57 protein-coding genes (2 of these 57 cut by a window edge) are annotated in these 55,499 nt (G+C 65.9%); 43 read left to right on the top strand and 14 right to left on the bottom strand.

Features of this window, described 5'->3' with window-relative positions:
* Window positions 1-600, bottom strand: partial view of a LysR family transcriptional regulator gene (locus tag ACSFB7_RS34450; protein ID WP_435476833.1) — the 5' portion only. It extends 312 nt beyond the left edge of the window; 600 of the gene's 912 nt are visible here — the first part of the coding sequence; it begins with the start codon at window positions 598-600; its stop codon lies beyond the left edge, outside the window.
* Between the two features lie 165 nt (window positions 601-765).
* Here ACSFB7_RS34450 and msuE point away from each other — a divergent pair, with 165 nt between their 5' ends.
* From msuE to ACSFB7_RS34375, 15 genes are all read left to right on the top strand, one after another.
* On the top strand, window positions 766-1,347 hold the full coding sequence (gene msuE / locus ACSFB7_RS34445; protein ID WP_435476832.1) for an FMN reductase: 582 nt from the start codon (window positions 766-768) through the stop codon (window positions 1,345-1,347).
* A gap of 45 nt (window positions 1,348-1,392) precedes the next feature.
* Entirely contained in the window at window positions 1,393-2,376 is a 984-nt protein-coding gene (locus tag ACSFB7_RS34440) for a DUF1852 domain-containing protein (protein ID WP_435476831.1), read from the top strand.
* 101 nt (window positions 2,377-2,477) lie between these two features.
* Window positions 2,478-3,503, top strand: coding sequence for a methionine synthase (locus tag ACSFB7_RS34435; RefSeq protein ID WP_435476830.1), 1,026 nt, complete (start codon window positions 2,478-2,480; stop codon window positions 3,501-3,503).
* A gap of 210 nt (window positions 3,504-3,713) precedes the next feature.
* Entirely contained in the window at window positions 3,714-4,421 is a 708-nt protein-coding gene (locus ACSFB7_RS34430) for a hypothetical protein (RefSeq protein ID WP_435476829.1), read from the top strand.
* Between the two features lie 11 nt (window positions 4,422-4,432).
* Window positions 4,433-5,176, top strand: a complete 744-nt coding sequence (locus tag ACSFB7_RS34425; RefSeq protein WP_435476828.1) for a tetratricopeptide repeat protein — start codon at window positions 4,433-4,435, stop codon at window positions 5,174-5,176.
* A gap of 34 nt (window positions 5,177-5,210) precedes the next feature.
* Complete coding sequence (locus tag ACSFB7_RS34420; protein WP_435476827.1) at window positions 5,211-5,645, top strand: hypothetical protein; 435 nt, start codon at window positions 5,211-5,213, stop codon at window positions 5,643-5,645.
* 125 nt (window positions 5,646-5,770) lie between these two features.
* A complete protein-coding gene (locus ACSFB7_RS34415) occupies window positions 5,771-6,538 on the top strand; it encodes a GntR family transcriptional regulator (protein ID WP_435476826.1) in 768 nt (255 codons plus the stop codon).
* Complete coding sequence (locus ACSFB7_RS34410) at window positions 6,535-7,335, top strand: transporter substrate-binding domain-containing protein (protein WP_435476825.1); 801 nt, start codon at window positions 6,535-6,537, stop codon at window positions 7,333-7,335. Before ACSFB7_RS34415 ends, ACSFB7_RS34410 begins: the two co-directional genes overlap by 4 nt.
* 15 nt (window positions 7,336-7,350) lie before the next feature.
* Entirely contained in the window at window positions 7,351-8,013 is a 663-nt protein-coding gene (locus ACSFB7_RS34405; protein WP_435476824.1) for an amino acid ABC transporter permease, read from the top strand.
* Window positions 8,014-8,031: 18 nt separating this feature from the next.
* Window positions 8,032-8,685: an amino acid ABC transporter permease gene (locus tag ACSFB7_RS34400; protein WP_435476823.1), complete on the top strand. Its 654-nt coding sequence runs from the start codon at window positions 8,032-8,034 to the stop codon at window positions 8,683-8,685.
* Window positions 8,669-9,448, top strand: a complete 780-nt coding sequence (locus ACSFB7_RS34395; protein WP_435476822.1) for an amino acid ABC transporter ATP-binding protein — start codon at window positions 8,669-8,671, stop codon at window positions 9,446-9,448. Before ACSFB7_RS34400 ends, ACSFB7_RS34395 begins: the two co-directional genes overlap by 17 nt.
* 181 nt (window positions 9,449-9,629) lie before the next feature.
* Window positions 9,630-10,127: a P-loop nucleotide/nucleoside kinase family protein gene (locus ACSFB7_RS34390; RefSeq protein ID WP_435476821.1), complete on the top strand. Its 498-nt coding sequence runs from the start codon at window positions 9,630-9,632 to the stop codon at window positions 10,125-10,127.
* 39 nt (window positions 10,128-10,166) lie between these two features.
* On the top strand, window positions 10,167-10,658 hold the full coding sequence (locus ACSFB7_RS34385; protein ID WP_435476820.1) for a GNAT family N-acetyltransferase: 492 nt from the start codon (window positions 10,167-10,169) through the stop codon (window positions 10,656-10,658).
* A 20-nt stretch (window positions 10,659-10,678) separates the two neighbouring features.
* Complete coding sequence (locus ACSFB7_RS34380; RefSeq protein WP_435476819.1) at window positions 10,679-12,382, top strand: M14 family zinc carboxypeptidase; 1,704 nt, start codon at window positions 10,679-10,681, stop codon at window positions 12,380-12,382.
* A gap of 33 nt (window positions 12,383-12,415) precedes the next feature.
* A complete protein-coding gene (locus ACSFB7_RS34375; protein WP_435476818.1) occupies window positions 12,416-13,309 on the top strand; it encodes a LysR family transcriptional regulator in 894 nt (297 codons plus the stop codon).
* Window positions 13,310-13,530: 221 nt separating this feature from the next.
* On the opposite strand, the gene ACSFB7_RS34370 is transcribed toward ACSFB7_RS34375, so the two are convergent.
* Window positions 13,531-14,646 carry a hypothetical protein gene (locus ACSFB7_RS34370; RefSeq protein WP_435476817.1) on the bottom strand — a complete coding sequence of 372 codons (1,116 nt, stop codon included), beginning with the start codon at window positions 14,644-14,646 and terminating at the stop codon, window positions 13,531-13,533.
* Window positions 14,647-15,170: 524 nt separating this feature from the next.
* Here ACSFB7_RS34370 and ACSFB7_RS34365 point away from each other — a divergent pair.
* The 11 genes from ACSFB7_RS34365 to ACSFB7_RS34315 all read left to right on the top strand — a co-directional run bounded on the left by ACSFB7_RS34365 (window position 15,171) and on the right by ACSFB7_RS34315 (window position 24,176).
* Entirely contained in the window at window positions 15,171-16,151 is a 981-nt protein-coding gene (locus ACSFB7_RS34365; RefSeq protein ID WP_435476816.1) for a Bug family tripartite tricarboxylate transporter substrate binding protein, read from the top strand.
* Window positions 16,148-17,122, top strand: coding sequence for a M14 family metallopeptidase (locus ACSFB7_RS34360; RefSeq protein WP_435476815.1), 975 nt, complete (start codon window positions 16,148-16,150; stop codon window positions 17,120-17,122). The genes ACSFB7_RS34365 and ACSFB7_RS34360 overlap by 4 nt, the downstream gene beginning before the upstream one ends.
* 56 nt (window positions 17,123-17,178) lie before the next feature.
* On the top strand, window positions 17,179-17,763 hold the full coding sequence (locus ACSFB7_RS34355; protein WP_435476814.1) for a YceB family lipoprotein: 585 nt from the start codon (window positions 17,179-17,181) through the stop codon (window positions 17,761-17,763).
* Entirely contained in the window at window positions 17,760-18,761 is a 1,002-nt protein-coding gene (locus tag ACSFB7_RS34350) for a glycerophosphodiester phosphodiesterase (protein ID WP_435476813.1), read from the top strand. Before ACSFB7_RS34355 ends, ACSFB7_RS34350 begins: the two co-directional genes overlap by 4 nt.
* Window positions 18,758-19,045, top strand: coding sequence for a hypothetical protein (locus ACSFB7_RS34345; RefSeq protein WP_435476812.1), 288 nt, complete (start codon window positions 18,758-18,760; stop codon window positions 19,043-19,045). Before ACSFB7_RS34350 ends, ACSFB7_RS34345 begins: the two co-directional genes overlap by 4 nt.
* 24 nt (window positions 19,046-19,069) lie before the next feature.
* Window positions 19,070-19,486, top strand: a complete 417-nt coding sequence (locus ACSFB7_RS34340; protein WP_435476811.1) for a hypothetical protein — start codon at window positions 19,070-19,072, stop codon at window positions 19,484-19,486.
* A gap of 77 nt (window positions 19,487-19,563) precedes the next feature.
* Entirely contained in the window at window positions 19,564-21,078 is a 1,515-nt protein-coding gene (locus ACSFB7_RS34335; protein ID WP_435476810.1) for a TolC family protein, read from the top strand.
* Window positions 21,079-21,434: 356 nt separating this feature from the next.
* Window positions 21,435-22,826 (top strand): multicopper oxidase family protein, encoded by a 1,392-nt coding sequence (locus ACSFB7_RS34330; protein ID WP_435476809.1) that lies wholly within the window; start codon window positions 21,435-21,437, stop codon window positions 22,824-22,826.
* A 26-nt stretch (window positions 22,827-22,852) separates the two neighbouring features.
* On the top strand, window positions 22,853-23,365 hold the full coding sequence (locus tag ACSFB7_RS34325; protein WP_435476808.1) for a cupredoxin domain-containing protein: 513 nt from the start codon (window positions 22,853-22,855) through the stop codon (window positions 23,363-23,365).
* A gap of 20 nt (window positions 23,366-23,385) precedes the next feature.
* Window positions 23,386-23,853 carry a DUF411 domain-containing protein gene (locus ACSFB7_RS34320; RefSeq protein WP_435476807.1) on the top strand — a complete coding sequence of 156 codons (468 nt, stop codon included), beginning with the start codon at window positions 23,386-23,388 and terminating at the stop codon, window positions 23,851-23,853.
* A 32-nt stretch (window positions 23,854-23,885) separates the two neighbouring features.
* The gene (locus ACSFB7_RS34315) at window positions 23,886-24,176 is read left to right on the top strand and encodes a copper-binding protein (protein ID WP_435476806.1); all 291 of its coding nucleotides are present in this window, start codon (window positions 23,886-23,888) and stop codon (window positions 24,174-24,176) included.
* 83 nt (window positions 24,177-24,259) lie between these two features.
* Here the strand turns inward: ACSFB7_RS34315 and ACSFB7_RS34310 are convergent, their stop codons facing one another.
* Window positions 24,260-25,561, bottom strand: coding sequence for an NAD(P)/FAD-dependent oxidoreductase (locus tag ACSFB7_RS34310; RefSeq protein ID WP_435476805.1), 1,302 nt, complete (start codon window positions 25,559-25,561; stop codon window positions 24,260-24,262).
* Between the two features lie 39 nt (window positions 25,562-25,600).
* Between ACSFB7_RS34310 and ACSFB7_RS34305 the strand changes: the two genes are divergently transcribed.
* From ACSFB7_RS34305 to pabB, 3 genes are read left to right on the top strand one after another with little or no spacing between them, the layout of a single operon-like run.
* Window positions 25,601-26,629 carry a P1 family peptidase gene (locus tag ACSFB7_RS34305; protein ID WP_435476804.1) on the top strand — a complete coding sequence of 343 codons (1,029 nt, stop codon included), beginning with the start codon at window positions 25,601-25,603 and terminating at the stop codon, window positions 26,627-26,629.
* Window positions 26,630-26,647: 18 nt separating this feature from the next.
* Window positions 26,648-28,036, top strand: coding sequence for a TAXI family TRAP transporter solute-binding subunit (locus ACSFB7_RS34300; RefSeq protein ID WP_435476803.1), 1,389 nt, complete (start codon window positions 26,648-26,650; stop codon window positions 28,034-28,036).
* A complete protein-coding gene (gene pabB / locus ACSFB7_RS34295) occupies window positions 28,017-29,813 on the top strand; it encodes an aminodeoxychorismate synthase component I (protein WP_435476802.1) in 1,797 nt (598 codons plus the stop codon). The genes ACSFB7_RS34300 and pabB overlap by 20 nt, the downstream gene beginning before the upstream one ends.
* Window positions 29,814-29,843: 30 nt before the next feature.
* Here the strand turns inward: pabB and ACSFB7_RS34290 are convergent, their stop codons facing one another.
* Entirely contained in the window at window positions 29,844-30,233 is a 390-nt protein-coding gene (locus ACSFB7_RS34290; protein WP_435476801.1) for a hypothetical protein, read from the bottom strand.
* Window positions 30,234-30,439: 206 nt separating this feature from the next.
* Between ACSFB7_RS34290 and ACSFB7_RS34285 the strand changes: the two genes are divergently transcribed.
* Together ACSFB7_RS34285 and ACSFB7_RS34280 are read left to right on the top strand one after the other, a co-directional pair.
* Window positions 30,440-30,937 (top strand): MerR family transcriptional regulator, encoded by a 498-nt coding sequence (locus tag ACSFB7_RS34285; protein ID WP_435476799.1) that lies wholly within the window; start codon window positions 30,440-30,442, stop codon window positions 30,935-30,937.
* Window positions 30,855-31,319: a carboxymuconolactone decarboxylase family protein gene (locus ACSFB7_RS34280; RefSeq protein ID WP_435476798.1), complete on the top strand. Its 465-nt coding sequence runs from the start codon at window positions 30,855-30,857 to the stop codon at window positions 31,317-31,319. The genes ACSFB7_RS34285 and ACSFB7_RS34280 overlap by 83 nt, the downstream gene beginning before the upstream one ends.
* A 69-nt stretch (window positions 31,320-31,388) precedes the next feature.
* Here the strand turns inward: ACSFB7_RS34280 and ettA are convergent, their stop codons facing one another.
* Window positions 31,389-33,050: an energy-dependent translational throttle protein EttA gene (ettA, locus tag ACSFB7_RS34275; protein WP_435476797.1), complete on the bottom strand. Its 1,662-nt coding sequence runs from the start codon at window positions 33,048-33,050 to the stop codon at window positions 31,389-31,391.
* 298 nt (window positions 33,051-33,348) lie between these two features.
* Between ettA and ACSFB7_RS34270 the strand changes: the two genes are divergently transcribed.
* Window positions 33,349-35,160, top strand: a complete 1,812-nt coding sequence (locus tag ACSFB7_RS34270) for a DEAD/DEAH box helicase (protein ID WP_435476796.1) — start codon at window positions 33,349-33,351, stop codon at window positions 35,158-35,160.
* Between the two features lie 113 nt (window positions 35,161-35,273).
* Complete coding sequence (locus tag ACSFB7_RS34265; protein WP_435476795.1) at window positions 35,274-36,314, top strand: endonuclease/exonuclease/phosphatase family protein; 1,041 nt, start codon at window positions 35,274-35,276, stop codon at window positions 36,312-36,314.
* Between the two features lie 23 nt (window positions 36,315-36,337).
* Here ACSFB7_RS34265 and ACSFB7_RS34260 read toward each other — a convergent pair whose 3' ends face one another.
* The 5 genes from ACSFB7_RS34260 to ACSFB7_RS34240 all read right to left on the bottom strand — a co-directional run bounded on the left by ACSFB7_RS34260 (window position 36,338) and on the right by ACSFB7_RS34240 (window position 41,429).
* Window positions 36,338-37,408: an ABC transporter ATP-binding protein gene (locus tag ACSFB7_RS34260; protein ID WP_435476794.1), complete on the bottom strand. Its 1,071-nt coding sequence runs from the start codon at window positions 37,406-37,408 to the stop codon at window positions 36,338-36,340.
* A gap of 19 nt (window positions 37,409-37,427) precedes the next feature.
* Window positions 37,428-38,279, bottom strand: a complete 852-nt coding sequence (locus ACSFB7_RS34255) for a carbohydrate ABC transporter permease (protein ID WP_435476793.1) — start codon at window positions 38,277-38,279, stop codon at window positions 37,428-37,430.
* Window positions 38,276-39,151, bottom strand: a complete 876-nt coding sequence (locus tag ACSFB7_RS34250; RefSeq protein WP_435476792.1) for a carbohydrate ABC transporter permease — start codon at window positions 39,149-39,151, stop codon at window positions 38,276-38,278. The genes ACSFB7_RS34255 and ACSFB7_RS34250 overlap by 4 nt, the downstream gene beginning before the upstream one ends.
* A gap of 46 nt (window positions 39,152-39,197) precedes the next feature.
* A complete protein-coding gene (locus ACSFB7_RS34245) occupies window positions 39,198-40,580 on the bottom strand; it encodes an ABC transporter substrate-binding protein (protein ID WP_435476791.1) in 1,383 nt (460 codons plus the stop codon).
* A gap of 105 nt (window positions 40,581-40,685) precedes the next feature.
* Window positions 40,686-41,429: a FadR/GntR family transcriptional regulator gene (locus ACSFB7_RS34240; RefSeq protein ID WP_435476790.1), complete on the bottom strand. Its 744-nt coding sequence runs from the start codon at window positions 41,427-41,429 to the stop codon at window positions 40,686-40,688.
* A gap of 149 nt (window positions 41,430-41,578) precedes the next feature.
* Here ACSFB7_RS34240 and ACSFB7_RS34235 point away from each other — a divergent pair, with 149 nt between their 5' ends.
* The 5 genes from ACSFB7_RS34235 to ACSFB7_RS34215 all read left to right on the top strand — a co-directional run bounded on the left by ACSFB7_RS34235 (window position 41,579) and on the right by ACSFB7_RS34215 (window position 46,565).
* Window positions 41,579-43,315, top strand: a complete 1,737-nt coding sequence (locus ACSFB7_RS34235; protein WP_435476789.1) for an IlvD/Edd family dehydratase — start codon at window positions 41,579-41,581, stop codon at window positions 43,313-43,315.
* A 402-nt stretch (window positions 43,316-43,717) separates the two neighbouring features.
* On the top strand, window positions 43,718-44,626 hold the full coding sequence (locus ACSFB7_RS34230; RefSeq protein WP_435476788.1) for a 2-dehydro-3-deoxygalactonokinase: 909 nt from the start codon (window positions 43,718-43,720) through the stop codon (window positions 44,624-44,626).
* On the top strand, window positions 44,623-45,264 hold the full coding sequence (locus tag ACSFB7_RS34225) for a 2-dehydro-3-deoxy-6-phosphogalactonate aldolase (protein WP_435476787.1): 642 nt from the start codon (window positions 44,623-44,625) through the stop codon (window positions 45,262-45,264). Before ACSFB7_RS34230 ends, ACSFB7_RS34225 begins: the two co-directional genes overlap by 4 nt.
* A complete protein-coding gene (locus ACSFB7_RS34220; protein WP_435476852.1) occupies window positions 45,257-46,042 on the top strand; it encodes an aldolase in 786 nt (261 codons plus the stop codon). Before ACSFB7_RS34225 ends, ACSFB7_RS34220 begins: the two co-directional genes overlap by 8 nt.
* A gap of 202 nt (window positions 46,043-46,244) precedes the next feature.
* Window positions 46,245-46,565, top strand: coding sequence for a hypothetical protein (locus tag ACSFB7_RS34215; protein ID WP_435476786.1), 321 nt, complete (start codon window positions 46,245-46,247; stop codon window positions 46,563-46,565).
* 66 nt (window positions 46,566-46,631) lie between these two features.
* Here ACSFB7_RS34215 and ACSFB7_RS34210 read toward each other — a convergent pair whose 3' ends face one another.
* The 4 genes from ACSFB7_RS34210 to ACSFB7_RS34195 form a co-directional block, all read right to left on the bottom strand.
* Window positions 46,632-47,348, bottom strand: coding sequence for an SDR family oxidoreductase (locus ACSFB7_RS34210; protein WP_435476784.1), 717 nt, complete (start codon window positions 47,346-47,348; stop codon window positions 46,632-46,634).
* Window positions 47,349-47,374: 26 nt separating this feature from the next.
* The gene (locus ACSFB7_RS34205; protein WP_435476783.1) at window positions 47,375-48,811 is read right to left on the bottom strand and encodes an MATE family efflux transporter; all 1,437 of its coding nucleotides are present in this window, start codon (window positions 48,809-48,811) and stop codon (window positions 47,375-47,377) included.
* Between the two features lie 30 nt (window positions 48,812-48,841).
* Window positions 48,842-50,173, bottom strand: a complete 1,332-nt coding sequence (locus ACSFB7_RS34200; RefSeq protein WP_435476782.1) for an MFS transporter — start codon at window positions 50,171-50,173, stop codon at window positions 48,842-48,844.
* A 108-nt stretch (window positions 50,174-50,281) separates the two neighbouring features.
* Window positions 50,282-50,737: a MarR family winged helix-turn-helix transcriptional regulator gene (locus ACSFB7_RS34195; protein WP_435476781.1), complete on the bottom strand. Its 456-nt coding sequence runs from the start codon at window positions 50,735-50,737 to the stop codon at window positions 50,282-50,284.
* Between the two features lie 75 nt (window positions 50,738-50,812).
* Here ACSFB7_RS34195 and ACSFB7_RS34190 point away from each other — a divergent pair, with 75 nt between their 5' ends.
* The 5 genes from ACSFB7_RS34190 to ACSFB7_RS34170 all read left to right on the top strand — a co-directional run.
* Window positions 50,813-51,364 carry a PaaI family thioesterase gene (locus ACSFB7_RS34190; RefSeq protein WP_435476780.1) on the top strand — a complete coding sequence of 184 codons (552 nt, stop codon included), beginning with the start codon at window positions 50,813-50,815 and terminating at the stop codon, window positions 51,362-51,364.
* Window positions 51,365-51,500: 136 nt separating this feature from the next.
* The gene (locus ACSFB7_RS34185; protein WP_435476779.1) at window positions 51,501-52,568 is read left to right on the top strand and encodes a Fe(3+) ABC transporter substrate-binding protein; all 1,068 of its coding nucleotides are present in this window, start codon (window positions 51,501-51,503) and stop codon (window positions 52,566-52,568) included.
* Window positions 52,569-52,614: 46 nt separating this feature from the next.
* Window positions 52,615-54,297 (top strand): ABC transporter permease, encoded by a 1,683-nt coding sequence (locus tag ACSFB7_RS34180; RefSeq protein WP_435476778.1) that lies wholly within the window; start codon window positions 52,615-52,617, stop codon window positions 54,295-54,297.
* Window positions 54,294-54,977 (top strand): ABC transporter ATP-binding protein, encoded by a 684-nt coding sequence (locus tag ACSFB7_RS34175; protein WP_435476777.1) that lies wholly within the window; start codon window positions 54,294-54,296, stop codon window positions 54,975-54,977. The genes ACSFB7_RS34180 and ACSFB7_RS34175 overlap by 4 nt, the downstream gene beginning before the upstream one ends.
* Window positions 54,978-55,078: 101 nt before the next feature.
* On the top strand, window positions 55,079-55,499 hold the 5' portion of the coding sequence (locus tag ACSFB7_RS34170; RefSeq protein ID WP_435476776.1) for a glutathione S-transferase family protein. It continues 260 nt past the right edge of the window; only the first 421 of its 681 coding nucleotides appear in the window; its start codon is at window positions 55,079-55,081; the stop codon falls past the right edge of the window.

Raw genomic sequence — 55,499 nt, 5'->3', positions numbered from 1 at the left:
CTCGACGTCCACGGGGTAGCTGATGAGCACTTCCTGGGTCAGTTGCTGCGGCTTCACGTAGGCCACCGAAGCCAGCGCATGGCCCTTGGCCACGACCAGCACCTGCTCGTAGTCGAACACGGGCTCGAACTTCAGGCCCGGCTTGTAGAGCGGGTCGGGCGTGACCAACAGGTCGATCTCGTAGCCGAAGAGCGCGCCGATCCCGCCGAACTGGAATTTCTGCTTCACGTCCACATCCACGTCGGGCCATGCGGCCAGGTAGGGTGACACCACCTTGAGCAGCCACTGGTAGCAAGGGTGGCACTCCATGCCGATGCGCAGCGCACCGCGCTCGCCCTGCGCGAACTGGCCCAGGCGCTCTTCGGCCAGGTCCAGTTGCGGCAGCACCCGGTTCGCCACCGCCAGCAGGTACTGGCCTGCCTGCGTCAGGCGCAGGCTTCGACCCTCGCGCAACCAGATGTCCGTGCCCAGTTGCTGCTCCAGCTTCTTCATGCTGTGGCTCAGGGCCGACTGGGTCAGGTTCAGCACGCCTGCGGCGGCCGTCAACGACCCTTGCTTCTCGACCTGCTGAACGATGCTGAGGTGGATGCGCTCAAGCATTCGAATGAGCCATATTCATGGATTCGTGAAATAAAACCATTTTACTTCATCAACCCCCGTCAATAACATCCGCTTCCATTGAGACTGCCCGACGGCAGATACGGCTCGTGGCCAAGCATCTGCAGGGTTCCCGGCGCCCGCAGATCAATCCATATGAAAGCAAAAATGACACGTCCACTCCGTGTAGTAGCGGTTTCCGGCGGACTTCAACGCCCCTCCAAGGCTGCGGCCCTGGCAGAGCATCTGCTGGACCTGATCGCCGACGAATTTCCGTGCGAACAACGCCTGGTCGAACTGGGCCAACTCGCACCGCAACTTGCCGGCGCAGTCTGGCGCTCCCAACTGCCCGACGCGGTGGAGCGGGAACTTGCGGCGGTCGAGCAGGCCGACGTCCTGGTGGTGGCAACACCGGTCTACCGTGGCTCCTACACGGGACTGTTCAAGCACTTCTTCGACTTCATTCATCAGGACGCCTTGATCGACAAGCCTGTGCTGTTGGCTGCCACCGGTGGCAGCGAGCGCCATGCCCTGGTGATCGACCACCAGTTGCGGCCGCTGTTCAGCTTCTTCCAGGCGCGCACATTGCCGCTGGGTGTCTACGCGACCGACACGGATTTCGTCGACTACCGCCTGCACGACAAGGCCCTCATAGAGCGCGCCAGGCTGGCGGTCCAACGGGCACTGCCGCTGGTCGAATTGACACGCCACGCTAGGCCCTCTCTGGCCGAAGCAGTGGTCGCGGCCTGAAACAAGAAACGTCTTTTCTCTCAAAAATCAGGTCACGGGATCGCAATGAACAAAGAACTCAGCTTCAACCTCAAGAGCATTCTTTTCGATGAAAACTACCAGCCATCGGACAGCACGCGCATCACCACCAACTTTGCCAACCTGGCCCGGGGAAAGAGTCGGCAACAGAACCTGCGCAACACATTGAAGATGATCGACAACCGCTTCAATGACCTGGCGCACTGGGACAACCCGACGGGAGATCGCTACGCCGTCGAACTCGAAATCATCTCCGTCGAGATGAGCATCGATGACAAGAGCAGCAATGCCGTATTTCCGCTGATCGAGATACTGAAGACCTGCATCCTCGACAAGAAATCGAACAAGCGCATCGATGGCATCGCGGGGAACAATTTCTCCTCCTACGTGCGCGACTACGACTTCAGCGTGCTGCTTCCGGAATACAACGCCCATCGAGCGGAATTCAGCACCCCGGCCGATTTTGGCGACCTGCATGGAAAGCTGTTCCAGCAGTTTGCCAACTCGAGCATCTACAAAGAGCGTTTCGGCAAGCCGCCTGTCATCTGCATCAGCGCCTCGACCAGCAAGACCTATCGGCGGACCGGCAACCAGCACCCTGTATTGGGTGTCGAGTACCAGCAGAACGAGTTGTCCTCGACCGACCAGTACTTCGCAAAAATGGGGATGCAGGTTCGATTCTTCATGCCTGCGAATGGCGTTGCGCCATTGGCGTTCTACTTTCACGGCGACCTGCTGGGCGACTACACCGACCTCGAGTTGATCGGCACCATCAGCACGATGGAAACCTTTCAGAAGATCTACCGGCCTGAAATCTACAACGCCAACTCAGCGGCCGGAAAACTCTATCAACCGAACCTGAAGAACCAGGATTACTCGCTGACGCAGATCGTGTATGACCGGGAAGAGCGCAGCCAGCTCGCCGTCAAGCAGGGGAAATTCGCGGAGGAACATTTCATCAAGCCTTACAGGAACGTCCTTGAACAATGGGTTGCCGATTGCGCCATCTGACTCTCCCCCCCAAACAACAACACGTCATCCAGTGGCTGCCCGGGCAAATCGCCCCCGCAGTACGCACGCCACACCCATCTTTGCTTTGAAGGAATCCTCTGATGTTTGAAACCTCGATCGCCGGCAGCCTGCCGAAACCAGCCTGGCTGGCTGAAACCAACAAGCTCTGGCCTCAGTGGATGGCCGAAGGCGATGCGCTTCGCCAGGCCAAGGCCGACGCAACCTTGCTGTGGATCAAGGCCCAGGAAGACGCAGGCCTGGACATCGTGTGCGACGGTGAACAGTCACGCCAGCACTTCGTGCACGGCTTCCTCGAGCAGGTCGAGGGCATCGACTTCGAGCACAAGGTGAAGATGGGCATCCGCGACAACCGCTACGACGCGATGGTGCCGCAGGTGGTGTCGGCCCTGCGCCTGAAGGGCCGCGTGCATGCCTTCGAAGCACAGCTGGCGCGCGCGCACACGAAGAAGAAGCTGAAGTTCACCCTGCCCGGCCCCATGACCATCGTCGACACCGTGGCGGACCGCTTCTATGGCGACAAGATCAAGATGGCCTTCGCCTTCGCCGAGTTGCTCAACCAGGAGGCCCTGGCGCTTCAGGCCGACGGCGTGGACATCATCCAGTTCGACGAGCCCGCCTTCAATGTCTACATGAAGGATGCCGCCGACTGGGGTGTGCAGGCGCTCGAGCGCGCGGCGCAGGGCCTGACTTGCACGACGGCGGTGCACATCTGCTACGGCTACGGCATCAAGGCCAATACCGACTGGAAGAGCACCCTGGGCGACGAATGGCGCCAGTACGAGACGGTGTTCCCCGCGCTTGCCAGGAGCCGCATCGACCAGGTGAGCCTGGAATGCATCCACTCCCATGTGCCACCCGACCTGATGAAGCTGCTGGTCGGCAAGGACGTGATGGTCGGCGTGATCGATGTGGCCAGCGACGTGATCGAAACGCCCGAAGAAGTGGCTGACACCATAGGCCGGGCACTGGAGTTCGTGCCGAAGGAGCGGCTGTTCCCGTGCACGAATTGCGGCCTGGCGCCGATGGCACGGGACGTGGCGTGGCGCAAGCTGAAAGCGCTGGCGGAAGGCACGAAGCTGGCAAAGGAGCGGCTCGCCACGGCGTGACTCCCAGTGACGGCCGCCGCTGCCCGGGGCGGCTGAGCGGCGAATCGGGAGTCGACGCGAACTTCGTCGCAGTTGCGCTGAACGATTCGGCCGCGAGCCCTCAGAACTCGCCGTAACGCCGTTTACATTTCCCTGCACTTGGTTGCGCCGGGCGAATCGCATCGCCCGGCGTGCCAAGGTGAACGCAAACAACACGGGGGAAACCGCGCCATGCGCAAACATCGAACTCATGCCGGCCTCTGGCGCCGGTCGGCCTTTCTGAGCTGCATCTGTGCAGCATCCATATCGGCCATTGCGGCCGGCACCAGCACCGCAAATCTCGCGCCCGACACGGAAGACGCCAAGGCGGCGCTCATCGCTTTCGCGCAATGCGATTCGTCTTTCTTCAAGCTTCTGGGCAAGACACCACGGCTGCTCGGCCCGGGCGTCGAAGTCGCCATGAACGGCGCCGCTGCTGCCCCCAAGGTGGCCGACCCCTTGTCCGACAAAGGACACGACCAGGCCTTCGCCAAGCCCATCGATGTCGCGGGCCTGCGCCTGACCGGCTGGCACAACGAGGTGAGCTACGACGCCACGGCGGGAGCCTTCATCTGGTGGGGCTTCAACGTCGAAGGCAACGTCGACGCAACCGCCACCGCGATCAACCGCCTGCTGCCACCGGCACAGCGCGTGCTGAAGATCCAGGGCTCGGACTGGGCCCGCTCCGAAAGCCGGCGCATCGGCGACCCGCTCGACGAATGGCGCCGTGGCGGCGAGAACGGCACGGTGACCGCCCGGGGCACGGTCGAGCGGGCATTGACCCTCGAGACCGACGAAAAAACCGGCCGCACCAAGCTGTATTGCACCCTGCAGGGCTCCGTCACGCCACCGCTGCTGGACCGTGTGCGCCCCGACCTGCCGGCGTCGCTTCACCCATGAGCAGGGCCACCATGAAGAAACTCATCCTCATCGCCGCCCTGGGGCTGGCCGCCACCGGGTGCGCAACCCGCCCCGCCACCGGCCTTGCGGCATGCCGCATCGCCGTGGCGCTGCCCCTGAGCGCCGACAAGGACGCCTACGCCGACCCCGAGCGCGCGATCGCGCTCTGGACCCGCTGCGCTGACGAAGGCCCGCAGACGGACCTGATGAAGAGCCTCGCGCTGAAGATGCGCAGCCACGCGTACAAGCAACTCGGGCAGTACGACGCAGCCATTGCCGACCTCGAACAGGCGCAGCGCCTGGCGCCGCCCAAGACGGCCTGGGACTTCATCGGCATCGCGAGCCTGTACCGCGACTCGGGGCAGCCCGAAAAGGCGCTGGACACGCTTCGCAAGATGCAGGCCGACCGCATCGGCATGACCGGCCGCGGCACATCCGAAGGCATGCCGATCTACTACCACCTCGGCTGGACCCTGAACAATCTCAAGCAATGGCCCGAAGCCGTCGAGACCCTGACGGAAGGCCTGACCTACCAGCCGGGCTATGCGTGGGCCTACATGCAGCGCGCGCTCGCCTACGACGCCATGGGCAACCGCGAGCGGGCCGAAAAAGACCTGAACCGCAGCCGCGAACTCTTCGGCGAGAACAGGAAGCCGGGCGACCGCGAGCAGCAGATCGATTCGCTGCGCAAGCCGCCCTTCAAGGAACTGCTGTCCCGCTACAGCTACGACGCCGAAGCATTCGCCGGCAAATGAGCCGGCCGACCCGACACACAGAAAGAATTTCAGGATGAAGAACGCACGACACATCGCCCTTGTGCTGCTCGCGGCCGTTGCCAGCCAGGCATCGCTCGCGGCGGACTACGGCAGCTACCGCGGCAAGGGCGGCATGACCGCCTATGACATCAAGCCGAACGTCTACGAGTACCACTACGACAAGGGCTTCACCGGCGTCGATGCCATCGGCTGGGACCCGAACCTGCAGTACGCATGGTCGCGGCTCGGCGCGGCCAAGACCTGCGGCGTGCCCTTCGACCAGCCCAAGGTCGTGGCGGCGCTGATCGCCAAATACCAGCAGGACAAGATGACGCACGAAATGATCGGCATCGACTTCCATGCGATGCAGACCAAGGCCAACCCCGCGTTCTGCTCGGCGGAGCGCGTCGAAGAACTCAAGCGCGTGGTCCCTGGATTCCAGGACGGCGACTTCCCCACGAAGTTCTAGGCGCCTGGGCCTCACGGCACCGCCCACCCCGAAGCCGGCTCCCCTTGCAAAAAGGGCAGCCGGCTTCTTTTTGGTGCACACGCCTTGCATACCAGTTGGCACAGAAGCTGCTGGTATGCAGGCGAATGTCCATATCCGCATCCGAAATCAGTGCGCGCATCGTCGAGGCGGTGATGGCGCAGAAGCTCGCACCCGGTTCGCGCCTGGGCGAACAGCAGTTGGCCATGCTGTTCGACTGCAGCCGCACCATCGTGCGCGAAGCCCTCACCCGGCTGGCGGCGCGCGGCATCGTCACGGTGAGCGCGCGGCGCGGCTGGTTCGTCATCGAGCCTTCGCAGGACGAGGCGCGCGAAGCCTTCGAGGCGCGCCGCGTGATCGAGCTGGGCCTGATCCGCAGCACCGGCCGCATCGACAAGGCCGCGCTGCGCCAACTGAAGGCGCACCTGCAGCGTGAAAAGGCCGCACTGAAAGAGAGCGACGTCGGCAACCGCAGCTTTCTGCTGGGCGATTTCCACGTCTGCCTGGCCGAATGCCTGGGCAACACGCTGCTGGCCGACACGCTGCGCGACTTCACGGCACGCACCACGCTGATCGCCATGCTCTACCAGTCCACGCACGACGCGGTGCAGTCGTGCGAAGACCACGTGCGGATCGTCGCGGCGCTGGAGCGCGGCGACCACGCCGACGCCGAGGCGCTGATGGCCGAGCACATCGGCACGGTGCAGTCGGCGCTGCGGGTGCAGGCGCCCAGCGATCCGCTCGCGCAACTGCGCGATGCGCTGGCGCCGCTGCAGAACACGGCTACCGCGAAACCCAAGCGCCGCAACAAAGCCGCCGCGCCCTCCCCCGACGACACCACAGATTCATCGACTTACCTAGGAGCCCTGCTATGAACTTCTCTTCGTCCAAACGCCATCTCTCGCTCGCACTGGTGTCCGTCGCCATGCTGGCCGCCACCGGCGCCGCCCAGGCCCAGAACGCCCTGGACAACGTGCTCAAGGCCAAGACCATCAAGATCGCCGTGCCCACCGACTACCCGCCCTACGGCTCGGTCGACAAGAACATGAAGCCGCAGGGCCTCGACGTCGAGATGGCCGAACTCATCGCCGCCAAGCTCGGCGTGAAGGTCGAACTGGTGCCCGTGACCACCGCCAACCGCATTCCCTACCTGCAGACGCGCAAGGCCGACCTGGTGATCTCCACGCTCGGCAAGAACCCCGAGCGCGAGAAGGTGATCGACTTCTCTTCCGCCTACGCGCCCTTCTTCCAGGCCGTGTACGCCGCCAAGAGCATGAAGCTCACCAACTTCTCCGAGATGGCCGGCAAGACCGTCGCCGTGACGCGCGGCGCGATGGAAGACCAGGAGCTGAACAAGGTGGCGCCGCCGAACGTCGACTACCGCCGCTTCGAGGACAACAACGCGACCATCGCGGCCTTCGTGGCCGGCCAGACGCAAACCATCGCGACCAGCGCGGCGGTGGCCGGCGACATGCTCGCCAAGAACCCGAAGGTGAGCGCCGAGTTCAAGCTGCTGCTCAAGGACAGCCCCTGCTTCGTCGGCGTCGCCAAGGGCGAGACCGCGTTGAAGGCCAAGGTCAACGAAATCATCGCCGCCGCCAAGAAGGACGGCACGCTGGACGCCCTGTCGAAGAAGTGGCTCGGCAAGGCCGCCAGCGACCTGCCGGTCTGATCGAATCACGCGGCCATGAACATCGAGTTTGACTTTGGCGCGGTGCTCGCCGAATGGCCGCTGCTGCTGCGCGGCGTGGCGTGGACCATCGGCCTCACCGCCGTGGGAACGGTGCTGGGCATGATCGTGGGCACCTTCTGCGCCTGGGCCCGCTCGGGCGGCCCGCGCTGGCTGCGGCTCATCGTGGGCACGTATGTGGAGCTGATCCGCAACACGCCCTTCATCGTGCAGTTGTTCTTCATCTTCTTCGGGCTGCCGGCCGCGGGCGTGAAGCTCTCGCCCGAAGTGGCGTCGGTGATCGCGATGGTGATGAACCTGGGCGCCTATTCCACCGAGATCATCCGCGCCGGCATCGAGGCCACGCCCAAGGGGCAGATCGAAGCGGCCGTGAGCCTGGCGCTCAGCAAGGCGCAAGTGTTCCTGCGCGTGGTGCTGCCGCCCGCACTGAAGAAGGTGTGGCCCGCGATGGTGAGCCAGATCATCATCGTGATGCTGGGCTCGGCGGTGTGCGGCCAGATCTCGACCGAGGAACTGAGCTACGCGGCCAACCTGATCCAGAGCCGCAACTTCCGCGCCTTCGAGGCTTTCATCATCGCCACGCTGATCTACCTGGCGCTGTCGGTGGCGCTGCGGCGGCTGCTCGACTGGGCGGGGCCGAAGTTCTTCTTCGGCCGCTGAACGCAGGAACCCGTCGTCATGACCGATTTTTCTCTCTGGGACATCCTGCGCAACCTGCTGATGGCGCTGCGCTGGACCGTCGTGCTCTCGCTGATCGCCTTCATCGGCGGTGGCATCGTGGGGGCGCTGCTGCTGTTCTTGCGCATGCGCGGCGGCAAGGTCGCGGACAAGGCCGTGGGCCTGTACGTGCAGCTCTTCCAGGGCACGCCGCTGCTGATGCAGCTCTTTCTTGCCTACTTCGGCATTGCGCTGTTCGGCATCGACGTGTCGGCATGGACGGCCGCCAGCGTGGCGCTCACGCTCTACACCAGCGCCTTTCTCACCGAAATCTGGCGCGGCTGCGTCGCATCAATTCCGAAAGGCCAGTGGGAAGCCTCGGGCAGCCTGGCCCTGAGCTTCGGCGAGCAGATGCGCCATGTGATCCTGCCGCAGGCCGTGAAGATCGCGATCGCGCCCACGGTCGGCTTTCTGGTGCAGGTCATCAAGGGCACGGCGCTGGCTTCGGTGATCGGCTTTGTCGAACTCACCAAGGCGGGCAGCATGATTTCGAACGCCACCTTCAAGCCCTTCGTGGTGTTCAGCTACGTGGCCCTGCTTTACTTCGTGCTGTGCTTTCCCGTGAGCCTGTACGCCAAGAACCTCGAGAGGAAGACCCATGGCCGCCGTGCTTGAAAAACAACCGGAACCCGCCACCTTCGCCGCGCCCATCGTGCGCATCACCGCGCTGCGCAAGTCCTACGGCACCAACGAAGTGCTCAAGGGCATCGACCTCGATGTGAAGCGCGGCGAGGTCATCGCCATCATCGGCAAGAGCGGCTCGGGCAAGAGCACGCTGCTGCGCTGCATCAACGGGCTGGAGGTGTTCCAGGAAGGCTCGCTCACCGTCGACAGCAAGCCGCTGCTGCACGAAAGCGCCATGGCCATGCGCGAGCTGCGCCAGCGCGTGGGCATGATCTTCCAGAGCTTCAATCTTTTTCCGCACCTCACGGTCGGCAAGAACGTAATGCTCGCGCCCACGCTGGTGAAGAAACGCTCGTCGATGGAAGCCGCCTCGCAGGCGCGCAAGCTGCTCGAACGCGTCGGGCTCGCGGAAAAATTCGATGCCATGCCCGAGCAACTGTCGGGCGGCCAGCAGCAGCGCGTGGCCATTGCGCGCGCGCTGGCGATGGAACCCGCGGTGCTGCTGTGCGACGAGATCACCTCGGCGCTCGACCCCGAGCTGGTGGGCGAAGTGCTGCGCGTGGTGGAGTCGCTGGCCGACGAGGGCATGACGCTGCTGATGGTCACGCACGAGATGAGCTTTGCGCGCAAGGTCAGCGACCGCGTGATCTTCATGCACCAGGGCCGCGTGCACGAGATGGGGCCGCCGGCGGAGCTGTTCGGCAATCCGCAGACGGCGGAGCTGAAGCAGTTCCTGTCGTCGCTGCATGACTGAAGGCTTCGGGCTGGGCTATGCTCCGGCCATGGCCTGTTTTCAGATCGCGTCGATTATTCGCACCATCGCAAAGATGGTGGGTTAGCGCGCGATCCGAAGAAGAAGTTCACGCCATACGACCCGCCCCATGAGGCGGGTTTTTTGTCTCCTGGGGTTTTGTTCCAAAGTCACAGGAGAAGAAATGAAATTGACCCCATCGACGCCCGCCACGCTTCACATGGTCTGCGGCAAGATCGGCGCCGGCAAATCGACGCTCACCCGGCGCCTTGCGCTGGAGCCCGCCACGGTGCTCATCAGCGAAGACACCTGGCTCGATGCGCTGTATCCGGGCGAGATCCGCGAACTGCCCGACTATGTGCGTGCCTCGGGGCGATTGAAGCAGGCGATGGCGGGCCATGTTTCCGCGCTGCTGGCCGCCGGAGTTTCGGTGGTGCTCGACTTTCCGGCCAACACGGTGAGCAACAGGGCCTGGGCACGCGGCATCTTCGAGGCGGCCGGCGCAGCGCACCAGCTTCACTTTCTGGATGTGCCCGACGAGGTCTGCAAGCAGCGCCTGCGCGCGCGCAACGCGAGCGGAGAGCATCCCTTCGAGACGAGCGATGCGCAGTTCGACCTGATCACGAGCCACTTCGCGGCGCCATCGGAAGACGAAAGGTTTCAGGTGGTCCGCCACGCTTAGGTCCAATCGATGCACGGCGCATGCTTATGCTTGCGCCCCATGCAGATCGAACAAGCCCACCCCACTGAAGCACCCACCGTTGCGGCCGTCCTGACCGAAGCCGCCCAGTGGCTGGCCAACGAAGGCCGGCCGCTGTGGTCGGCCGCCGACACCGGGCTCGAGCGCGTGCAGCGCGACACCGACGCCGGGCGCTACTTCATCGCCCGGGAAAACGGCGAGGCGGCGGGCGTGATGCGCTTCGACCTGGAAGATCCGCACTTCTGGCCCGAGATCGAGAGCGGCAGTTCGGCCTTTGTCCACAAGCTGGCGGTGGGCCGGCGCTGGGCGGGGCACGGCGTGTCGGTCGCGCTGCTGGATTTCGCGCGTGAACGTGCTCTCGACCTAGGCCTCAAGCATCTACGGCTCGACTGCGTGGCGGACCGCGCGCCCTTGCGCTCGCTCTACGAGCGCTTCGGTTTTTCGCTGCACAGCGAGATCCGCAAAGGGACCACGTCCTTTGCGCGCTACGAACTTCCGCTGGAACGTCAGTAATCAAAACGGAGCGTTGACCCATGACCGCCAAGCAAGACATCGCCTACCTCACGCCGTACGAGATCGGCAACCGCAACCAGACCACCACCTGGGCCGAGTGCGTCGCCTTCTACGAACGACTGGCCGAGCACTTTCCGACAGTGCTGCGTTGGGCACAGATCGGCGTGTCGGACAACGGCATCCCGATGCATGCCGGCGTGGTGACGGCCGATGGGGAATTCGATCGCGAGGCGCTGCAGCGCCAGCGCCGGCCGGTCTTCTTCAACAACAACGGCATCCACCCCGGCGAGCCCGAGGGGATCGACGCCTGCATGGCGCTGGTGCGCGATTTCTGCACGCGGCCGGACCGGCTTGCGGCATTGGGCAACACCGTCTTCCTGTTCATTCCGGTCTACAACGTGGACGGCTGCCTCAACCGCCAGAGCACCTCCCGCGCGAACCAGCAGGGGCCGGAGTCCTTCGGCTTTCGCGGCAACGGACGGCACCTGGACCTGAATCGCGACTTCATCAAGTGCGACAGCCTCGCCGCGCAGGTGTTCAACCAGTTCTTCACCGCGTGGGACCCGGACGTGATGGTCGACACGCATACCTCCAATGGCGCCGACTACGCCTGCACGATGACGCTGATTCCGACCCAGCCCGACAAGCTGGGCGCGGGGCTCGGCCAGTTTCTGCGCGAGCGCATGCTGCCGGCGATCTACAGCGGCATGGACCAGCGCGGATGGCCCACCAGCCCTTATGTGAACTGCGTGGCCGAGACGCCGGACGACGGCATCGCCGACTTCCTCGACCTGCCGCGCTTTTCCACCGGCTATGCGGCGCTGCACCACACCATCGGCTTCATGCCCGAGACCCACATGCTCAAGCCCTACGCCGATCGCGTGGCGGCGATGCGCACGCTGGTCGAGGTGGTGCTGGATTTCACCCTGGCGCATGCGGCGCAGATTCAAGAGCTGCGGCGCGAGGCCAAGGCCGGTGCGGCACGGCAAGTGCACTGGCCCCTGCTGTGGCGATCCGACCGCAGCCGGCCGGCCGGCCTGCGCTTCAAGGGGTATCGGGCGGTGCGCACGCCCAGCAGCCTCGGCACCTACCAGCGCCTGTCCTATGACCGCAGCCAGCCCTGGGAAAAAGACATTCCCTACTTCGACCGTTACCTGGAAGACGCTTCGGCCACTGCGCCCAAGGCCTATCTCATTCCCCAGGCCTGGCGCGAAGTGATCGAGCGCCTGCAATGGAACGGCTTGACGCTGGAGCGGCTGAAGGAAGACCAGGTTTTCCATTCCGCCAGGGTCTACGGCATCCAGAGCGTGGTCTCCCGCGCGGGTCCGTACGAAGGGCACATGTTCCACGACGAAGTGGTGCTCTCGACCCGGACCGAGACTGTTCACGCCCGCGCCGGTGACGTGCGTGTTTCCCTGGACCAGGCCAAGGCCCGCTATGTCGTCGAGACGCTGGAGCCCGAAGCCCACGACAGCTTCTTTCGCTGGGGTTTCTTCAACAGCGTGCTGGAGAGAAAGCAAGGCTTTTCGGATTACGTCTTCGAGGACACGGCCCACCAGATGCTGGAAGACGAGCCGCTGCTGAAAGCCGGCTTCGAGCAATGGAAGCAGGACAACCCCGACAAGCTCTCCGATCCGCAAGCGGTTCTGGGCTACATCCTTGTGCACGGCCAGCGCCATGCAGAACCCGAGTGGCGGCGCTACCCGGTGGCGGGCCTGAACTAGCTCACGCAACCCACGAGCCGCGCCACACACACCATGCAATTCAAGTGGATGGAAGACTTCATCGCGCTGGCGCAGACGCGCAGCTTCACGCGCGCGGCTGAGCTTCGGCACGTCACGCATCCGGCCTTCGGGCGGCGCATCCGCGCGCTGGAGTCGTGGGCCGGCACGACGCTGATCGTGCGCAGCAGCTCGCCGGTCGTTTTGACGGCTGCGGGCGAAAGCTTCCTGGACAACGCCAGCCAGATGGTGCGCAGCGTCGAAGGCTCGCGGGAGGAGGTGCACAACGTGGCCGGCCGCCAGGCCCGCACGGTCACGGTGGTCACGGGCCGCACGCTGGCGCGCACGGTGATGGCCGACTGGCTGGTGCGGCTGCAGCCCGTGCTGGGCCAGGGCGAGGTGCGCGTGCTGACGGGCGCGCTGGCTGAAACGGTGCGGATGCTGGAACACAACGAGGTCGACTTCTCGCTGATCTTTCATCACGCCGCTCTCACCTTCCGGCTCGACGGGCGGCAGTTCGCCCATGTGACGGTGGCATCGGACAAGCTCGTGCCGGTGTCGCGCGCCGACGCGCAGGGCCGTGCGGTGCACGGCTTCGACGGTGGCGGCGAAGTGCCTTTTCTGTCGTACGTCCGCACGCTGGCCATGGGTCGCATGGTGGAAGACCTGCTCGCCAACAACCCGCTGGCGCCGGGCCTGAAGCGGCGGATCGAATGCGATTCGGCCGATGCGCTCTATGAATACGTGCTCAGGGGACTGGGCGTGGCGTGGCTGCCTTGGTCGATGGTGCAGGGCGATTGCAAGTCGGGCCGGCTGGTGCAAGTGGGCGGGCGGCGCATGGAGGTGCGCTTCGAGGTCCGGCTGTATCGGCCGAAGCGCCGCTTGAGCCCGCTGGCCGAGGATGTATGGCGGGCAATGACACCGCGCTGAAGATGGCCGCAAGCCAATCTGGGCCTGGCACTGCTTTTTCGGCTCCCCAGAGACCCGACCCGAAAAATGCACTGAACGAGAAGGACACCCAAATCCTCCAAGTGCCTGCCATGCTCAGAAGGCCGAGCGAGGTGCAGCGCTCGGCTCTTTGATTTTCTTTTCTTCCGGCGATCTATTGCAAACGCGGCCGCCCTGGAATTAAAAAAACATCTCTCTCACATTTATTCCCGTTTGACTTCCCACAATTTGCACAGCGCCCCACTGCAATCGAAAGCGGTTACAAAAACCCGGTAGGTCCGCCCGCTTTCGGTAAATGAAATATAGGGCAATGCACCTGAAGCTCCTTTACGATTGAAAAATTCCGCCCAATCGTTCAATGTCGCAGTGGATTCAGGCAAAAGCATTGATGTTACGTCTTCAACGTCATAACGAAAAGTCGCTTGTTGGGACTCGTCCCTTACAAAGAGAAGCCTACTCTCACTACCCGCACCCACCTGCATCGCCAATTTTCCGCCCGTCTTTCCCTCTTCAGCCAGGAGTGCTATGTATGCCCGATCGTCCATTTCTCGGCTCCCGGGCTTCAATGTGAACGAACACCGAGACGCACCGGGCACTTCCCTTTCCAGAACAACAGTGCGACCCTCATTTCGAGTGAGCGCTGCTTGGCAATATCCTTTCTGGCCGAACTCATTGAGCGATTCAAGGAAGCCCCGCCTGGCCCAATTAGACACGTCAACCTCCTCATATTCGTACTTTGTATTTTGACCAACGACTTTGCTATACAGCGCCTGCGAATTCGTTCCCGGTATTGAGTTGGCGGCTTCCAGGACCCAGGTGGTCGAGTAACCCTCCGCCCCTTGTTTTCGCATCTCGAACAAAACATCGGTTTCACCCCTCGGTAAAAACCGATGATCAAATGCGGTAGAGCCGGCCCTTTTTTCATACATTCGCCTTTTCTTTCCTGACGTTGCACCTCCATCCGAATAAAGCTCAAAAGGAAGAAACCCCACCATCTCAGGGCTGTTCAGCTCGGCAAGAATATCATTTACGCCGAAAGTATTTACAGCGCCAAATTTATATGAAAAGGGCGTGATCGCCATTGGTCTGGCTTCCGAATCCGAATTGGACCCAGCCGTCGTATCTGGGTTCAAGTTCGATGCGGAATTTGAGACACCTTCTTGCATCGGATTTGAAGGCGAATTGGGCGTTTGTGCCGCGGCGATCTCTGGCGAGGAAGGGATGGCGAATATTGATGGGAATCCACCGCCGCCGCCGCCGCCACAAGCGGTCAGCATTGCCGCAAGCAAGATCGAATAAAAACTCCACTGCGCTACCATTTAATTTCTCTCTGTATTTAGTTTGCCAATGCACGAAAAAATGCAGGCGCAGCATTCTTGCATCGGCCACCTCCAAGGTGGTGCGTACTTATTTGCAAATTCTGATGAAATAGTTCACTTCCAAAAGAATAGTCAGGCAAAAAATAAACATTTGCTTAAATTTCAATTCATTTGATGTTATTCACTAACATTAATATGCCTCATGGAATTCAGCTTGATATGGCTATGAAATAAGGGTGACAGGCACCGCACCGAAGCATTTCGGCCAAGAACCGCCAAGGTTGGCCTGCAGAACGCGAGGTGCAATCACGGCTGAGGAACGGGGTGATGGCGAAGGGCGGGCGCCCCGTCTTGGCCCTCGGGCCGTGCTGCTCGACGATTTGCACCCGCGCGTTCCATGGCCATGCGGCTTCTGCGCGACCTCCAGCCCCAACCCAATCGGCACGACTTCGTGCCAGCACGGCACCGCGCAAGAGGGAACCGCTCCGCAGAATCCTCGGAATTACTACAACCCCGAGGCAACGATGCGTCTTTCCCGTACTTTCTCTTTCGGTCTCGCCGTGACGCTCTGCGCCCTTGCCTGGGCTGCAGCCGGCCCGGCCAACGCGCAGGCCTACCCGAACAAGCCCATCACGCTGGTCGTGCCCTACCCGCCGGGCGGCTCGACCGACCTGACCGGGCGCGCGCTCGGCGTCGAGCTGTCGCATCGCCTGGGCGTGCCGGTGATCATCGACAACGTGGGCGGTGCGGGCGGCGCCATCGGCGCGCAGAAGGTCGCCAATGCGGCGCCCGACGGCTACACACTGCTCGCCGGAGCCAGCAACGAAATCGCCATCAACAGGCTGGTCAACAGCAATGTGAAATACGAGCCGAAAGACTTCACGCCCATCGGGCTGATCGCTTCCCAACCGCTGGTGCTGGTGGCGGTGCCAAGCGTCGGTGTGAAGAACACCGGCGAATTCCTCGCGCTTCTGAAGAAGAACCCCGGCAAGTACAGCTACGGCAGCTCGGGCGTCGGCACCTCGCTGCATCTGGCCGGCGAAATGCTCAAGCAGCAGGGCGGCGTTTTCATGACGCATGTGCCCTACCGCGGCGTGGCACCGCTCACCAACGACCTGCTGGGCGGCAATATCGACTTCGGCGTGTTCGTTCTTTCCAGTGCGCTGCCCTACATCCGCAGCGGCAAGATGGTGGCGCTGGGCACCACCGAAGCCAAGCGCTCGGCCATCACGCCCGACCTGCCGGCGCTCAGCGAAAGCCCGAGCCTCAAGAGCCTGGACATCGGCGTCTGGTTCGCGCTGATGGGGCCGGCGAAGCTGCCGGAGCCGGTGCTCGCCAAGCTGAAGACCGCGCTGAGCGAAACGCTGCAGTCGCCTGAATTCCGCAAGAAGATGGAGGCCACCAGCTCGGTCGTGCCGACGTCGAACGTGGATCTCGACAAGTTCCTGGTCACCGAGACCGCCAAGTACAAGACCATCGTCAAATTCGCCAACATCAAGGAATGAGCTTGTCCACGCTGTTTGAACTCCCCGCCCCCGACCTTTCCGCCTGGCGCGCCGGCAACACCGGCGTCGAAGGCGTCTGGCATTTCGAGGCCGATGCGCCCGGCCGCCACGTGATGATCAGCGCGCTCGTGCACGGCAACGAGGTGTGCGGCGCCTGGGCGCTCAAAGGCCTGCTCGAAGCCGGCGTGCGCCCGCAGCGCGGCAAGCTCACGCTGGCGTTCTGCAACCTGGAAGCCTTCGACACCTTCGATGCGGCCGATCACGACGCCTCGCGCTTCGTCGACGAAGACCTCAACCGCCAATGGCTGCCCGATCGCATCGAGGCCGGTGGCACGCGGGAGCGGCGCCGCGCCGCCGCGCTGCAGCCGTATGTGACGCAGGCCGACTGGCTGCTCGACCTGCATTCGATGCACGAGCCGTCGGCGCCGCTGACGCTCACCGGCATCCAGCCGCGCAACCTGGTGCTGGCGCAGGCGATGCGCAGCCCGGAGCACGTGGTCATCGACGCGGGCCACAATGACGGCGTGCGCATGCGCGACTTCGGCCGCTTCGGCGCGCCCGATGCCGACGCGCAGAGCGATGCGCTGGCGCTGCTGGTCGAATGCGGTTTCCACGGCGATCCGGCCAGCCGTACCGTGGCGCAGGACCAGTGCGCGCGCTTCCTGCGGGCGGCCGGCACGCTCGGCGACGACGCCATCGCGCAGCAACTGCCCGGCTGGCTGCAGCCCGACGCGCCCCGCCAGTGGGCGCTGGACGTGACCGGCCCGGTGGTGGCGCGCGGCGAAGACTTCCGCTTCGCGCAGCCCTTCACCGGCCTGGAAGTGATCGAGCGCGCGGGCACCGTGATCGGCTGGAACGAGGGCAAGCCCGTGGTCACGCCCTATGACGACTGCGTGCTCGTGATGCCCTCCACGCGCCAGGCCAAGCCGGGCGTGACGGTGGTTCGATACGCCCGTCGCCGACCAATCTGAAACAACGCCGGGGCGGCTGGCGGGAACCTTTGCGGCTGTGGCAAGCTCGGGACGGTATGAACCTCCGCACCCCGTCCCCCACCACCTCCCGCCGTCGGTTGCTGCGTGCGCTGCTGGGCGCCGCGGCCCTGCCGGCGCCGTTCGCGGCGCTGGCCGGCTTCAATTTCTTCACCAGCGAATACACCGCGAGCCGCGACGAGCTGCAGACGCAGATCGCCAAGCGCTTTCCGGTGGCCGAGCGCTATGCCGAGATCTTCATGGTCGGGCTGCGCGATCCGCAACTGGCGCTCGATGCACAAGCCAACCGCGCGACCATCACGGCCACGCTGACCATTGCAAGCCCCTTGCTGGCCGCCTCGCCGGTACAGGGCATCGTGTCGGTCAGCAGCGCACTGCGTTACGACGCCGCCACCCGCGCGCTGCGGCTCGACCAGCCCAAGGCGGAAAAGCTCGAACTGCAAGGCGTGGAAGGCCGCGATGCGCAACGGCTGCAGAAGGTCGGCGGCGTGGTCGCGCAAGAGTTGCTGCAAGGCCAGGTGCTGCGCAGCTTCACGGCCGATGAACTCACGGTCGGCCGCAAGACCTACGAGATCGGCGACATCACCGTGCTAGACAGTGGGATCAAGGTCCAACTCAAATGAAACACGCGAAACACGCCCTTCTTGCCCTCGCCCTGACGCTCTCCGGCTGCGCAGCGGTCATGCCGACGGCCAAGCAGCACTTCGACCTCGAAGCGCACCGTGGCGGGCGCGGCCTTGCTCCTGAAAACACGCTGGCCGCCTTCTCGAACGCCATCGACCTCGGCGTCACCACGCTCGAACTCGACATCGGGCTCACGGCCGACGGCGTGGTCGTGATCTCGCACGACACCTCGCTCAACCCCGACCACACGCGCGACGCCAGCGGTGCCTGGCTTGCACCGAAGAGCGGCGCGGCCATCCGCTCGCTCACGCTGGTGCAACTGCAGACCTACGACGTGGGCCGCCTCAACCCCGCGAGCGACTACGGCAAGCAGTTCGCGCTGCAACTGCCGCGAGACGGCGAACGCATCCCGACGCTGGCCGCGTTGTTCGCGCAAGTGCAAGCGCGCGGCGCCAATGCGGCGACGGTGCGCTTCAACATCGAGACCAAGATCGATCCGAACAAGCCGAATGAAACCGCCGCGCCGGAGCCCATGGTGCGCGCGCTGCTGGCCGAGATCGACAAGGCCAGGATGGCCGACCGCGTGACCATCCAGAGCTTCGACTGGCGCACGCTGACGCTGGTCGGCCAGCTCGCGCCACAGTTGCCGCGCGCCTACCTCACGACGCCCCGCACGCTGAAGGACAGCCGCTGGACGGCCGGCTTCGATGCGGCTGGTTTTGCCTCGGTGCCGCAGATGGTCAGGGCCGCATCGGCCAACGCGCCGGGCTCGGTGATCTGGTCGCCGGCCTTTGCCGACCTGACACCCTCCGTCATCAAGGAAGCGCAGAAGCTCGGCCTGAAGGTGCTGCCCTGGACCGTGAACCAGCGCGCCGACATGCTGCGGCTGATGGACTGGGGCGCGGACGGCCTCATCACCGACTACCCCGACGTGCTGCGCGACCTGATGCGCGAGCGTGGCCTGTCGCTGCCGCCGCCCGGAAAGGCTTCGTCATGAGCACCACAAACGCCACGCAGCAACTCGATGCCATCGCCGCGGGCCTGGGCGCCTTGCGCAACGGCGGCGGCGGATCGGTCAGCACGCTGTCGAACGACGCCCGCGCCAGCACCGAGCTGCTCGCTACCCTGCCGCCACGTTACGGCGAGGTGTTGCTGAACCTGCTCGACCGGCTCGAATCGAGCGCGCTCTTCAGCGAAGAGAGCTGTTCCTTCAGCCAGAAGGACCTGCTCGACAACCTGCAGGTGTGGGCCGACAAGGCCCGTGGCCAACTGGTGTCTTAGGCCACCGGTTTATCATCGCGCCCCATGCGCACCCTGTTGCTCGCCTTGATGATCGTCCTGCTGCCCATTCGCGGCTGGCTCGGCGACGCCATGGCGGTCGAAATGGTGCGGCACTCGTTGCCCGCGGCAGCGGCAGCGGTGTCGACGGCTTCTTCTTCGGCCACCATGGCCACTGAAGCGCATTGCCATGAAGCCATGGAGGCCGGCAGCGGCACCATGGACATGGCCGACCACACCAGCTCTCACGACAACAGCGACAGCGGCACTGACCATCAGGGCTGCAACACCTGCACCGCCTGCCAGGTCTGCCACACGGTGGCGCTCGGTGGCATGCCCCTCATCGACATCGTGCACGGTGCGCCCCAGGCGCCGCCCGCTGCACACGCGAGCCGCTTCGCCAGCGCAGAGCCCGCCCTGGGCTTCAAGCCGCCCATTTCCTGATCTCCCTGCCCGTAGTCCGTCCGCAGTGAGCCTTTGCAGGCTCGCGGCGTCCGTCGAATTGCTCATGGAGATCGAGCGTGAACCCCTTTGTTCGCTGGCAACCCGCCGGCATCCCCAGCCATGTGACAACACCACATGGCGATCTGCGCCCGCCCAGCGGACGCATGGCCCCTCATTCATTCATCCGAAGCGCCATCGCACTGGCTGGCGCGTTGACGCTGGCCGGCTGCGCCAGCCTCTCGCCCGACGGCGGCACCGCCGATGTGCAGGCGCTGGTCAACGGCAACCCGCTGATGGCGGGCACCGCGGCCCAGCGCACGCCTGACGAGGCCTCGCAAAAGAGCGTCGATGCGCTGCTCGCCAAACCGCTGGACGCCGAGGCCGCCGTGCGCATCGCGCTGGTCAACGGCCCGCGCGTGCAAGACGCTTTCGCCACCCTGCAACTGAGCGACGCCGACCGCGTGCAGGCAGCGAGCCTGCCGAACCCGGTGCTTTCCTTCAGCCGGCTGGCGCAGGGCAGCGAGCGCGAGTTCGAGCGAATGCTCCGCTTCAACGTGCTGGGCCTGATCACGCTGCCGTGGCAGGCCCGCTGGGCCGGCCAGCGGCACGAAGCCGCCAAGCTGCAGGCCGCGCAGAGCGTGCTGATCCTGGCCGCCGACACCCGCCGCGCCTGGGTGCGCGCGGTGGCGGCGCAGCAGAGCGTGGTCTACCTGCGCGATGCGAAGGAAGCGACCGAAGCCGGCGCCGAGCTCGCTCACCGCATGGCCAAGGCCGGCAACTGGAGCGCCTTGCAGCGCACGCGCGAACAACTGCTGCTGGCCGATGCGGCCGCGCAGCTCGCACGGGCCGAACAGGCGGCCGTTGCCAGCCGCGAACAGCTCACGCGCCTGCTGGGCCTGAGCGGCACGCGCACCAGCTACACCTTGCCGGACCGCCTGCCGCCGCTGCCGCAAGCCGCGCCCGAGTTGGGCGATGTGCAGGCGCTGGCGCTGCGCGACCGGCTCGACGTGCGCTCGGCACAGGCACAGAACTCGGCCGTGGCCGGTTCGCTCGGCCTCACGCACGCGACCAGCGTCATCAACGCGATGGAGCTGGGCGTGGTGCGCAACACCACCTTCGACAACGACGCCGACCGCACGAAGAAAACCAAGCGCGGCTTCGAACTCGACCTGCCCATTCCAATCTTCGACTGGGGCCAGTCGCGCAACGGCCGTGCCGAGGCGCAGTACCTGCAGTCGGCCGCGCGCGTGCGCGACGTGGGCGTGCTGGCCACGAGCGAGGCACGCGAGGCCTGGCAGGGCTGGAACACCGCCTACGCCATCGCCCGCCGCTACCGCGACGAAGTGTTGCCGCTGCGCAAGCAGGTCAACGAGGAAATGGTGCTGCGCTACAACGGCATGCTCGCGAGCGTGTGGGAGCTGCTTGGCGAAACGCGCGCGAGCATGTTGGTGGTGAACGCCGGCATCGAGGCGCAGCGCGACTTCTGGCTGGCGGACACCGACCTGCAACTGGTGCTCACGGGCAGCTCGCCCGGTGGCATGACGGCGCTGCAGACGGCTGCGACCGGTGAGCCTGCTGCGGGAGGGCATTGAGATGACGCATTGCTCTTTTGTTCGTCGCGTTGTGTTTGATGCGCGTTGTTCAGGGCGCGCTCGCGCTGACGGCGTGCTCTGCTCCGCGAATGTCCCCCGGGGCGCTGCGCGCCCCTCCTCCTTGATTTCGCTGCGCAGAGCACACCGCCAGCGCGAGCGTTATCCGGAGCAGTTGTTGATCGGCCGCAAACGCGCGGCGTGCCCTGTGCGAATGACGCCAGGTGCTCCCCGCAGCGAAATAAAGGAGGAGCGAAGCGGGGGACATTCGCGGAGGGGAGCACCTGGCGTCATTCGCACGTACCCCGAATGCTCCCGCACCCGAGCCCACAGCAACACCCCCGCCAAGGACAACTGAAATGAACCGACGCAACTTCTTCGCGGGCGCAGCAACGGCCGTCGCCGCAACCACGGTCAGCCGCGTGTCGATGGCTGCATTGCCCGAACCGGTGACGCAAGCCTCCACCGCCACCGCACCACCGCTCGTGCCACCGAACGGACGGCCGTACAACCCCGTCGTCACCCTCAACGGCTGGACCTTGCCCTGGCGCATGAACGCCGGCGTCAAGGAATTCCACCTCGTCGCCGAACCCGTGGTGCGCGAAATGGCACCCGGCTTCAAGGTCAACATGTGGGGCTACAACGGCCAGTCGCCCGGCCCGACCATCGAAGTGGTCGAAGGCGACCGCGTGCGCATCTACGTCACCAACAAGCTGCCCGAACACACGACAGTGCACTGGCACGGCCAGCGCCTGCCCAACGGCATGGACGGCGTGGGTGGTATCACGCAGCCGCACATTCCGCCGGGCAAGACCTTCGTGTATGAGTTCACCGCACGGCGCCCCGGCACCTTCATGTACCACCCGCATGCCGACGAGATGGTGCAGATGGCGATGGGGATGATGGGCTTCTGGGTCACGCACCCGAAGGCGGAGCATCCGCTGATCGAGAAAGTCGACCGCGACTTCTGCTTTCTGCTCGGCAGCTTCGACGTGGAGCCCGGCAGCGCCACGCCCAAGGTCAACACCATGACCGACTTCAACATCTGGAGCTTCAACAGCCGCGTGTTCCCTGCCATCGACACGCTGAACGTGCGCAAGGGCGACCGGGTGCGCATCCGCGCGGGCAACCTCACGATGACCAACCACCCCATTCACATCCACGGCCACGAGTTCGAGGTGACCGGCACCGATGGCGGCCCCGTGCCGCGCACCGCACGCTGGCCCGAGGTGTCGGTCGACGTGGCGGTGGGCCAGATGCGGCAGATGGAATTCATCGCCGACGAAGAAGGAGACTGGTCGCTGCACTGCCACAAGGCGCACCACACGATGGGACCGATGGGCCACGAGGTGCCGACCATGATCGGCGTCGACCAGAAAGGCGTGGTCGACAAGATCCGCAAGCTGGTGCCCGACTACATGGTGATGGGCGACAAGGGCATGGCGGACATGGGCGAGATGGAAATGCCCATCCCCGACAACACGATGCCGATGATGACCGGCACCGGACCCTTCGGATCGGCCGAGATGGGCGGCATGTTCACGCTGCTCAAGGTGCGGCGCGACCAGAAGCCGGGCGACTACCGCGACCCGGGCTGGTTCAAGCATCCGGCCGGGACCGTCGCGCGCGAAGTGCCCGGCGCGGCCGTGCCACCGGCCACGCGCAACGCTCCTTCCGCCAAGGGCGGCGACAGCAACAAGACCGATGCCACCGTGCGCAAGCCTTCGGGCCAGGGCGCGCACAACCACTGATCACTCTTTTTTCTGGAATCCACTTCATGAACAAGACACTCGCATCCATCGCCGCCTGCCTTGCCCTTGCAGGCGCCGCCACTACAGCGCAGGCCCACGAGAACCACGGCGCCAAGCCTCACGGCACCACCACGGCCGCGCCCGAACAGAAGCCCTGGGGCATCGCCGGGCAGGCACGCGCGGTGAAACGCACCATCGACATCGCGATGGCCGACGACATGACTTTCACGCCCTCGGTGATCGAGGTGCGCGAGGGCGACACCATCCGCCTGCGACTGAAGAACCGCGGCAAGGAACTGCACGAACTCGTGCTCGGCACCACGGCCGAGATCGAGGCGCATGCGGCCATGATGAAGAAATTTCCGGACATGGAGCACGACGACCCGTGGATGGTGCACGTGCCCGCCGGCAAGACCGGCGACATGGTCTGGACCTTCAACCGCGCCGGCGATTTCGACTTTGCCTGCCTGGTGAAGGACCACTACGAACTCGGCATGGCCGGCCGCATCCGCGTGCTGGCAGCCGCACCCAAGCCATGACGACAAGGAGAGAACGAACGATGCAACGACGAACCCTGCTGAAGCGCGCAGCCCCGCTGCTGGCGCTGGCCTCCACCGCCACGCTGCCGCTCGCCGCACTGGCCGCCGCGCCGATGGTCGAGATATGGAAAGACCCGAACTGCGGCTGCTGCCAGGACTGGGTCAAGCACCTCAACAAGAACGGCCTTGCCACCCGCGTGCACGACGAAGGCAACAGCGCCGCGCGCGAACGGCTGGGCGTGCCCGCCAAGCTGGGCTCGTGCCACACCGGACGCGTCGGCGGCTACGCCATCGAAGGCCATGTGCCGGCGCGCGAAGTGCATCGCCTGCTGAAGGAAAAGCCCAAGGCCATCGGCCTTGCCGTTCCCGGCATGCCGGTCGGCTCGCCCGGCATGGACGGTGCGGCCTACGGCGACCAGCGCGATCCGTATGACGTGCTGCTGGTGCTGGCCGATGGCAGTACGCGCGTCTATCAAAGTTATCGCTGAACCCTCTGAAAAACCTCGAAAGGAAATTCATCATGAAGAAACTGGTTACCGCCCTCTCCGCCGCCCTGCTCGCCGCAGCCGCCTTCGCCCAGGCCACGTTGCCGTCCGTCGAAGGCGAAGTGCGCAAGATCGACACCGACGCGAAGAAGATCACCCTCAAGCACGGCGACATCCAGAACCTCGACATGACCGGCATGACGATGGTCTTCCGCGTGAAAGACCCGGCCCTGCTCACCAAGGTCAAGGCCGGCGACAAGGTGCGCTTTACCGCCGACAAGGTCGACGGCGCGCTCACGGTCATGTCGATCGAAGCGGCCAACTGATCCACTGAGTCACGCGAAGCTGTCGACGCTTCGTGAGCATCAAGGCCGGCGCCGGCGGTCGCTGACCGCCGGCGACCAAAGACTCAAACGAAGCGCTTTGGAGCGAAAGGCGCCAGCGAGATTTCGGGCGCGATGCCTGCGAGCAACTGGGCCGCGAGCCGGCCCGTGCGCGCCGAGCCGCACAAGCCCACATGGCCGTGGCCGAAGGCCAGCACGATGTCGGTGCTGGCAGCCGACGGGCCGATGCAGGGCAAGCCATCGGGCAGGCTGGGGCGATGGCCGAGCCAGTGCTTCACGGTGGTGGTGCCGGCCGTGCCTGCAAGCGCCGGAAACATCGATTGCAGATGGCGATGCAATATTTCGGCGCGGCGCCAGTCGGGCGCGGCATCGAGGCCGCCGATCTCGACCTGGCCCGCGGCGCGCAGGCCGCCGTCCATCCAGTGGGCGATGAGCTTGCCGTCCGCCGCCATCACCGGCGTGCGCGGCCCTACCGAAGCCCCTTCGACGACGACGTGGTAGCCGCGCTCGGATTCGAGCGGTACGGCAGAGCCTGCCGCTGCCGCCAGCGCGCCGGAACGCGCACCGGCGCAGATGGCAGCAGCGTCGCAGGCGATCTCGCCCGCCTCGGTCAGTACCGCGCGCAAGTGGCCGCCTTCGATGCGAAAACCCGTCGCACGCGTGGCAAGGCGCTCGGCACCGCCCGCCTGCGCATGCCGCGCCAGCGCCGCCACATAGGTGCCCGGATCACGGCAATGCCCGGCTTCGGGCACGAAGATGCCAAGGGTGTAGCGCGCATCGAGGTCGGGCTCTTGGCGACGCAGCTCGTCAGCCGACCACTCTTCCCAATGGACACCCGTGCGCTGGCGCACGCGCCACGCCAGCGCATCGCCTTCGAACTCGGCGCGCGAGCAATAGGCATGCAGCAGGCCGCGCCGTTCGATGAGCTGCGGCACACCTGCCTCAGCCGCGAGCCGGGTGTGCAATGCCGGCGCATCCGCCAGCAGGGTCCGCAGCGCGTCGGCGATGCGCTGCACGCGCGCCTCGGTCCAGCCTGATGCCAGGTAGCGCAGCAGCCAGGGCGTGGCGCGCGGCAGGTAGCGCCAGCGCAACGCGAGCGGCCCCAACGGGTCGGCCAGCCAGCCCGGCACCTTGCGCCAGGCGCCGGGCAGCGCGGGCGGCACCACCGAATGCGACGAAAGCCAGCCCGCGTTGCCGTAGCTCGTGGCGTGCGGGCCACCGGGTTCGCCGGGCTCGACCACCGTCACGCGCAAGCCGGCGTGCAGCGCCTCGATGGCGGTGGCGCTGCCCACGGCGCCCGCGCCGATCACCACGACGTGACGCCTCGTATCGCCGGCCCCCGAGAAACTACTTCTTGCAACTGTCATGGCGCCTATCGTAGAGGCACGGTCTCATAATCGGCCGCCATGTCAGCCCCCTCTTCCGCTCTTTCCCATTCCGCCGGCTCCATCACCGACGTTGCCGGCATCGAAGTCGGCCATTTCTCCGACACCCGCCGCCCCACCGGCTGCACCGTGATCATGGCGCGCGAAGGCGCCGTGGGCGGCGTGGACGTGCGCGGCGCGGCCCCCGGCACGCGCGAGACCGACCTGCTGGCGCCCGGCAACCTGGTGCAGCACGTGCACGCCGTGATGCTCGCGGGCGGCAGCGCCTGGGGCCTGGCCGCCGCCGAAGGCGCCGTGCGCTGGATGGAAGAACGCGGCATCGGCATGGACGTGCGCTTCGGCATCCTGCCCATCGTGCCCGCCGCCGTGCTGTTCGACCTGCCGATGGGCGATGCACGCATCCGCCCCGATGCAGCCGCCGGCTACGCAGCCTGCGAAGCGGCGAGCACCGCCGCCCCCGCCGAAGGCAATGTGGGCGCCGGCACCGGCGCGCTGGTGGGCAAGCTCTTCGGCGTGAACCGCGCGATGAAGGGCGGCGTCGGCACCGCGTCCGTCACGGTCGGCGGCGTCACGGTGGGCGCGCTGATCGCGGTCAATTCACTGGGCGACGTGATCGACCACAACACCGGCCAGCCGGTGGCCGGCGCGCGCACCGAAGACGGCAAGGCCCTGCTCGACACCCGCCGGGCGCTGTTGCGGGGCGACCTGCCCAAGCCCTTGCTGGCCGGCACCAACACCACCATCGGCGTGATCGCCACCGACGCCGTGCTGACCAAGGTGCAGGCCAACCGGCTGGCCACCGTGTCCCACGACGGGCTGGCGCGCGCCATCAATCCGGTGCACACCATGAGCGACGGCGACACGCTGTTCGCGCTGGCCACCGGCCGCGTGCCGCTCGAAGGCAATGCGCCCGGCATGACGGTGCTGAGCACCATGGCGGCTGAAGTGGTGGCCATTGCCACGCTGCGCGCCGTGCATGCGGCACGCGCCGTGACGGTGGGCGAGCTGCACATTCCGTGCGCCGCCGACCTGGCCGCAACACGCGGCTGAACCAACGAAAGGACCACCATGGCGTTCCCCAGAACCCTGAAGCTGATCCTGCTGTCGATCCGCGACCTGATCGCGTCGGCAGGGCCCATCGTGTTCCTCGTCATCGGCCTGCTGATCGCGGCTTACTGGTGGCTGCAGCCGCAGCCACCGAAGCACGTGACGCTGGCCACCGGCCCGACCGGCAGCGCCTATGCGCAGTTCGGCAAGCACTATGCCGAGGCCCTGAAGCGCAGCGGCATCGACGTGGAACTGAAAGCCACTTCGGGCTCGACCGAGAACCTGCAACTGCTGCGCACCGGCGGCGCCGACGTGGGCTTCGTGCGCGGCGGCAGTGCCGACCCGGTGGCCGACGAAGAGGCCGGCCTCAGCTCGCTGGGCAGCCTGTTCTTCGAGCCGATCTGGCTGTTCTATCGCACCGACTCGGCGCAGAAGATCGACCGCAAGACCAGCACGCTGACCTCGCTCACGCAATTGCGCGGCCTGCGCGTGAACGTCGACATGCCGGGCAGCGGCCTGCCCGAGATCATGGAGCGGCTGCTCAAGGCCAACAGGCTCGGGCCCGACGACGTGCTGCTGTCGAACCTGGAACAGGCCGCCGCGGCCGGGGCGCTGGAGGCCGGGCTGCTCGATGCCATCGTGCTGTCTTCGGCGCCGCAGTCGCCACAGGTGCAGCACCTGCTGCGCGCGGACGGCATCAAGCTGATGGACTTCGGCCAGGCCGACGCCTACTCGCGGCGCTTTCCCTTCCTGTCGACAGTGACGCTGCCGCGCGGCGTGGTCGACCTGTCGAAAGACCTGCCATCGCACGACGTGTCGCTGCTCGCGGCCACCACCTCGCTGCTGTCGCGCGAAGAAACCCACCCGGCCCTGCGCCAGTTGTTCGCTCAGGCCGCGCAAACGGTGCACAGCGGCGCCGGCTGGTTCAACCGCGCGCGCGATTTTCCGAACACGCGCACCAGCGAACTGCCGGTGAGCCCCGAGGGCGACCGCGCCATCAACGGCACGCCGCCGGTCTGGCAGCGCTACCTGCCCTTCTGGGCCAGCAACCTCGTCGAGCGCATGTGGCTGGTGCTCGGCGGCCTGCTGGTGCTGATGCTGCCGCTGAGCCGCGTGATTCCGCCGCTCTACCAGTTCCGCGTGCGCCGCCGCGTGTTCCGCTGGTATGCGCGGCTGCGCGACATCGAGGCGAAGGTGGACGCCAAGCGCGGCGAACGTGACACGCTGCTCAAGGAGCTGGACGAGTTGGACCGCGTGGTCAACAAGGTGGCCGTGCCGCTGTCGTATGCCGACGAGCTTTATGCCCTGCGCAACAACATCTATGCAGTGCGCAAGCGGGTGCTGGCGGGCTCGCCACCGAAGGACGGTGCGGCAGCAGCCGGCGAACCGGGTGAAGCTGAAGCTGCCTGACGACGACGCGCATTTCGTGCAGACGCTGATCGATTTCGCCGAGCCGCGAAGCGACGGGAAGACGCGGCTGCGCGCGGCTTTCGGAGCGCCTTCGCGCGTGCTCGTGGCGCGCGCGCCTGACGAAGTGCGGCCTGTGCTTGAAGCGGTCGAAGCGCTGTCGCGCGAAGGGCGTTGGTGCGTGGGCTACCTGCGCTACGAGGCAGCGGCCGCCTTCGATCCTGCATTCGCGGTGCATGCGAGCGACGGGCCACTGGCCTGGTTCGGCGTGCATGACGCCCCGCTGCCGTGGCCTTCGCAGGAGGCATCCGATGGGCTCGTGCCGGCGGTCGAATGGCAGTCCGCGCTGTCGCGCACGGCGTTCGACCGGAACATGCAGGCCATCCACAGCGCCATCGGCAATGGCGAGCTGTACCAGCTCAACTACACGGCACCGTTGAGCGCCGAGTTCCGTGGCGATCCGCGGGCCTTGTTCATGGCCTTGCAGCGGGCGCAACCGAACGGCTACGCCGCCTTCATCGACACCGGCGAAGAGCAGGTGCTGTCGGTATCGCCCGAGCTGTTCTTCGACTGGCAGGGCGACCGCATCCTGGCCCGCCCCATGAAGGGCACCGCCCCGCGCGGCGCGACGCCCGCCGAAGACGAGGCACTGGCGCTGCGGTTGCGCACCGTGCCCAAGGAGCGGGCCGAGAACGTGATGATCGTGGACCTGATCCGCAACGACTTGTCTCGCATCGCGCAGCCTTTCTCGGTGCGCGTGCCCCGTCTCTTTCACACCGAGGCGCTGCCGACCGTGTGGCAGATGACCTCCGATGTCGAGGCGACGGTGCGCGACGGCGTCTCGCTGGTGGATGTGTTCGCGGCACTGTTCCCCTGCGGCTCCATCACCGGTGCGCCGAAGGTCAGCGCGATGCGGATGATCCGCGCGCTGGAGCCCGAGGCGCGTGGCGTCTATTGCGGCGCGGTGGGCGTGGTGCGGCCGGGCGGCCATGCGACCTTCAACGTGCCCATCCGCACCGTGACGCTGCGCGGCACCGACGCGCGATGCGGCATCGGCAGCGGCATCACGGCCGATGCGCGCGCGGATGCGGAATGGGACGAGTGGCGGCACAAGCGGGCCTTTCTCGGCAGCGGTGGCATGCCTGCGCCGGCGGCTGCGGAACCGCCCTTCGACCTGCTCGAAACCCTGGCGCTGGTCGATGGCGCGCTGCGCGATGCTCCCGCGCATCTGGCGCGCATGCAGAACGCGGCCTCGCACTTCGGCTATCCATGGAACGAGGTGGTCGTGGCGGCATGCCTTCATCACCTGACCGAAGCGCATCCGGCAGGTGCGTGGCGCGTGCGCCTGCTGCTCGATTCGCAAGGACGGCCGCGTGCAGAAGCCTTCGCGATGGATGCGCCGCCGCCACGTGTGCGATTGCAGCTCGCCTCCCGCGCCTTCGATGAGGCCCACAGCGCCTTCTCCCGCTTCAAGACCACGCGCCGCGCGCACTACGAAGCCTTCACGCCCACCGAGCCCGGCGTGTTCGACACCCTGCTCTGGAACCGCCACGGCGAGATCACCGAATGCACGCGCGGCAACATCGCGCTGCTGCTTGACGAGGGCCGCTGGGTCACGCCGCCGCTGCGCTGCGGCTTGCTGGGCGGCATCGGCCGCGCACGCCGGCTGCGCGAAGGGCAACTGACCGAGGCCGTGGTGCGGGTGGACGAGCTGCCGCGCGTGCGTGCGCTGGCCTTCGTCAACAGCCTGCGCGGCTGGCTGGATGCGGACCTGAGGTGAAGCGGCGGACGAGGGCCTGCCCTGCCTGCCCTACCAGCAGTTGCCGCTCCAGTCGAACACCTTGACGAGCTGATCCTTCTTGTCGACCCAGAAGGCCTGCAGGCAGCTCCGTTCGACCTGGCGATCACGGTAGAGAACCGTCTGTTCGGGGCCGCCGGGTGTCAATCGCGTGGAGGTACCGACCGTGTCCCTGACGGTCGCGGTGAAATGCCCGCCCTCGTACATCATCATGGTGAAGTTCGGGTCCTGGGCACTGTCCTTGATACTGGTGGGGGGGCCGTATTCCTTGATCACCTCCTTGAATGGCTTGCCCACGTAGCTGTTGCCCTTGATGCCGGTGGCTGTGAGGTATTTCGCCGGACTACAGGCGGACAACATGACCAGCGCGCCGATCGCGGGCCAAAGACGCAATACGTTCATCGGTTGATCCTCCTTCTATGGTTGACGACCGGAACATACTCGCAAACCGGGCGCCGCCTGGCCTTGCGCGCACTCCGGCCAGCAGAATCGCTGCCATGGCACACAGCAGCCTGCGCGGCTGGCTGGACGCCGATCTTCTCGGCCCTGAAAAATAGTTCGGCAAAGCGCTTGACTTGGAGCGCACTCTAATTTCGAGAATCAACGCCATGGAAACCAGCCTGACCATTGCACAAGTCGCAGAGCGAACCGGCCTTTCGGCCTACACGCTGCGCTACTACGAACGCATCGGGCTGATTGCCGCGGTGTCCCGTGCACCCGGCGGTCAGCGGCGCTATGCGAGCGCCGACATGGACTTGCTGGCTTTCCTGTTGCGCCTGCGCGAGACCGGCATGTCCATCCAGGGCATGCAGGCCTTCGTCAGGCTTCGAAGCCAGGGGGACGCCAGCGTCGGCGAACGGCGCGAGATGCTCGAGGAGCACCTCGCCGAAGTTCAGGCCAAGGTGGCGGCGCTGCAGCAATCCATGCAGGCGCTGTCGCTCAAGATCGACCACTACCGCGAGGTCGAGAAGACGAACAAGCGTCCTCCTCTGTCGGGCAAAGCCCGGGAAGGAAAGACAAGCGATGACGAACAACACTCAACAGAACCTGGGCCAGAGCCAAGGCGACAGCCTGCGCTACGTGCGTGGCCTGGCCAAGCTTCATGAGATCGATGGCGAAGGCGGCGTCAAGGTGGTCGAGAGCCTGGCCGGCATCGCGCCGGACTTCGCCCGCCTGGTGATCGAGTTTCCGTTCGGCGACATCTACTCGCGCCCCGGCCTCGACCTGCGCGCCCGCGAGATCGCGACAGTGGCCGCGCTCACCGCCATGGGCAATGCCGCGCCGCAGTTGAAGGTGCACATCCACGCCGCACTGAACGTCGGCGTGACGCGCGACGAAGTGATCGAGGTCATCATGCAGATGGCGGTGTACGCGGGCTTTCCGGCGGCGCTGAACGGCCTCTTCGCGGCGCGCGAGGTGTTTGCGGCCGAGGATGAAAAAAGCGCGCGGTCCCTTGCGGAACCGCGCGCCTTGGCTGAAACAGCTTGAGGCTTGTTCGAAGGCCGTCGTGCCCCCACCCCAACCTTCCCCCGGGAGGGGAGGGAGAAAGACCAAGTCTTACTTGAGGGCCTTGTAGCGCATGCGCTTGGGCTTGGCGCCTTCTTCGCCCAGGCGCTTCTTCTTGTCGGCTTCGTACTCCTGGTAGTTGCCGTCGAAGAAGGTCCACTGGCTGTCGCCTTCGGCCGCGAGGATGTGCGTGGCGATACGGTCGAGGAACCAGCGGTCATGGCTGATGACCATGACGGTGCCGGCGAATTCGAGCAGCGCGTCTTCGAGCGCACGCAGGGTTTCGACGTCCAGGTCGTTCGAGGGTTCGTCAAGCATCAGCACGTTGCCGCCGGCGATCAGCGTCTTGGCCAGGTGCAGGCGGCCGCGTTCACCGCCCGACAGCGTGCCGACCTTCTTCTGCTGGTCCGCGCCGTTGAAGTTGAAGCGGCCCGCATACGCGCGGCTGGCCATCTGGAACTTGCCGACGTTGATGATGTCCAGGCCGTTCGAGATGTCTTCCCACACGGTCTTCTGGTTGGCGAGTTCGTCGCGGTGCTGGTCGACGAAAGCCGCCTTGACGGTCGAGCCGATGACCACGCTGCCGGCGTCCGGCTGTTCCTTGCCCGCGAGCAGCTTGAACAGCGTCGACTTGCCGGCGCCGTTCGGGCCGATGATGCCGACGATCGCGCCCGGCGGCACGGTGAAGCTCAGGTTGTCGATCAGCATGCGGTCGCCGAAGGACTTGCTCACGCCGTGGAACTCGAACACCTGCTGACCCAGCCGCTCGGCCACAGGAATGAAGATTTCCTGCGTTTCGTTGCGCTTCTGGTATTCCATGTCGCTCAGCTCTTCGAAGCGGGCGAGACGTGATTTGCTCTTGGCCTGGCGTGCCTTCGGGTTCTGGCGCGACCACTCCAGTTCCTTCTTCAGGGCCTTGGCGTGGGCTTCTTCGCTCTTTTGCTCCTGCGCCAGGCGTTCGCCCTTCTGCTCGAGCCAGGTGCTGTAGTTGCCCTTCCATGGAATGCCGCGACCGCGGTCCATTTCCAGGATCCACTCGGCCGCGTTGTCCAGGAAGTAGCGATCGTGGGTGATGGCCACCACGGTGCCCGTGAAGCGCTGCAGGAACACTTCGAGCCACTCCACCGATTCGGCGTCCAAGTGGTTGGTCGGCTCGTCGAGCAGCAGCATGTCGGGCTTGGACAGCAGAAGGCGGCACAGCGCCACGCGGCGCTTTTCGCCGCCCGACAGCAGACCGATCTTCGCGTCCCACGGCGGCAGGCGCAGCGCATCGGCGGCGATTTCCAGCTGATGCTCGGAATCGGTGCCGGCGGTGGCGATGATGGCTTCGAGCTGGGCCTGTTCAGCCGCCAGCGCGTCGAAATCGGCGTCTTCGGCGCCATAGGCGATGTACACCTCTTCGAGGCGCGCCTTGGCCGCGAACACCGCGCCCATGGACTCCTCGACCGATTCACGCACCGTGTGCTCGGCGTTGAGCTTGGGTTCCTGCTCCAGATAGCCGATGGTCATTCCCGGCATGGGCAGCGCTTCGCCTTCGAACTCCTTGTCCACACCCGCCATGATCTTGAGCAGCGTGGACTTGCCCGAGCCGTTCAGGCCGAGCACGCCGATCTTGGCGCCAGGGAAGAAAGAGAGCGAAATGTCTTTCAAGAGCTGCCGCTTGGGCGGCACGGTCTTGCTGACGCGGTTCATCGAATAGACGTATTGAGCCATCTGGGAGTAGTTACCTTGGGTACAAAGATTCGGGGGAAAGCGCGGTCGCCCGAAAGAAGCCCTTGGGAGGCATTCGGGCGCGGCAAACCACCGATTATCGACTCATGCGACAATAGGCACCGTTTCCGGGTCCAGTTGCCCGAAACACCGGCTCTCTGCCGGGGACGAAGAAAGCCCTTTATCACGACGGGTTTTTCGGCTCCCACCCCTGACCTTCATCTGCCTTGACTGGCTCGGCGTCAACAAGACGCCAAGCGGGCCGATGCCACTGCGCCGTGTATGGCGCTTATTGTTTCCAATGAATTTTGATGAACTGAAGCTGGCTCCCGCCATCTTGAAGGCTGTGCACGAGCACGGTTACGACACCCCGACCCCCATCCAGGCGCAAGCCATCCCCGCCGTGCTCGACGGCCACGACCTGCTCGGCGGCGCCCAGACCGGCACCGGCAAGACGGCCGCCTTCACGCTGCCCATGCTGCACAAGCTCACCATGAGCCGCAGCGCCACCAACAAGTTCGGCGGCGTCGGCATCCGCGCCCTCGTGCTGACCCCCACCCGCGAACTCGCGGCACAGGTCGAAGAGTCGGTTCGCACCTACGGCAAGTACCTGCAGCTCGACTCCACCGTGATCTTCGGCGGCGTCGGCATGAACCCGCAGATCAGCAAGCTCAAGAAGGGTGTCGACATCCTCGTGGCCACGCCCGGCCGCCTGCTCGACCTGCAACAGCAAGGCATGCTCGACCTGAGCCAGGTCCAGATGCTGATCCTGGACGAAGCCGACCGCATGCTGGACATGGGCTTCATCCACGACGTGAAGAAGATCCTGGCGCTGGTGCCCAAGGAAAAGCAGAGCCTGCTGTTCTCGGCCACCTTCAGCGACGAAATCCGCGACCTGGCCGCCACGCTGCTCAAGAACCCGCAGAGCATCCAGGTCACGCCGCGCAACACCACCGTGCAGCGCATCACCCAGGTGATCCACCCGGTGGGCCGCGGCAAGAAGAAGGCGCTGCTCGCGCACATCATCAACGAGAACAAGTGGAGCCAGGTGCTCGTGTTCACGCGCACCAAGTTCGGCGCCAACAGCGTGGCCGAGTTCCTGACCAAGAACGGCATCGAGGCGATGGCGCTGCACGGCAACAAGAGCCAGAGCGCCCGCACGCAGGCGCTGGCCGGCTTCAAGAGCGGCGACATCCGCGCGCTGGTGGCCACCGACATCGCGGCACGCGGCATCGACATCGACGAGCTGCCGCACGTCGTGAACTACGAAATCCCGAACGTCAGCGAAGACTACGTTCACCGCATCGGCCGCACCGGTCGTGCCGGTTCGAGCGGCGAGGCCGTGAGCTTCGTGTGCCTGGACGAAGAAGGCTTCATGCAGGAAATCGAACGCTTCACCAAGCAGACGATTCCGGTGCAGCGCGTCGAGGGCTTCGGTCCTGAAGACGGCGAACGCGCCGAGCCGATCGCCATGGGTCGCCAGACGATCTGGGGCGGTGCCGGCCGTCCGCCGAGCCGCGACGTGATGCAGGCAGCCGCCAAGGCCGCCCGCACCGAAATGCTCTCGCGCATCCGCGAGAACAAGGCCGGCCAGGGTGGCGGCGAACGCGCCGGCGGTGGTGGTGGCGGCAACGGCGGCGGTCAACGCCGTGGTGGCGGTCAGGGCGGCGGTGGCGGTCAAGGCCGAAACGCCAATGGCGGCGGCCAGGGTCAGGGCCAGGGCCCGCGCGGCCAGGGTGCACGCGCACCGCAAGGCCGCGGCCCGCAAGGTCCGGCACGCGCGCCGCACCATGCACCGCAAAACCATATGCCGCATGACGAGCGCCAACCGCGCCATCACGGCAACAGCCACAGCCCGACGCAAGCCAACCAGGTCGCGCACCTGCGCGCCGAATCGGTCTCGGGTGGCGAGGGCCAGCCGGATCCGTTGCGCACGAGCGTCGACCACATGGGTGTAGGCCGTGGCCGCGGCCGCCCGGGTGGCGGTGGTGGTGGCGGCTACGGCGGCAACCGTTCGGGCGGCGGTGGCCGTTCGGGTGGTGGCGGTGGTGGTTACGGCGGCGGTGGTGGTGGCCGCTCCGGTGGCGGCGGCGGTCGTTCGTTCGGTCGCTGAGAGAGCACACACATCCGGGCAGCACGCCTGCCCGGAACCTGAGCAAGGGCACTTCGGTGCCCTTTTTCTTTGGTGATGCGGCGGCGCCATACCCGGGCCACAATCGTTGCGCCATGCAATACATCCCACCCAACTACGCCACCCTCTTCGTAGCCACCTGCAACCTCTTGAACCTCGCGAACCCCAACCGCGTGTACTACGAGAACCAGGACGCCTACACCGAGCGCGAGTACGAGCGAAAGATCGAATGGACCGGCGAGCGCTTCCACGCGCTCAATGCCGACGTGCTCGCGGTGCAGGAGGTGTGGGACGAAGCGGCGCTGAAAGCCGCCATCGCGCGCAGCGGCTTGCGCTATGACTTCGTCTCGGTGCCGGGTGCCGAGAACACGCCGCCGCCCGGCAGCCCCGCAGGCACGCCTGCAAGGCCCGGCGCGCAGGGCACGCCGCGCGTGGGCATTGCAACGCGGCTGCAGGTGGACCACGTTCAATCCTTCTTCGACTTTCCCCCGGGCTTCAGCGTCGAGGTGCCCGGCATCGGCCCGCACACGCGCTTCGAGCGCCCGCCCCTGCTGGCCACGCTGCGCATGAAGCACGGCCAGCAGGTGCATGTGCTGACGGTGCACCTGAAGTCCAAGCGACCGAAGTTCCTGCAGGACGCGCAGGGCAACCACCTCGAAGACCGCGACGACCGCAAGGTGGGCGTGATGGCCTCGCTGCGCTCGCTGCTGATGCGCGGCGCGGAGGCCGCCGCCCTGCGCTGCATCGTCATCGACCTGCTGCAAGGCACGAACACGCCGCTGGTGGTGATGGGCGACTTCAACGACAACCCGCACAGCGTGACCACGCAACTGGTGGCCGCGACCTCCGAGGTGGCCTACGACAAGTCAGCGCGCGACGTGGCGCTGTTCAATGCCTACGAGATGCAGGGCGAGTCGGCGCTGAAGAAAGACGTGGCCTATTCGCACATCCACCAGGGCTTTCCGGATGTGCTCGACCAGATTCTGGTGAGCGAGGAATTCATCGCGAGCAGCCGCCACAGCCTGGGCGATGTGCGGCGGGTCGACTACTTCAACGACCACCTGCACGAAGGGCGCGACCGCTCGCGCTCGGACCACGGCTTCGTGCGCGCGCTGCTGCGGCTGCGCACGGCCTGAAACCCGGCGCCTGGGCGAGGTCGTCAGCCCATGCGCTTGCCGGTCTGCCGGTCGAACAGGTGCACGTTCTCCGGGTCGATGGCAAGGCGCACGATTTCATCGGGCCTGGCATCGACCCGGCCGTGCACCGCCAGCACCAGCTTGGCCTCGCCGACCTGCACCAGCAGCTCGGTTTCCGCGCCCGTGGGCTCGACCACGATCACCTTCGCCTCCACCCCGTGCGAGCCGCCACCCAGCGTGATGTCGCCGGGCCGGATGCCGTAGTGCACCGGCTGCCCATCGGGCGCCGAAGCACCCGGGGCCACAGGCCATCGCGCACCCTGCGCCTCGACCCAGCAATCGCCCCCCGAGCGCCGCACCGTGCCCTCGATGACGTTCATCGACGGCGAGCCGATGAACTGCGCAACGAACAGGTTGTCGGGGCGGTCGTACAGGTCGAGCGGCGTGCCGATCTGCTCGACGATGCCGTCGTGCATCACCACGATGCGGTCGGCCATGGTCATGGCCTCGATCTGATCGTGCGTCACGTACACGGTGGTGGTCTTCAGGCGCTGGTGCAGCGACTTGATCTCGGCCCGCATCGCCACGCGCAGCTTGGCATCAAGGTTCGACAGCGGCTCGTCGAACAAGAACACCTTCGGATCGCGCACGATGGCGCGGCCCATGGCCACGCGCTGGCGCTGCCCGCCCGACAGCTCGCGCGGATAGCGCCCCAGCAGCGCATCGAGGTTGAGAATTTTCGCGGCCCGCGCCACGCGCTCGTCGGTCACCGACTTCTCGGCGTTGCGCAGCCGCAGGCTGAAGCCCATGTTCTCGCCCACCGTCATGTGCGGATAGAGCGCATAGCTCTGAAACACCATCGCGATGTCGCGGTCCTTCGATTCGAGGTCGTTGACCACGCGGCCGTCGATCATGATCTCGCCGCCGCTGATGTCTTCCAGGCCGGCGAGCATGCGCAGCAGCGTCGACTTGCCGCAGCCCGAAGGCCCGACCAGCACCACGAACTCGCCATCGGTGATGTCGAAGCCCAGGCCCTTGATGATCTGGACCTTGCCGAAGGATTTCTGGATATTGCGAAAGGATACGGATGCCATGTGTTGTCCCTGAAATCGTTCAGCTCTTGACGGCGCCGGCGGTGAGGCCACCGACCATGTAGCGCTTGAATGAGTAATAGATGGCCGCGGGCGGCAGTGCGTAGATCAGGCCGGTGGCCATCAGCAGTTCCCACGGCGAATCGTCGGCAGAGAGGAAGTTGCCCAGCGCCACGGCCAGCGTCACGCTCTTGTCGTTCGACAGCAGCAGGAAGGCATAGAGGTACTCGTTCCACGCCAGCAGCAGCGAATACGTGCCCACGGCAACCAGCGACGGCACCATCAGCGGCAGGTACACCAGCCGGAACAGTTGCAGCGGCGAGGCACCGTCCATGCGTGCGGCTTCGTCCAGCTCGTAGGGCAGCTTGTCCGAAGCCTGCTTCAGCACCCAGATGCAGTACGGCGAAGCGATCGTCACCATCGCCAGGATCAGCGCCCACTGGCTGTTGAGCAGCCCGTAGTTGCCCATCGTCTTGTACATGGGCACGGCCAGGAACGCGGCGGGAATGAAGTAGGTGAACAGCGCCAGGTTCATCACCGTGCGCCCGCCGCGCACGCGCAGCCGGCTGATGGCGAACGCAGCCGTGGTGGCCACGAACAGCGTGAGCGCGCCCACCGACACCGCGATCAGCAGCGAGTTCCACAACTGCACCCAGAAGTGGTCGAGGTAGAAGTGCTTTTGCTGGAACACGATGCGGAAGTTGTCCAGCGTCGGGTTCTTCGGCCACAGGTGCCCCGAGGTCGCCGAGTCTTTGGACGAGATCGCGAACAGCACCATGTGGTAGACCGGGATCAGCGTCCACAGCAGCACCGGAATGCCGATCAGCAGCAGCTTGGCCTCGGTCGCCACGGCCTTGGGGGTCCACTGCTTCATTTCGACAACCTCTTCATCATGAAGTACACGAGCGGCAGGATGAGTGGCAGCGCCACCACGATGGACGCCATCGACAGGTCGACCTGGTCAAGCCGCAGGTAGCGAATGCCCAGCGTGGCCAGCACGTGCGTGAGGTCCGCAGGGCCGCCGCCGGTGAGCAGGTACACGCTGTTGAAGTCGCCCAGCGTCCAGATCATCGAGAGAATGAGCGAGGTGATGTAGAGCGTCTTGAGCGCAGGCCAGCTCACAAAGCGGAACTTCTGCCACGACGAGGCGCCGTCCACCGACGCGGCCTCGTACTGCTCCGTGGGAATGGCAAGCCGCCCCGCCACCAGGATCAGCGTCCAGAACGGCAGCGACTTCCAGATATGAACCAGCATCGCGAAGCCCAGCGCGAGCGTCGGGTCGTTCAGCCAGTTGGGGCCATCGGCGCCGCTCAGGCGAAAGATGGTGGTGTTGATCACGCCCCACTCGGGGTTGAGCATGAAGCGGAACGACAGGATGGTCGGAATCGACGGCATCGCCCACGGCAGGATGAAGATCGCCGAGACGATCTTGATCCACCAGCGCGAGGTCACGAAGAAGCCCGAGAGCACGAGTGCCACGAGCATCTTCAGGTTGATCGCCACGACCAGGAAGATGGCCGTGTTGATCACCGAGCGGAAGAAGATCGGGTCTTCGACCAGCTTCACGTAGCTTTGCGGATGGCGCGCGAGCCACAGCCCATACCCCACCGGGTAGAGCACGAACACCACGAACACCAGCAGGTAGGGCACGACCATCACCGCGCCCCAGAACTGCCAGCGCGCGTGCCGTGCTCCGAGATTGACAACAGGCGCCGGGGACGGCGCGGCGGTGGCGGTAGAGCTCATGCGAAGAAGCCGCTGCTGGTGGGGTGGTTGATGCCGTGCGGCGGGCTTACTGCGCCGCCACCGTCTTGATGCGCGCGATCATCTCGTCGACCGCCTTGTCCACCGGCACCTTGTCGGTGACGATGCGGCTCATGGCCTTGGCCCACACGTTCTCGTTGTTCAGCACGGTGAACCTGTAGTTCTTGGTGAACTCGAAAGTCACGGTGCCGGCGGCGTACTGGTTGTAGACCGACAGGCGATGCGGATCGGCCTTCCAGAAGTCGCGCTGCTGCGCGGCCTTGGTGACGGGGAACCAGCGGCCCAGCGAACCTTCAACATATGGCGTGAGGTTTTCCTCCTGCAGCAGGAAGGCCACGAACTCCTTGGCGCGCGCCTTGTTCTTGGCGTCCTTGAACACCACGCCGGTCTTCACCGCCGTGCGGTAGACCATCTTGCTGCCGTCAGGCTTGCTCGGAAAACCGGCCGTGCGAATGCGCTCGGTGTAGTTCTTGCGCGCTTCCTCGCGTTGCTCGGGCGTGAGCGAGGCGTTGGTCGAATCGTCGAGCCACTTGGCGGCAATGGAGATGGTCGCGTTGTGCGTCATCACGGTCGTCTTGTTGTGGAACGCGACGTTGTTGTCCGGGTCCTTCCAGCTCGTCGACGACGGCGGCGTGCAGCCCTGGGTGTAGGGCGCGGTGTAGTCGGTCAGTGCGCCGATCAGGCCGGTGCGCACCTTCGGGTCGTCGACCAGCAACTTGCCGTTGTCGTCCACGAGCTTGACGTTGTAGGCGTCCATGAAGGTCAGGAACGAATAGAAAGCGTCGCTCGAATCCACGCCCATCGGCTGGCCGATGCCGAAGGTACGCTTGCCGCTGGCCTTGCGGCTGGCCGGCTGCACCTTGTCGCACCAGAAGGACCAGTACTCCTTCCAGGTGGTGGGCACGTCGGACTCCTTGAAGCCGGCTTCGGCGAGCATGTCGAGCCAGTACTCCACATGCATCGTCTGCTGCTTGATCGGGAAGGCATAGTAGGCCTTGCCCTTCGTCTGGTTGTTGTAGAGGTACGTGGTCTCCAGCGTGTTGGGCGCGAAGCGGTCCTTCATGGGCGTGAGCACGCTGCCGATGTCCTCGAGCTTGCCGTCGTAGGCCCACTTGCCGGTGACCTGGAAGTCGTACACGTCGGCGTAGGCCACGTCGGGCGGGCTGCCGGAGTCGAGCGCGGACACGGTCTTCGGAATCATGTCCTGCACCGGGTATTGCGACAGCTCGATCTTCACGTTCTTGTTCTTTTCCTCGAACTTCTTGATGGCGGCGAACAAGGCGTCGTCTTCCGCCTTGTAGAAGCCCTTGACCCACCAGACGGTGAGTTTTTCCTGCGCGGCGGCATTGCCCGCTGCGATCAGGCCCAACGCGACCAGCGTCGGCGCAATGAGCGACTTGACGAGTTTCATGGTTTGTCTCCTTCTCTTCTTGGGTGGAAATTGCTCGGGGCGCGAGCGTAGGGTGAAAGAACCTGATGCGAACTGCGGACAAACGCTTAGGCCGTGCCGGGGTGCCTAGCCGCCCTTGAGCCTTGGCGGTGGCCTGCTCAAACGCGGCAAGCGTCGGCGTGAGCCGAGCACGTCCTCGATGTCCCGGCGCGCGCCGTCGATGAGCCGGATGACCGCGCGCTCGGCCTTGCCCGGGTCGTGCGCGATCACCGCGTCGAGCACCGCGCGATGCATCGGCAGCGACAGCGCGGGGCCATCGGGCTTGGCCGTCGATATCTCGAAGCTGGTGCGCAGCAGCGCGTTGAGCGCCTTGCTCATCTGCGCGAGCATGCGGTTGTGCGCGGCGTTCAGCAGGCCGTTGTGAAAGCGCAGGTCGAAGGTGACGTAGTCGCCACCGTTCTCGATGGCGTCTTTCATGCCCGCGTAGGCCTTCTCTATTTCCTCGATTTCATCGGGCCCCGCCCGCTCGGCCGCAAGGCGCACCGCCGCGGGCTCCACCACGCGGCGCAAGTCCTGCAGGTCGCGCAGGAACTCGGGCGTGAGTCCGGCGCGTGCTTGCCAGGTGATGACGTCGGGATCGAACCAGTTCCACTTGTCCTTGGGCAGCACGCGCGTGCCGACTTTCGGCCCGGTGACGATCAGCCCCTTGGCCGCGAGCGACTTGATCGCCTCGCGCACCACGGTGCGGCTCACGCCGAGTTCTTCGCCCAGGATCGGCTCCGCGGGGATCGACGCACCGATCGCATAACGCCCCGCCACCACGGCTTCACCGAGCAGCTCGAGCGTGCGGCCGTGGATGTTCTTGATCATGAGCGATGTGAATTTCGGTATCCCGCCAATCCAAAAAAGTGGGGCTCTGGCAGGCTCTCCGCGCTTATCATATGATGATTGAAAATGCATTTCGGCAGGACAAACCCTGAGGTTTTCTGCTGTCAAATCGGCAATCGGAGACAAACCCCATGAGCACAATCCCCAAGAAAAAATCTGGCGAGCTGCGCAGCCAGCAATGGTTCGGCCGCAACGATCGCGACGGCTTCATCTACCGAAGCTGGATGAAGGGCAAGGGCGTGCCGCACGACCAGTTCGACGGTCGTCCGGTCATCGGCATCTGCAACACCTTCAGCGAACTCACGCCCTGCAACTCGCACTTCCGCACGCTCGCGGAGCAAGTGAAGATAGGCGTGTACGAAGCGGGCGGCTTCCCGCTCGAATTCCCCGTGATGTCGCTCGGCGAAACGCTGCTGCGGCCCACCGCCATGCTGTATCGCAACCTCGCGAGCATGGACGTCGAAGAGAGCATTCGCGGCAACCCGCTCGACGGCGTGGTGCTGCTCATGGGCTGCGACAAGACCACGCCCGCGCTCATGATGGGCGCGGCCAGCGTCGACCTGCCGACCATCGGCGTGTCGGGCGGCCCGATGCTCTCGGGCAAGTGGCGCGGGCAAGAGCTGGGCTCGGGCACCGGCGTGTGGCAGATGAGCGAGCAGGTGCGTGCCGGCACGCTGAAGCTGCAGGACTTCTTCGAGGCCGAGAGCTGCATGCACCGCAGTCACGGCCATTGCATGACGATGGGCACGGCGAGCACCATGGCCAGCATGGTCGAGTCGCTGGGCATCGGCCTGCCGGGCAATGCGGCCTACCCTGCCGTCGATGGCCGCCGCAACGTGCTCGCGCGCCAGGCGGGCCGTCGCATCGTGGACATGGTGCATGAAGACATGAACATGTCGAAGATCCTCACGCGCCAGGCGATCGAGAACGCGATCAAGGTCAACGCGGCCATCGGCGGCTCGACCAACTTCGTGATCCACCTGCTGGCCATTGCGGGCCGCATCGGCGTCGACCTCACGCTCGACGACTTCGACCGCCTTGCCGCCGAGTTGCCCTGCCTCGTGAACCTGCAACCCTCGGGCCAGTTCCTGATGGAAGACTTCTGCTATGCGGGCGGCCTGCCGGTGGTGATCAAGGAAATCGCCGAGCACCTGCACAAGGACATCCTCACGGTCACTGGCCAGAGCGTGTGGGAGAACGTGAAGGACGCCGAGAACTACAACCCGCAGGTCATTCGCACGATGGCGGAGCCCTTCAAGGACAAGGCCGGCATCTGCGTGCTGCGTGGCAACCTCGCGCCCAATGGCGCGATCATCAAGCCCAGCGCAGCCACGCCCGAGCTGCTGGTGCACAAGGGCCGCGCAGTGGTTTTCGAAAGCGCGGAAGACCTGCACAAGCGCATCGACGACGAGAACCTCGACATCGACGAGCACTGCATCATGGTGCTCAAGAACTGCGGCCCCAAGGGCTACCCGGGCATGGCCGAGGCCGGCAACATGCCGCTGCCGCCGAAGGTATTGCGCAAGGGCATTACCGACATGGTCCGCATCAGCGATGCGCGCATGAGCGGTACGGCCTATGGCACGGTGGTGTTGCACACGGCGCCCGAGGCTGCTGCTGGTGGGCCACTGGCGTTGGTGCAGGACGGGGACATCGTCGAACTCGACGTGCCCAACCGCAAGCTGCATCTGCATGTGAGCGATGAAGAGCTGGCACGTCGGCGCGAGAAGTGGGTTGCGCCCAAGGCACCGCTCGACTCGGGGTACTGGAAGCTCTATGTCGACACGGTATTGCAGGCTGACCAGGGGGCGGACCTGAACTTCTTGCGTGGTCGTCGCGGGGCTTTTGTGCCGCGCGACAATCACTAGGTTTAGTTCTTGGGTTTCTGTTCGTCGTGTTGTGCTGTCTGAGCGCTGCTGCTGTTCAGGGCGGCACTCACGCCGACACGGTGCTCTTTTTCGCGAATGTCCCCCGCTTCGCTCCTCCTTTATTTCGCGAAAAAGAGCCCCGTATCGGCGCGAGCGCTGGACAGAGCGTTGGTTGATCAGCGATTCACCAGCAGCGTTTCCATGTGCGAATGACACCGGGTGCTCCCCGCAGCGAAATAAAGGAGGAGGGGCGCGCAGCGCCCCGGGGGACATTCGCGGAGGGGAGCACCCGGTGTCATTCGCACTCGCCCCGAATGAATCCGAATCCGAACCCGAACCCACCCCGAACAGCAGCGCCAAGAACGAACATCCACGAAACACAACACACGTCGACCCACTGAAATGACACGACTGGTAGCAATCGACTGGGGCACAAGCTCACTGCGCGGCGCACTGCTGGACGCCGATGGCAAGGTGCTCGAAGAACGCAGCGACGCACGCGGCATCCTCACCGTGCCTGAAGGCGGTTTCCCCGCTGTCTTCGAAACGCTCTTCGGCGACTGGATGCGTACCGAAGGCGCGCGCTGCCTCATCTCCGGCATGGCCGGCAGCAAGCAAGGCTGGGTCGAGGCGCCGTATTGCGCCTGCCCCGCCGGCCGCGCCGAAGTGGGCCGCAAGATCATCGACATCGATGCCATTCCCGGCGCGCGCATCGCGATCGTTCCCGGCCTGAGCGACGAACACGATGGCGTGCCCGACGTGATGCGCGGCGAAGAAGTGCAGATCTTCGGCGCCATGACGCTCACCGGCCTGAACGACGGCATCTTCGTGCTGCCGGGCACCCACAACAAATGGGTCACGGTCAGGCAAGGCCGCGTGGCGGGCTTTCGCACCTACATGACGGGCGAGTTCTACGCGCTGCTGAGCCAGCACTCGATTCTTGCGCGTACGCTCGATGCGGCAGCGCCGCTCGACGAAGCCGCGTTCCTGCAAGGCGTGACGCTGTCCGAAAACGGCCACGGCCTGCTGCACAACGCCTTCGGCGCACGCACGCTCGCGCTGTTCGATCGCATGCCGAAGCAGGAGCTGTCGAGCTATCTCTCGGGCCTGCTGATTGGCGAAGAGCTGCGCACGCAGTCGCTGCACGCGGCCGGCGAGGTCGTGCTGATCGGCTCGCCCACCCTCACCCAGCGCTACACGCTGGCCCTGCGTGCCACCGGCGTCGCTACGCGCACGCTCGGGGCCGAAGCCACCTGGGCCGGGCTGCATGCGCTGTCGGGCTTTCTGGCAACAGACAAAATCGGATCATGACAACCCCTCTCGAAAAATTCGGCACCGCCATGCGCGAGCTGCCACTGGTGGCCATCCTGCGTGGCCTCTCGCCGGCCGAAGCGGCAGACGTGGGTGATGCCATCGTCGAGCCCGGCTTCAGGCTGCTCGAAGTGCCGCTCAATTCGCCGCAGCCCCTGGACAGCATCGCGCTGATGCGCAAGCGCTTTCCGCAGGCGCTGGTCGGTGCGGGCACGGTGCTCTCCGCGCAGCAGGTGCGCGAGGTGCATGCCGCCGGTGGCGAGCTGATCGTGTCGCCCAACTTCAACGCCGAGGTGATCGCCGAAGCCGTGCGGCTCGGCATGGTCTGCCTGCCCGGCGTGATGACGCCGACCGAGGCCTTCGGCGCGCTCGCGGCCGGTGCCACCGGGCTCAAGTTGTTCCCCGCCGAGCTGACCTCGCCCGCCGTGGTGAAGGCGCTGCTGGCCGTGCTGCCGTCCGGCACGCCGGTGATGCCCGTGGGTGGCATCACGCCCGCGAACATGGCGGTGTGGCGCGCGGCGGGTGCAGCGGGCTTCGGCATCGGCTCCGCGCTCTACAAGCCCGGCAAGCAAGCCCCGGCGGTGCGTGATGACGCGAAGCAGTTCGTCGCGGCCTGGACGGGCGTGACGCATACCTGATCCGCGACCCTCTGAGCCAAGAAAAAAGAAGGAGACCCCGATGAACGCCGATGCCACCTACGCCAGCCCCGCCGTGCGCAAGCTGCGCGAAGACCTTGCCCTTGCCCTGCGTGCTGCTGCCCATCACGGGCTGTCCGAAGGGGTCTGCAACCACTTCAGCGTGATGCTGCCGGGCGCGCAAGACCGCTACCTGATCAACCCGCGCGGGCTGCACTGGAGCGAGATCGGCGCCGACGACATCGTGCTGATCGACGTGCACGGCGAAGTGCTGGCCGGCCGTCATCGCGTGGAGCCGACCGCCCTCTTCATCCATGGCGCGGTGCACCGGCTCACAGGCCACGCGGTGGTGCTGCACTGCCACATGCCCTATGCGACCGCGCTCACGATCACGGTCGACCGTGCGCTCGATCCGACCGCGAGCCAGAACGCGATGCGCTACATGAACCGCATCGCGATCGACGCCGAATACAACGGCCTGGCGCTCGACGATGCGGAGGGTGAACGCATCGCCCGCGCGATGTCGGGGAAAGACGTGGCCTTTCTCGCGAACCACGGCGTGATCGTGGCGGGCGCCACCATCGCGCATGCCTACGACGACCTGTATTACCTCGAACGCGCATGCCTGCACCAGGTGATCGCGCAGTCGACCGGGCGCCCGCTGGTGCCGGTGAATGCGAAGCTGGCCGCGCATGTGGCGGCGCAGATCCAGGGCGAGCGCGAGCAGTCGGACCTGTTCTTCGAGGCCCTGCGGCGGATGCTTCCGTCGCCGCACCACTGAGCGACCGGCCCATCGGTCTATGGCCGATGGAAGACGCCCGCAGGTGTTTTCTCGGTGGCAAAGCTCCTAGGATGGCGGTGTGGCCGGCATACGTCCTACGCGCATGGGCTTACAGCTCTTCATCCGATTTCGCTCCAGCCTTACAACAACTTCACACAAGGCCGCGAGGATGAAGCTTCCAAATCACACCACTGGGGGATCAGTGAAAAAGCTTACCTTCGCAATCGGCGCCGCGGCCCTTCTGTCGCTCGCATCGCTCAGCATTCCGGCCCAGGCCCAGACGGGCGGCCGCTTCATCCAGGCGCAGGTCTATGTGGTGCCCGCACCGCCGCCTCCACGCCACTACTACGCGCCGCCACCGCCGCGTTACTACCACGGCCCGCGCCATTACCGTGGCAACGACCGCTACTACGACCATGGCCGCCGCCATGACGACCGCCGCTACAGCGGCCGCCGGGACAACGACCATGACGGCGTGCCCAACCGCTACGACCGCCGGCCGAACAATCCCTACCGCTATTGATCTGCCGGTTCACACAGATCGACGACCCGGGCCGAGTGCCCGGGTTTTTCTTTGTGCAGCGGCGTTCTATGTTGCAGCACGCACGGGCGACGTCGCATAGGCCGGCGCTTCACTCGACAGGCCCTGCTTGAGCTGGCGCGTGACCGCATCGGCCAGCACCTCGGGCTTGCCCGCTTCCACGCCTTCCAGCGTCTGGCGCGCCACGTCATCGGGCGACGCCTTGGCGCCGGGCACATGCGCGGCCATGTCGGTGTCCATGAAGGCCACGTGCAGACTCGTGACCTGCGTGCCCTGCCCCGCCAGTTCGTTGCGCAGGCCATTGCTCAGCGACCATGCCGCGGACTTGGTCGTGCTGTAGGTGGCCACGCCGGGAAAAGTGGTCCAGCTCAATGCCGACAGCACGTTGACGACGGCACCGCCGCCATTGGCCGCGAGCACGGGCGCGAAGGCCTGCGTCAGCGCCCAGGGGCCGAAGAAGTTGGTCTCGAATTCGGCACGCGCGGCATCGACCGCACCGGCGCCGAACAGGCTCGATCCGCGCGAGATGCCGGCGTTGTTGATCAACAGCGTGACATCGCCGCAAGCGCGCACGGCCGCTTCGATCTGCGCGGCTTGGGTCACGTCGAGCGCCACCGGCGTCACGCCAGCGAGCGTGATGCTCTTCGGATCGCGCGCGGCGCCATAGACCTTGCGCGCACCAGCCGCCAGCGCGGCCTTGGCGAACGCCAGTCCCAGGCCACGGTTCGCACCGGTGATGAAGACGACGGAGTCCTTGATTTTCATGGGAAGCCTTTGGGTAAGAAATTGATTCAGGCCTGCGCCACGCGGCGCAGCAATCCGCTGGTGCTGCGGGGCCAGCCCACGCGGCCGAACCATGCGCCGCCCGCGATGGCCGATGCGATCACGATGCCGTACACCACGAGCGCCACGCCCTGCGCCGCGAACACGCCGGTGAGGCCACCGCCCCAGCGCAGCGCCAGCCAGCCGCCCGTGCCCGCCACGGCCAGCCGCGCGATGTTGCCGAGCACCGGCCACAACAGCCGGCCCGCGCCCTGCGACGCGAAGTACAGCACCAGCCCGACGCCGAAGAAGCCATACAAGGGCCCCACCACGCGCAGGTAGTGCGTGCCGGTTTCCAGCATCGCCGGGTCATTGCCGAACAACAGCAGCCAGGGGCGTGGGAAAAATGCAGCCGCGAGCCCGATGGTCTCGGTCAGCGCGAAGGCCAGCCCCGCGCCGGCCCAGGTGGCGCGCAGCGCGCGTTCACGTTGCCCGGCGCCCATGCAGGTGCCGACCATCGCGACCAGCGGCGCGCCAAGGCCGAACACCAGCGGCACCAGCAGGTATTCGAGCCGCGATGCCGTGCCGTAGCCAGCCAGCGCGCCCGAACCGAAGTGCCCGGTCAGCGCCGTGGCAATGCCGATCGACAGGTTGGTCGCCACCGTCGACACCGCGCCCACCAGCCCGATGCGCAGGATGTCGCGGAACAGCGGCCAGCGCAGCTTGAGAGCCGCCATCGTGGGCCGCAGCAGGCTGCGCGGCGAGCGCAGGTAGATGATGAGCGCGATCGAGCCCAGCAGGTAATACAGCAGCAGCGCCATCGCACCGCCCGCAATGCCCATGCCCGGGATCGGCCCCCAGCCGAAGATGAGCAGCGGCGACGCCGGAATCAGGAACACCACGCCCACCACCGTGACATTGGCCGGCACCGACATGTTGCCGGTGCCGCGGATGATGGCCGAGAGCGAGTTGAAGAGCCACACCAGCACAGCGCCCGAGAAGACCCAGTTGGAGTACGTCAGTGCTGCGTCGAGCGCGGGGCCCGTGCCGCCCATGATTCCGTAGAGCCAGCGTCCGCCCAGCAGCAGCGCCAAGGTGAAGCACAGGCCGAAGCCCAGCGCGATGACGATGGCATGCCACACCAGCGCATCGGCATCGGCGCGGCGGCGTGCGCCGAGCGCGCGGGCAATCGACGAGGCGATGCCGCCGCCCATCGCGCCGCTGGAGGTCATCTGCATCAGCATGACGATGGGGAACACCAGCGCCATGCCGGCGAGCGCATCGGTGCCGAGCTTGCCGACGAAGTAGGTTTCGATCAGGCCGACGGAGGCCTGCGCCACCATCACCAGCACGTTGGGCGCGGCGAGGCGCAGCAGCGTGGGCACGATGGGCGCTTCGAGCAGGCGGCGCGTGCGAGGGTCGAGGTCGGCCGACGAAGCGGTGGTGGACGTAGTTGCGGTGGACATGGCTGGCTTGCGCGTTGGGTTGCGTGCGTGTCAGGCGCGTGCCGCCGACGTCGAGGTCTTCGACGCTGTCGAAGCCGGCGCGCCGGTCTTGGCGGCCGGGCGGCGAATCATCATCACGATCAGCGCCGCCACCAGGCAGGCAGCGCCGGCCGCGTAGAGCGCGGGGGTGTAGGTCAGCAGCAGCGTGCGCGCAAAGCCGGCGCCATAGGCGGCCGTGGCGGCGCCCAACTGGTGCGCGGCGAAGATCCAGCCGAACACGAGGCCGACCTTGGCCGGGCCGAAGGCGGCACCGGCGAGCTTGACGGTCGGCGGCACGGTGGCGATCCAGTCGAGGCCGTAGAACATCGCGAAGATGCCCAGGCCGTAGATGGTGAACTCGGAATGCGGCAGCCAGAACAGCGACAGTCCGCGCAGGCCGTAGTACCAGAAGAGCAGCTTGCGGTTGTCATAACGGTCCGAGAGCCAGCCCGAAAGAATGGTGCCCACAAAGTCGAAGGCGCCCATCATGGCCAGCACCGAGGCGGCGGGCACTGCGCCCATGCCGTTGTCGCCGCACAGCGAGATGAAGTGCGTCTGCACCAGGCCGTTGGTGCTGAGGCCGCAGATGAAGAAGGTGCCGGCCAGAATCCAGAAGGTGCGGTTGGTCGAGACTTCCTTGAGCACGCGGAACGGCGTGGCGAAGTTCATCAGTGGCGCCGCCGCTGCCGGTGCGGCCGGCTGCGTGCCGGGCACTTCACCGTAGGGCAGCAGGCCGACGTCCGAAGGCCGGTTGCGCATGAAGCACAGCGCGAGCACGCCGATGAGGATGGTGCCGATCACGATCGGCACGATGGCCGAGCGCCAGCCCCAGTGTTCGATCATCCAGGCCGCGAACGGCAAGAAGGCAAGCTGCCCCGTGGCCGAGCTGGCCGTGAGCATGCCGATGACCAGCCCACGCCGCGCCACGAACCAGCGGTTGGCCACCACCGCGCCGAGCACCAGCGCGGTCATGCCGGTGCCCAGGCCCAGCATCAGGCTCCACAAGAAGAAGAGCTGCCAGAGCTGCGATGCCAGGGTGACCAGCGCCATGCCGAGGCCAACGAGCGCCAGGCCGGTGCAGACCACGGCACGCAGGCCGTAGCGCTCCATCAGCACGGCGGCGAACGGGCCCATGAGGCCGAACAGCGCAAAGCGCAGTGCGAGCGCCGACGAAATCTGCTCGGTGCTCCAGCCGAACTCCTTGCCCAGCGGCTGCAGCATGGCGCCCGGCAGGCCCAGCGCGGCCGACATGGTCAGCATGGTCAGGAAGGTGATGGCGGCGACGATCCATCCGTAATGGATGCCGCGGCGCTGGAGCCATGCGGAAACGGGGGTGGCGAACATGGGACCTCGGCTGTTGGAATGAGATGTGGAGGAGGAGAAAGAGAGAAAGCAGTGCCCCGCGCAGCGACGCGCGTGAAGCGAAAGGGGTGTGTTGCGCGGTGCCCGGGTTCAGTCGGCGCAGTCGGGCGCGTCTTCGGTGCCGAGCAACTCGAGCGACTCGTCGATCAGCAGGTGCAGCGCCAGCACGCGCTCCACGCCCAGCAGCGCGTTGAGTTTTTGCTGCGCGGTCTTCCAGTGCTGCTGCGCCTCGCGCCATTTGTCTTCGCCTTCGGGCGTGAGCGCGACCAGCCGGCTGCGCGCATCAGCGCCGGCGGTTTGTGCCACCCAGCCGGCAGCGATCAGCGGCTGCAGGTTGCGGCTCAGCGTGGAGGCGGTCATCTTGAGTTCGGCCGCGAAGTCGACCGGGCGCGTGGCGCCCAGGCGCTTGAGGTGCGACAGCAGCGAGTACTGCGTGGTCTTCAGGCCGCTTTGCGAGACCTCCGCGTCGTAGTGCTGCGAGAGGCGTCGCATCAGTTGCCGCACCTTGAAACTGGTGCAGCCGCGGGGTTTGGTCTGGATGTCCATGGGGTATTATTGTATGTGCAACTATTGCATATGCAACTTACCCGGCCCGCCAAAGCCCCCAGAAGGAACACAGGCATGACGACGAACCCCATCAACCTGCTCGACACATGGATCGCCGAAGAGCGACAGATCACCGACCGCCTCGACGGCGGCCCGGGCCCCGGCCTGGCCCGACCCGACCAGCTCGCTGGCAAGACCGGCCTCGAAATCATGCAGGCCATGCTGAACGGCGACATCCCCTACGCCGCGATCGCCAAGACGCTGGACTTCACGATCCTGTCGGTGAGCAAGGGCGTGGCCGTGTTCCAGGGCACGCCGCTGCCGCAGCACCTGAACCCGCTGGGCACCATCCACGGCGGCTGGGTCGCCACCCTGCTCGACTCGGCCCTGGGCTGCTCGGTCCACACCATGATGCCGCCCGGCCGCGCCTACACGACCGCCGAACTCGGCGTGAACTACGTGAAGGGCCTCACGCCCAAGGTGCAGCGCGTGCGCGCCGAGGGCAAGGTGATCCATTGCGGCAAGCAACTCGCCACCGCCGAGGCGCGCCTGTTCGGACCTGATGGCACGTTGTACGCGCACGCGACGACAACCTGCCTGGTGTTCGAGATTCCGCCGGCGCGCTGAGCGCAGTAGGCCTTCGACCTGTAAGTCCAAAGGCAGCGCGCTTCCTCCCCCCAGTGATAATTATTCTCATCGGCCCGCAGGCTCGCTCTGCCGCCGATGCATTCCAGAACACGTCACTGCTCCCGGAGGATCCTTCATGACTGAACGCTCCCGCGTCCAAGGCCGCCGCGCTGCGCGCGCACTGCTCGGCGCCAGCGCCACCTGGCTAGCCATCACCGCCCTGCCCGCACAGGCCGCCGCCGCCGACGAACTCACGCTCTACACGACGCGCGAGCCCGCGCTGATCCAGCCGCTCATCTCGGCCTTCAGCGCGCAGAGCAAGATCAAGGTCAACACCGTGTTCGTCAAAGACGGCCTGCTGGAGCGCGTCAAGGCCGAAGGCGCACGCTCGCCGGCCGACGTGCTGATGACGGTGGACATCGGCAACCTGATGGACCTGGTCGATGGCGGCGTGACGCAGCCGGTGAAGTCGGCCGCGCTCGAATCTGCCATTCCGGCCAACCTGCGCGGCACCGACGGCCAATGGTTTGCGCTGTCGCTGCGCGCCCGCGTGCTGTATGCCGACAAGAGCCAGCCGCTGACCAGCTTCCGCTACGAAGACCTGGCCAACCCGAAGTACAAGGGCAAGGTCTGCATCCGCGCCGGCCAGCACCCCTACAACACCGCGCTCGTGGCCGCGCTGATCGCGCATGACGGCGAGGCCAAGGCCGAGCAGTGGCTGCGCGGCGTGAAGGCCAACCTGGCACGCAAGGCGACCGGCGGCGACCGCGACGTGGCGCGCGACATCCTCGGCGGCATCTGCGACGTGGGCCTGGCCAACTCGTACTACGTCGGCCAGATGAAGAGCGCCAAGGAAGGCACCGACGCGCGCAAGTGGGGCGATGCCATCAAGGTGATCCGCCCGACCTTTGCCAACGCCAAGAGCGGCGGCACGCACGTCAACATCAGCGGCGCGTCCATTGCCAAGAATGCGCCGCAGCGTGCCAATGCGGTCAAGCTGCTTGAATTCCTCGCGTCGGAACCGGCGCAGTCGCTCTACGCGCAGGCCAACTACGAATACCCGGTGCGCAAGGGCGTCGAACTCGACCCGATCATCAGCCAGACCATCGGCGAGCTGAAGGTCGATCCGCTGCCGCTGACCGAGATTGCCAAGTACCGCAAGCAGGCCAGCGCGCTGGTCGACAAGGTCGGCTTCGACCAGTGATGCGGATGGCGGGGCACGCCTTGCCAGTGCCTGAAGAAAAAGAAGAATGTTGTCGATAGCACGGCGCCAGTCGCCGGGCCTGCAGGCTGCGGGTCCGGCCTGGCGCTGGACTTCGTTCGCCATCGCCATCGGCGTGCTCGCGCCGGTGCTCACATTGGCGTGGCTCGCCTTCGGTTCCGGCGTCGGGCATTGGGGCCCGCTGTTCGCGCATGTGCTGCCGCAGGCGACGCTCAACACCGCCGTGCTGCTCGCGGGCGTCGGCACGCTGGTGCTGGTGATCGGCACCGGATGCGCGTGGCTGGTCACGGCGCATGACTTTCCCGGACGCGGCACGCTGCACTGGGCGCTGCTGCTGCCGCTGGCGATGCCGACCTACATCGTCGCCTTCGCGTACCTCGATCTTTTGCATCCGATCGGCCCCGTGCAGGGCGCGATCCGCTGGGTGCTGGGCTTCGACAGCCCGCGCCAGTTCCGCCTGCCCGACCTGCGCTCGATGCCCGGTGCGATCTTCGTGCTGGGCTTCGTGCTCTATCCGTACGTCTACATGACGGCACGCGCGATGTTCATGACGCAGCCGGCGCACCTGATGGAAGCGGCGCGCACGCTGGGCGAGAGCCGGCGCGGCGCCTTCTTTCGCGTGGCGCTGCCGCTCGCGCGGCCGGCACTGGCCGTGGGCCTGAGCCTCGCGTTGCTCGAAACGCTCAACGACATCGGCGCCTCTGAATTCCTGGGCGTGAACACGCTGACGGTGGCGGTCTACACCACCTGGATCACGCGCTCCGACTTGGCCGGCGCGGCGCAGATCGCATGCGCCATGTTGTTCATGGTGGTGGCGCTGGTCTGGCTCGAACGCAATGGCCGCCGGCACCAGCGCTTCGGATCGGCGCAACGCATGCGTGCCGTGCAGCCCAGGCGATTGCATGGTGCGGCGGCGTGGGCGGCCACCGCCGCGGCCGCATTGCCGGTGCTGATCGGCTTCGTGGCCCCCGCGCTGTACCTCGTCTGGGAAAGCGCCAAGCGACTGCTCCAGGGCGGCGGCATTTCGCAGGGACTGATCGCCAGCCTCGGCAACACCCTGGCTCTGGCAGCGGGCGTCACGGTGGTGGCCGTGGCTGCGGGGCTGGTGGTCGCATGGGCTTCGCGCAGCCAGGGCACGGGCCTCAACCGTGCGCGCTGGCAGGCCCGTGTCGCCACGCTGGGTTATGCGGTGCCGGGCACGGTGCTGGCCATCGGCCTGCTCACGCCGGCGCTGGCCTTCGATGCCGCACTGGCGACCGCGCTCGGCCTTCAAGGCCTGCCGCTGATGGGGGCCGGCGTGGTGCTGGTCGTGGCCTGCGCGATCCGCTTCCTGGCGATGCCGGTCGGCGGCATCGAGGCCGGGCTCGCGCGCATTCCGCCCGCCATCGAACAAGCCTCGCGGCTGCTCGGCGAAACCACCGGCGGCACGCTGCGCCGCGTGCACCTGCCGCTGCTGCGGCCCGCGATGGCGGCCGGCGCGTTGCTGGTGTTCGTCGACGCCATGAAGGAACTGCCAGCCACGCTGCTGCTGCGGCCCGCGAATTTCGACACCCTCGCCACCTGGCTTTATGCCGAGGCCGCGCGCGGCACCTACGAGGAAGGCGCCATTGCCGCGCTCGCCATCGTGCTGGCCGGGCTGCTGCCGGTGGTGCTGCTGGCACGCAACCAGTTGGGTGCATCCTCGGTGACGTCCGATACGACAAAGACATGAGTTCCCCCCTGCATCTCGATTCGGTCCAGCTCGCCTACGAAACACCACGCGGCCTGCACACCGTCGTCGACGGCTTCTCGCTTTCGATGGCCGCCGGCGACATCGCCTGCCTGTTCGGCCCCTCGGGCTGCGGCAAGACCACGGTGCTGCGCGCCATCGCGGGCTTCGAGCCGGTGCGCGCCGGCACGGTGCGCCTGGGCGATGTGCTGCTGTCTTCGGCGCAGCAACACCTGCCGCCCGAGCAACGCCGCGTGGGCATGATGTTCCAGGAATACGCGCTGTTCCCGCACTTGTCGGCCGCGAAGAACGTGGCCTTCGGACTGCGCCGCCAGGGCCGCGCGGCGCAGCAGGCCCGCGTCGCCGAAATGCTGGCGCTGGTCGGCCTGGCCGAGGCCGGCGAGCGCTATCCGCATGAGCTTTCGGGCGGGCAGCAGCAACGCATTGCACTGGCCCGCGCGCTCGCGCCCTCGCCGGCCTTGCTGCTGTTGGACGAGCCTTTTTCCAACCTCGACGGCGGCACCCGCGAACGCCTGACGGCGGAGGTGCGCGGCATCCTCAAGCAGGCCGGCCAGACCGCCATCCTGGTCACGCACAACGAAGCCGAAGCCCATGCCATGGCCGACCGCATCGGCGTGATGCATGGTGGCCGCATCACGCACTGGCTGAACACGGCGGCCTAGCACAAGGGTTCGTTTTTCCGAATGGGCTTTCCGGGAAAAGGTTGTCCGAGATCGCAAGAATCGCGGCGATCCGCAACACCTTCTCCCAGAACGGAAACCCCATGCCGCAAGCCCTCACCCTCGTCAGCCACCTGCTGTGCCCCTACGTCCAGCGCGCCGCGATCTCGCTGAATGAAAAAGGCGTGCCCTTCGAGCGCGTCGTGATCGATCTCGCGAACAAGCCCCAGTGGTTTCTCGACATCTCGCCACTCGGCAAGGTGCCGCTGCTGAAGGTACAGCGCCCTGACGGCAGCGAGGCCGTGCTGTTCGAAAGCAACGTGATCTGCGAGTACCTCGAAGAGACCCAACCCGGCACGCGCCTGCATCCCGAAGACCCGCTCACCCGCGCCGAACACCGTGCGTGGATGGAGTTCGGCTCCGCCATCCTCGGCGACCTCTGGGGCTACGAGACCACGCAGGATGCAGCTGTGTTCGAGCAGAAGCGGCTCGCGCTCATTGCGAAGTTCGAGCGCGTCGAAGCGA

Origin of the sequence: Variovorax raffinosi, assembly GCF_051216615.1 — a bacterium.
In the GTDB taxonomy this organism is placed as follows: Bacteria; Pseudomonadota; Gammaproteobacteria; order Burkholderiales; family Burkholderiaceae_C; genus Variovorax.
The sequence above is the reverse complement of the archived record's forward strand: the minus strand, read 5'-3'. Positions and strand labels throughout refer to the sequence as shown.

Coding starts and splice junctions, on each gene's coding strand:
- ACSFB7_RS34265 (WP_435476795.1), top strand. CDS start 35,274: ATGCAATACATCCCACCCAACTACGCCACCCTCTTCGTAGCCACCTGC.
- ACSFB7_RS34370 (WP_435476817.1), bottom strand. CDS start 14,646: ATGGTAGCGCAGTGGAGTTTTTATTCGATCTTGCTTGCGGCAATGCTG.
- ACSFB7_RS34380 (WP_435476819.1), top strand. CDS start 10,679: ATGACCGCCAAGCAAGACATCGCCTACCTCACGCCGTACGAGATCGGC.
- ACSFB7_RS34365 (WP_435476816.1), top strand. CDS start 15,171: ATGCGTCTTTCCCGTACTTTCTCTTTCGGTCTCGCCGTGACGCTCTGC.
- ACSFB7_RS34320 (WP_435476807.1), top strand. CDS start 23,386: ATGCAACGACGAACCCTGCTGAAGCGCGCAGCCCCGCTGCTGGCGCTG.
- ACSFB7_RS34400 (WP_435476823.1), top strand. CDS start 8,032: ATGACCGATTTTTCTCTCTGGGACATCCTGCGCAACCTGCTGATGGCG.
- ACSFB7_RS34305 (WP_435476804.1), top strand. CDS start 25,601: ATGTCAGCCCCCTCTTCCGCTCTTTCCCATTCCGCCGGCTCCATCACC.
- ACSFB7_RS34190 (WP_435476780.1), top strand. CDS start 50,813: ATGACGACGAACCCCATCAACCTGCTCGACACATGGATCGCCGAAGAG.
- ACSFB7_RS34440 (WP_435476831.1), top strand. CDS start 1,393: ATGAACAAAGAACTCAGCTTCAACCTCAAGAGCATTCTTTTCGATGAA.
- ACSFB7_RS34425 (WP_435476828.1), top strand. CDS start 4,433: ATGAAGAAACTCATCCTCATCGCCGCCCTGGGGCTGGCCGCCACCGGG.
- ACSFB7_RS34420 (WP_435476827.1), top strand. CDS start 5,211: ATGAAGAACGCACGACACATCGCCCTTGTGCTGCTCGCGGCCGTTGCC.
- ACSFB7_RS34375 (WP_435476818.1), top strand. CDS start 12,416: ATGCAATTCAAGTGGATGGAAGACTTCATCGCGCTGGCGCAGACGCGC.
- ACSFB7_RS34235 (WP_435476789.1), top strand. CDS start 41,579: ATGAGCACAATCCCCAAGAAAAAATCTGGCGAGCTGCGCAGCCAGCAA.
- ACSFB7_RS34435 (WP_435476830.1), top strand. CDS start 2,478: ATGTTTGAAACCTCGATCGCCGGCAGCCTGCCGAAACCAGCCTGGCTG.
- ACSFB7_RS34205 (WP_435476783.1), bottom strand. CDS start 48,811: ATGTCCACCGCAACTACGTCCACCACCGCTTCGTCGGCCGACCTCGAC.
- ACSFB7_RS34245 (WP_435476791.1), bottom strand. CDS start 40,580: ATGAAACTCGTCAAGTCGCTCATTGCGCCGACGCTGGTCGCGTTGGGC.
- ACSFB7_RS34310 (WP_435476805.1), bottom strand. CDS start 25,561: ATGACAGTTGCAAGAAGTAGTTTCTCGGGGGCCGGCGATACGAGGCGT.
- ACSFB7_RS34280 (WP_435476798.1), top strand. CDS start 30,855: ATGACGAACAACACTCAACAGAACCTGGGCCAGAGCCAAGGCGACAGC.
- ACSFB7_RS34385 (WP_435476820.1), top strand. CDS start 10,167: ATGCAGATCGAACAAGCCCACCCCACTGAAGCACCCACCGTTGCGGCC.
- ACSFB7_RS34180 (WP_435476778.1), top strand. CDS start 52,615: ATGTTGTCGATAGCACGGCGCCAGTCGCCGGGCCTGCAGGCTGCGGGT.
- ACSFB7_RS34350 (WP_435476813.1), top strand. CDS start 17,760: ATGAAACACGCGAAACACGCCCTTCTTGCCCTCGCCCTGACGCTCTCC.
- ACSFB7_RS34340 (WP_435476811.1), top strand. CDS start 19,070: ATGCGCACCCTGTTGCTCGCCTTGATGATCGTCCTGCTGCCCATTCGC.
- ACSFB7_RS34315 (WP_435476806.1), top strand. CDS start 23,886: ATGAAGAAACTGGTTACCGCCCTCTCCGCCGCCCTGCTCGCCGCAGCC.
- ACSFB7_RS34185 (WP_435476779.1), top strand. CDS start 51,501: ATGACTGAACGCTCCCGCGTCCAAGGCCGCCGCGCTGCGCGCGCACTG.
- ACSFB7_RS34175 (WP_435476777.1), top strand. CDS start 54,294: ATGAGTTCCCCCCTGCATCTCGATTCGGTCCAGCTCGCCTACGAAACA.
- ACSFB7_RS34345 (WP_435476812.1), top strand. CDS start 18,758: ATGAGCACCACAAACGCCACGCAGCAACTCGATGCCATCGCCGCGGGC.
- ACSFB7_RS34415 (WP_435476826.1), top strand. CDS start 5,771: ATGTCCATATCCGCATCCGAAATCAGTGCGCGCATCGTCGAGGCGGTG.
- ACSFB7_RS34195 (WP_435476781.1), bottom strand. CDS start 50,737: ATGGACATCCAGACCAAACCCCGCGGCTGCACCAGTTTCAAGGTGCGG.
- ACSFB7_RS34405 (WP_435476824.1), top strand. CDS start 7,351: ATGAACATCGAGTTTGACTTTGGCGCGGTGCTCGCCGAATGGCCGCTG.
- ACSFB7_RS34330 (WP_435476809.1), top strand. CDS start 21,435: ATGAACCGACGCAACTTCTTCGCGGGCGCAGCAACGGCCGTCGCCGCA.
- ACSFB7_RS34260 (WP_435476794.1), bottom strand. CDS start 37,408: ATGGCATCCGTATCCTTTCGCAATATCCAGAAATCCTTCGGCAAGGTC.
- ACSFB7_RS34390 (WP_435476821.1), top strand. CDS start 9,630: ATGAAATTGACCCCATCGACGCCCGCCACGCTTCACATGGTCTGCGGC.
- ACSFB7_RS34355 (WP_435476814.1), top strand. CDS start 17,179: ATGAACCTCCGCACCCCGTCCCCCACCACCTCCCGCCGTCGGTTGCTG.
- ACSFB7_RS34240 (WP_435476790.1), bottom strand. CDS start 41,429: ATGATCAAGAACATCCACGGCCGCACGCTCGAGCTGCTCGGTGAAGCC.
- ACSFB7_RS34200 (WP_435476782.1), bottom strand. CDS start 50,173: ATGTTCGCCACCCCCGTTTCCGCATGGCTCCAGCGCCGCGGCATCCAT.
- ACSFB7_RS34210 (WP_435476784.1), bottom strand. CDS start 47,348: ATGAAAATCAAGGACTCCGTCGTCTTCATCACCGGTGCGAACCGTGGC.
- ACSFB7_RS34230 (WP_435476788.1), top strand. CDS start 43,718: ATGACACGACTGGTAGCAATCGACTGGGGCACAAGCTCACTGCGCGGC.
- ACSFB7_RS34290 (WP_435476801.1), bottom strand. CDS start 30,233: ATGAACGTATTGCGTCTTTGGCCCGCGATCGGCGCGCTGGTCATGTTG.
- ACSFB7_RS34430 (WP_435476829.1), top strand. CDS start 3,714: ATGCGCAAACATCGAACTCATGCCGGCCTCTGGCGCCGGTCGGCCTTT.
- ACSFB7_RS34300 (WP_435476803.1), top strand. CDS start 26,648: ATGGCGTTCCCCAGAACCCTGAAGCTGATCCTGCTGTCGATCCGCGAC.
- ACSFB7_RS34255 (WP_435476793.1), bottom strand. CDS start 38,279: ATGAAGCAGTGGACCCCCAAGGCCGTGGCGACCGAGGCCAAGCTGCTG.
- ettA (WP_435476797.1), bottom strand. CDS start 33,050: ATGGCTCAATACGTCTATTCGATGAACCGCGTCAGCAAGACCGTGCCG.
- ACSFB7_RS34325 (WP_435476808.1), top strand. CDS start 22,853: ATGAACAAGACACTCGCATCCATCGCCGCCTGCCTTGCCCTTGCAGGC.
- msuE (WP_435476832.1), top strand. CDS start 766: ATGACACGTCCACTCCGTGTAGTAGCGGTTTCCGGCGGACTTCAACGC.
- ACSFB7_RS34250 (WP_435476792.1), bottom strand. CDS start 39,151: ATGAGCTCTACCGCCACCGCCGCGCCGTCCCCGGCGCCTGTTGTCAAT.
- ACSFB7_RS34270 (WP_435476796.1), top strand. CDS start 33,349: ATGAATTTTGATGAACTGAAGCTGGCTCCCGCCATCTTGAAGGCTGTG.
- ACSFB7_RS34285 (WP_435476799.1), top strand. CDS start 30,440: ATGGAAACCAGCCTGACCATTGCACAAGTCGCAGAGCGAACCGGCCTT.
- ACSFB7_RS34395 (WP_435476822.1), top strand. CDS start 8,669: ATGGCCGCCGTGCTTGAAAAACAACCGGAACCCGCCACCTTCGCCGCG.
- ACSFB7_RS34360 (WP_435476815.1), top strand. CDS start 16,148: ATGAGCTTGTCCACGCTGTTTGAACTCCCCGCCCCCGACCTTTCCGCC.
- ACSFB7_RS34410 (WP_435476825.1), top strand. CDS start 6,535: ATGAACTTCTCTTCGTCCAAACGCCATCTCTCGCTCGCACTGGTGTCC.
- ACSFB7_RS34225 (WP_435476787.1), top strand. CDS start 44,623: ATGACAACCCCTCTCGAAAAATTCGGCACCGCCATGCGCGAGCTGCCA.